This window comes from Microbulbifer aestuariivivens (assembly GCF_039545115.1).
Classification (GTDB): domain Bacteria; phylum Pseudomonadota; class Gammaproteobacteria; order Pseudomonadales; family Cellvibrionaceae; genus Microbulbifer; species Microbulbifer aestuariivivens.
This window is the reverse complement of sequence record NZ_BAABRT010000004.1, coordinates 1-57,671: the sequence shown is the minus strand read 5'-3', so window position 1 is coordinate 57,671 and position 57,671 is coordinate 1. Positions and strand designations below refer to the sequence as shown.

The window sequence follows — 57,671 nt, the reverse complement described above, 5'->3', positions numbered from 1 at the left end:
TGGCGCCGCTGCAGCGCAGGTTCGGCCGCCAGCGCCGCTTCGGCAGCAGTGTCGCGCGCGCCCTTTTCTGGCGCCAGCTGGGCGAGCTGCTGGCGGTGAACCTGCGCGCGGCGCGGCGCAATCGTCAGCGCCGCCCAGCCCTCGGGCGCCTGTTGCTGCTCACCTTTCCCGGCAGTGAACAGGGTGTGTTCGCGCAGCTGTTCGAGGCGGCGCTGACGGATATGGGCTTCGAGGTGATCGCCCTGGCGCCGGAGGTGGAACTGGGGGAGCTGGCCTTTGCCGAGCAGGGCCTGGGGCTGGATGGCGTGATCTGTTACAGCCACCACACCCTGCCGCTGGCGGTGCTGCACAGTGGCATCGAGCGGGCGCAGCGGGGCCTGCGGGTGCCGCTGTGGTTTGCCGGCGGCTTTGTCGAGTTGCAGCAGCAGGAACTGCTGCCCCTGACCGAGCGCGGCGAGATCCGGCTGCTGCCGGCGGATTGCGCCGCCGCGCTGGAGCAGCTGCGCGGGCAGTTGCCGTGAGTGGCCGCTATCAGCACCAGCGTGGGCTGGTGTGGTTTCGCAGTGACCTCCGGGTGCACGACAATATGGCGCTGTATCGCGCCGTTGAGTCCTGTCACGAGGTGGCGGGGGTCTTTATCGCCTGCCCGCAAACCTGGCAGAGCCACGACGAGGGCGACAATCTGGTGGCCTTCCGTCTCGCCTGCCTGCGGGAGCTGCAGGCGGCCCTCGGCGAGCGCAATATTCCGCTGTATTTTCTCGAACTGAAGCGCTTCGAACAGGTACCGCAGGCCATGGCGCAGATCGTCAGCAAGCTGCAGGCGAGCGCGGTATACGCGAATGCGGAGTACCCGCTCAATGAGCGGCGGCGCGACCAGTCGGTGCGCCAGGCGCTGCGGGAGATGGAGGTTGCCATTGAATTCACCAGCGACCGCACGCTGGTCCCCCCGGGCGCGATCAAGACCAACAGCGGCGAGGCCTACAAAGTCTTTACCCCTTTCAAGCGCGCCTTTATCGCCCAGTGCGGCGGCGCGGACTTCTCCCCGCTGCCCGCGCCGCGCAAGCGCGCTGCGGCGGACTGGCCCGGCTGGCTGCAGATCGAGGGGAAGGACAATTTGCGCCAGACAATCCCCGCCACAGTGAAAGGCTACCGGGCCATGCCACTGGAACAGGGCCGCCTGCTGGGCTGGCAGCCCGGCGAAAAAGCGGCCCGCAAACGCCTCAAGGGGTTCGAGGAGCGAATCCACGCCTACGCCGACGAGCGGGACTTTCCCGGCATCGATGGCACCTCGAAGCTGTCGCCCTACCTGAGCAGCGGCGCGCTGTCGGTGCGCCAGTGTGCGCAGCTGGCGCTGGCGTGTAACCGCGGCCGCTGGACCGGCGGCCGCGCCGGGGTCGACTGCTGGCTGGGGGAGCTGATCTGGCGGGAGTTCTATACCCACCTGCTGGTGGCCTTTCCGCGCCTGTGCAAACACCAGCCGTTCAAGCTGGAAACCGAGGGCGTGCGCTGGTCCGCTGACGAGCAGGCGTTCCGGCGCTGGTGTCGGGGCGAGACTGGCGTGCCGATCGTGGACGCGGCGATGCTGCAGCTGCAGCAAAGCGGCTGGATGCACAACCGGCTGCGCATGGTGGTGGCCTCGTTCCTCACCAAGAACCTGCTGATCGACTGGCGCTGGGGTGAGCGCTATTTTATGAACCTGCTGATCGACGGCGACTTCGCCGCCAACAACGGCGGCTGGCAGTGGGCGGCGTCCACTGGCACCGACGCGGCGCCGTATTTCCGCGTATTCAACCCCTACAGCCAGTCGGAAAAGTTTGATCGACGCGGCGAATTTATCCGGCACTACCTGCCGGCGCTGCAAAAACTCAGCGACAAGCAGGTGCACCAGCCGCCACCGATGGCGGGCTACCCCGCGCCCATCTGCGATGTGAAGGAAACCCGCAAGCGGGCCATCGAGGCTTTCGCCGCCCTGAAAAAATAGTGCTTTTCTTTTTGCGCGGCCCGCTTTGTGTCCGCTCCGCGGGCTGCGGCTAAAAGCGGCAGAGCCCAGCTGCCGCCTGTCTATACTTGGCCAAACGCGACCGGTGCAAAGGAGTGCATTATGGGGTTCACGGCAAGATCCATCAGCCTTGCGATAGCGCTGGCGAGCGCGGGCGTCAGCGTCGCCGATGAGACGGTCACCAGCGGGCTTTATGGCAATATGGTCGTCTTCGGTGACAGCCTCTCCGACAGTGGCAATGCGGGCATTTTTACCAATGCCGACCCCGGCGGGGTAACGCCCCGTCAGCCCGCCGTCAGTTTTACCGCCCAGCGCTTCGGGCTGGCCCCGCTCACCCCCTCCTGTTTCGGTCTCGGCCCCGCCTATGGCGGCGCGGTGCCCTGCTATCCCGCCGCGGGCACTCTGGCGGAGCAGCTGGCGCAGATCGCCGGTTCGGTATTGACCAACGGCAGCAACTGGGCGGTGGGCGGCAACCACACCGCCGATGTGCTGCTCGACGTGGTGGGGCCGCAGCTCTTCCGCACCCTCTACCCCGGCACCACCGTGGCGGACCACAATGCCCTCACCACCATCCTGCCCGATTCGAGCCGCTGCGGCGACGATGGCATCTGTGATCCGGGAGCGGGGGAGAGCCCCTTTCTGTCCCCTGCGGAAGTGGCTGCGGCGGTATCCAATTTCAACAACCCCGCCGCCCTGCAGGCACTGGTGGATGATCCCGGCAATGGCATCGGTCTGACCGGTGTGCCCAACGCCCTGGGGCAGGGGTTTCTGCAGAGCAATCAGGTCAGCAGCGATACCCTCTATTTTCTCAATGGCGGCGGCAATGACATTATCGCCAACACCCTCGCGGGGACCGTCAGCCCGGCGTCCATGGAGCGCGCCGCCACTTTCCTGGTGGAGGCGGCGGTGCAATTGCGCCGTGCCGGGGCAAAGTATGTGGTGGTCGCCAATGTGCCGCGGGTGGGCAATACGCCACTGATGAACGACGCCGGGGCTGCGGCGGTGTCGGCGGCCAACACCGGCACCGCGCTCTTCAACGATGAGCTGCGCGGGCAGCTGCTGTTTGTGGGCAATGTGCTGATTCTGGATGCGGAGGGGATAGCGGCGGTGGCGCTCGAGCGGCCGGCGCTGTTCGGCTTTGCCGATATCGATCAGGCGGCGACCTGTTATAGCAGCGGCGAATGCACCAATCCGGACCCGGTCTACAGCGAAGGGGGCAGCGCCCCCAACCCGGACAAACTCTATTTCGACGATGGGGTGCATCCCACCCTGGCGGCCCAGGAACTGCTGGGTGATTATTACTATTCGGTGCTGAGCGCCCCCGCGGGCTTCGCCATACTGCCCGACCTGGGCTACCAGAATACCCGCGCCCACCAGTCCAACATCGACCAGCACCTGCTGTCCCAGCGTTTCCGCGAGCCCACCACCACGGTGTTTTTCAGCGCGGCCTGGACCACCACCGAGCTGGGCGGTGGTCCGGCGCCCATCTACAACGATTCCGCCTGGGACGGTTTCTTTGGTTTCAGCTTTAATGCCGGTGACAATTTCGAGTGGTCGCTGGCCCTCTCCTACGGCAGTTCCGAATACCGGCCGCGGGGCCTGTGGCTGGAGGCGGACAACCTCAACTTCAGCTGGCTGGCGCGCTGGCACGACCAGCGCTGGTTTGTCGACGGCGGCTTCACCTACAGCGATATCGACTACGACGAGGTCGATCGTCAAATCCACCTGGGTTCCTACTCGACCCGCATCAAGGCCCGTGCCGATGGCGACGCCAGCAGTGCGTTTATTCGCGGCGGCTTCGACACGGCGCCGGCGCTGCCGTGTCAGGTCGGTCCTTTCCTGTCGGTGGCCTGGACCGATGTGGACAGCGACCGTTTTACCGAGCAGGCCAACCCCGAGCTGACTTATGTCAGCGCCATCTCTGGGCGCACGGTGGACCCGGTCGGACTCAGTGTGCGGGGCATCAGCCGGGAGTACTGGCGTTACCGCGCCGGCTTCTTCTACAACGCGGCGGAGGAGGCCGAGTGGCGCTGGTTTGGCGAGGTGTGGGTGGAGGCCAACGAGGGGGACGATGTGCAGGACGTGAATATCGGCATCAAGTCCATTCCCGGTATCAACGCCAATCTGGCGGCTTACGACAGCCGCAAATCCGGCTACTTCCAGAATGGCGCCGGCGCCATGGTGGGCCTCAACCTGACGGATCAGCTGCAGGTCAGTGGCACCCTGCTGATGCGCCCGGAAGATACCCTCGGCGGTGTGAACTTCAGTTATCGCTTCTGAACAATCGGCTCTGGAGAGGCGGCTCTGGAGAGGCGGCTCTGGAGAGGCGGCTCTGGACAGCGTCCGGCGAGGCGCAGAATTTTCTGCGGCCAGGGGCGCGAATTTTTCGCGCTAATGCGAAATCCGCTTCGAGATCCGGCATCAATTACCCGCGTGGTTGCTAGTGTACGCAGTACTGATAACAAGCGGATAGCCAAGATGTTCAAGCCAAAGTTCAGCCTGCCGAGTGAAGCCCTCAACCGTGCCGACGCCGACGTCTGGGCGGTCAGTACGCGCGCCCACCAGCTGGCCGACCAGGGTGAGGACGTGCTCTTCCTGTGCGTGGGCGATCCCAACTTCGATACTCCGGAACCCATCCTCGATTACACCCGCGCCCGCCTCGGTGTCGGCCGCACCCACTACTCCCCCGATGCCGGCGAGCCTATCCTGCGCCGCGCCATTGCCAATATCGAAAGCAAGGTGTCGCCGCACCCCTGCAGCCCGGATGATGTGGTGGTATTTCCCGGTGGCACCAATGCGATTTATTCCGTGCTGTCCTGCCTGCTGAATCCGCAGGAGGAGATCGTGATTCCCGAGCCGATGTATATCGGCTACGTGCCCATCTGCGATGCGCTGCGCCTGAAAGTGAAGCGCGTGGCCTGCCCGGCGGAAAACAACTTCGCCTTCGACGTGGAGTCCATCAAGGCCGCCATCGGTGAGCAGACGCGGGTGGTGCTGATCAATACCCCGGTCAACCCCACCGGCGCCATGGCCACCCCGGAGCAGTTGCGCGAGCTGGCGGCCTACTGCCGGCAGCGCGATGTGTGGCTGGTGAGCGATGAAATGTATTCCATGATCACCTATGCCCGCCGACACACCTCGCTGCGCACGGCGGCGGAGCATCTGGACAACGTGGTGGTGATCGATGGCCTGAGCAAGTCCCACGCCATGAGCGGCTGGCGTCTGGGCTGGGTTGTGGCACAGGGGGATCTGGTAAAGCGCCTGTCCCAGTGGGCCGGTGCCACCATGTTTGGCTGCGCGCAGTTTATCCAGGAGGCCGCCGCCTTTGCGCTGGAGTTTGACGGTTACTTTGTGGAGCAGATGCGCTCCGCCTATGAGCGCCGCCGCAACCTGATTGTCGAGCGTATCGGCAATATCCCCGGCCTCAGCTGCTATGCCCCGGATGCCGGCATGTTCGTGATGGTGGATGTTTCCCAGGTGGCGGAGTCCGGCGATGCCTTCGCCTCGGCGCTTTTGGACGCGGAGCGGGTCTCCGTGTTGCCCGGCCGGCCGTTCGGCCCCTGCGCCGTCAATCATGTGCGCCTGACTCTGGCCGCGGACGAGGCGGACCTGCGCCGCGCCCTTGACCGTATCGAGCATTTTGTGACGAGCGACAGCCGTCAGGCCGGTTGAGCGTTGCCCCTTTCCAGATACTCAGGCAATAGGTTGGAATACCTTGGGGGTGCCGGCGGAAAACCGCGCCCCTGTTTCCAGCGCCCGATTGCCGTTATCCTTAGCTTTTCCGTGGTAGACGAAACAGCACTGTGAAAATCGACCGGCACAATCTGAAAATATTGCAGGCCCTGCAGACCAACGCCCGTATCAGCAATCTGAACCTGAGCGAGCAGATCGGCCTCTCCGAGAGCGCCTGTCTTGCGCGGGTAAAGCGGCTGACCAGCGAACGCTACATCCGCGAGTTTCACGCCGAGGTCAACCTGGACAAGGTCCGCCACGCGGAGTTTTATGTGAATGTGGCCCTGAAGCGGCAGGACGCCCGCACCAGCGAGAGTTTTCGCAGAGCCATCAACGAAATTCCGCAGATTGTCTCCTGTGTGAAAATGTCCGGCGAATTCGACTATATGCTGCGTTTTGTCTGCCCCGACGCGGCGGATTTCAACCAGGTTTCCGAGCAGCTGCTGGCCAATGAGGATGCCGCGATTTCACGCATGACATCCCACCTGGTAATCGAAAAGACCAAGCCTTTTACCGGCTATCCGCTGGAGCGGCTTTTCCAGGACTGACTGCGGGGCAGAGCGCCGGCGCTTGGCGCTCTGCTGCCGGTGCCTGCTTTTGCCGCTGAGCGCCGCCCTGACCTCCAGGCCTTCCTTCCAGCCCTACCCCCAGCCTCTACGGCCCCGGCCGAGGCGCGCATTCGATGGGGTCGCCACTTGAGGAGGGCGCCCCGGCCCTGGCGCCACACCTCCACATCCCCGCTCTCTATCACGCTTGCTCACTTCCTTACCTGCTTGCCTTTCTCTTCGCCTTCCTTATCGCTTTTCTGGCAACCTGCCATCGCTATGGTGACAGCCCGGTTTGCGGCGAATATGCCGCTTTGTGGGTACACTTTTGGGGTGGGGCATATATTGGCAATGGGAGCGCAGCGACGTGAAAAACAGCGGCACGATTTATCTGATTCTGAATGCGTTGATCTTCGCCATTATCGGCGTATCCGCATTCGCCAATCCGCTGGCGTTCAGCGAGACGATTGATTTCGCGCTGACGGCTCCGGCGGCGATGCCGGAGTTTCTCGCCACTTTTGGCGGTTTTATGCTGATGATCGGCGTGGCCATCGCCCTGCCGCTGGTGTTTCGCCGCTACCGGACGATCGCCTTCCTGCTGATTGCCATGGCATATGCGGGCTTTGGTGCCGGCAGAATCGTCGGCATGCTGGCCCACAGCGGGTTTGACTGGCGCAATGGGCTCTTTTTCGCCATCGAGATTCTGCTGATCTTCTGGGGTGTGGTGCTGTACCTGCAGGAGCGCAAGCGCGGCGCTCCCCTGTGAATAAAAAATGCGGCGCCTGAGTGGGCCGCGCAAGCTTGCGGTTGTTGCCGATCAGCCGCAAATTCGTATCAGGTGGCTATTCCGGCGCCGCGCTCCGCGGGCGCAGCTTTCTCGCTGCCCCCGGCGGCAAGGCGGAACGCCTCCTTGTAATTCTTGAATTCCGTGCCCATCCAGCGATCCCAGAAGGTGAAGTAAAAGCCGTAATTGCCGTGAAATTTCTGGTGGTGCAGGTCGTGGTGCGTGGTGGTGGTCAATATATCCAGCGGGCCGTCCACCCAGCCGCGGGGGTGGAATTCGCAGCCGGCATGCAGCATGGCGTTGCGGAAGATCATCACGAAAATGAACGCCAGCCAGACCAGCACATGCAGTGGCAGCAGCAGGGTCAGCAGGGGCGAGAAGGCCGCCATCATTACTGCCTCACCCACGGAAAAGCTGTAGGCGGCCCAGGGAGTCGGTGTGCGGGACAGGTGGTGCAAGCGGTGGAAATGCCGGAACAGCTTCGGGTGGTGCATGGTGCGGTGGGTCCAGTAGAAATAGGCGTCGTGCAACAGAATGACAACCGGCAGGCTGATGATGTTCCACCACAGCGGGTGGTCTCCCCAGTCCAGATACAGCTTTAGCCAGCCCCAGTCATAGAGAATCCCGGTCACCACACCAACGGTGGCGAAAACCCCGATGGTCAGCATGGAAAAGCTGATCTCCCGGCGAATGTCCCGCCAGCCCGCGCGGCGCTTCTGAATGCGCCGGCGATCCATCCAGCGGCGGAAAACGATTCCCACCAGCAGGCTCACGGTAACGGTGGCCAGCAGGTAGCGGAGCAGGTCGTCGCCGAAGTGTTGCGCCCAATCCTGTGCCATCCAAAGCAGAAACTCCATCGCTCAACCCTCGCGTCTATTGTTGTCGCCCGGTGTTGTCGCCCGGCCCATATTGGCAGGGGGCATATCCCGTTGCGGTGAGGCTCAGTTTGTAAGATGCCGGCGGGCTCTGCTTGCGGAATTCGGAAAAACAGCTGACGGATTTCGAAAAGGGTGGGATCAGGCGGGTATCTGCGCGCGGCGGTATTCGGTGGGGGTGCAGTCGTGGCGGCGTTTGAAGGCGGCGTTGAAAGGACTCAGGGAGCGGTAGCCGATGTCCAGGGCGATGGATAGCACCGGCAGGTGGGACTGCTGGGGGTCGGCGAGGCGGGCGCTGGCCTCGTCGATACGGAACTCATTCAGGTATTCATTGAAGTTGCGATAGCCCAGGTGGCGGTTGATCAACCCGCGCAGCACATGTTCGCGCGCGCCCAGCTGCTCGGCAAGTTCGCGGATGGTGAGCCCTGTGTGGCGGTATCCGCCCCCCTGCATATGGGCCTGCAACTGTTCCAGCAGTTGCCGCTGTGCCGCGTCCAGAGTGGCAGCGGCAGAAGCGGTGCCGGCAGCGGCGCCTGGGCGGCCATCAATAGAGTCCGAAGGCGCAGCAGGGGAGTCGGTCGTCTGCGGCGAGGCCGCCGCCGGCGGCGGCAGCGATTCGGCGAGGGCGTCGGGGGAGAGCGACAGCAGCCACAGGCAGGCGGCGAATGAGAAGAGGGTGGCCAGCAGGGCGTGCAGGGTGGGCACCCCGGCGGGAACCGGCCAGTAACTGAACAGGAATTCGGCGCTGACCACCAGCGACATATAACCGCCCACGGCGATCAGCAGCGCGGCCCGCAGGCGCCGGCGCGCCTCCACCAGGTCCGACTGGAAATGGCGCAGCAGCTCCAGCATGCCGGCGGCAATCAGCCCCAGCTTCAGCGGTTGTGCCAGCACATAAAGAGCCTCGTTGGGGCCGAGTCTGGCGAGCAGTGGCAGGTGGTTGGCCGCCACCGGTACCAGTATCGAGAGCGCGATCAGCGGCCAGCCCCAACGGGGAAAGTCCTCGCCCTCGCTGCACAGCCGTTGCGCGAACAGCCAGAAGGCGGGCGGGACCAGAATGGTGGGCAGGTCCATCAGCAGCAGGCTGGTCGGGCTGTGGAGGGGCAGCAGTGGCCGCAGCAGGTAACAGATCACCCCGGCCAGCATCAGGATCAGCCAGCGGCCGGCGGGCTGGTGGCGATAGCTGATCAGCAGCCGCGCGGCGGCCAGCAGCAGCAGGGCACAGGCGCAGCCGGTAAAAAAGACATAGCTGCTATGCACCGCTTATCTCCACCGATCCGCCCAGGCGTCCAGTACCTTGCTGCTGTAGGTGTGGCGGCCGTAGCTGCCGTTGTAGTAAGCCAGTGCGTTGGCCAGGTTGCCCTTGGCCTTGCCGATATAGTGCTTGAGGATGGTACAGCCGTAGCGGAGGTTGGTGTCCATATCGATCAGGTTGTCCTCGGGGCTGCCGATCTCCTTCTTCCAGAAGGGCATGACCTGCATCATTCCCTGCGCGCCCACCCGGCTGACCGCATAGGGGTTGAAGGCGCTTTCGATCTGGATCACCGCAAGGACGATCTCCGGCTGCAGTTCGGCCAGTGTCGCCTCGCGGTGAACCGCTTTCAGCACCCGCATACGCTCGTCGGGGTCCTTGATAAAGCGGGCCAGGGGCTGGGATTTTGCCATCAGCCACACCTCCGCGTCGTAGCGGTCGGTGAAGCTGTCGGCCTGACTGATGGCGGCGCGCAGGGCGCGGCGCTGTTCCTGATCGATCTGGGGGATCTGCATCTGCGCCTGTGCCGGGGCCCAGGCGAGTGCGAGCAGCAGCGGTAGGCAGATTCTTATCATTGTTTTCTCTGTCCTCGGCAGGGCGGACTCGGGATCTATCTTACCCCAATGTCCGCCCGCCGCCAGAGGCATCAGTGACCGAGCTTCTCCAGCAGGATTTGCAGCAGCTGGGATTCGGCGAAGTCCTGGCTCTCGGCATCGCGGCGGCCTTTGTACTCCACCACGCCGCGCTCGAGGCCGCGGTCACCGATAACGATGCGGTGCGGAATGCCCATCAGCTCCACATCCGCCAGCATGGCGCCGAGGCGGGCCTTGGGTTCGTCCATCAGCAGCACGTCGATACCCTTCGCGCGCAGGGCTTCGTAGAGGTGTTCGCACTTCTCCCGCACCAGGTCGCTCTTGTGCATATTGATGGGCACGATCGCGAGCTGGAACGGGGCGATGGACTGCGGCCAGATGATGCCGGCATCGTCATGGTTCTGCTCGATGGCGGCGGCGACGATACGGGAAACTCCGATGCCGTAACAGCCCATAACCATGACCTGCTCCTTGCCGTTCTCATCCAGCACCGTGGCATTCATGGCCCGGCTGTACTTGTCGCCCAGCTGGAAGATATGACCCACCTCGATGCCGCGCTTGATTTCCAGGGTGCCCTGGCCGTCCGGGCTCGGGTCGCCGGCTACCACGTTGCGGATATCCGCCACCAGCGCCGGCTCCACGTCGCGGCCCCAGTTGACGCCGGTGAGGTGGTAATCGTCCTTGTTGGCACCGCAGATAAAGTCCGCCAGATGGGCCGCGGCGCGGTCGACGATGGTGTGAATCTTGAGGTTGACCGGTCCCAGCGAGCCGGTGGCGCAGCCCAGCTCGGCGGCGATGCGGGCCTCGGGCGCGAACGCCAGCGGGCTGGCAACGCCGTCGAGTTTTTCCGCCTTGAGTTCGTTCAGGTCGTGGTCGCCGCGCAGCACCAGCGCCACCAGCGGTGCCTCGGTGCCCTCTTCGGCTTCCCCGAGCACGATCAGGGTTTTTACGCACTGGCGCGCTTCGCTGTTGAGGAAGGCGCTCACTTCGGCAATGGTTTTCTGGCCCGGCGTGTGGACTTCCTCCATCGCCTGAGTGGCGGCGGGTCGCTCACCGGCGGGTGCGACCGCCTCGGCCAGTTCCACGTTGGCGGCGTAGCGGCTGTGGCTGGAAAAGGCGATGTCGTCCTCGCCGCTCGCGGCCAGCACGTGGAATTCGTGCGAGCTGGAGCCGCCGATGGAGCCGGTGTCCGCCAGCACCGGGCGGTAGTCGAGACCGATGCGGTCGAAGATGCGGCAGTAGGCATCGTGCATCACATCGTAGGTTTCCTGCAGGGAGTCCGGGTCCAGGTGGAAGGAGTAGGCATCCTTCATGGTGAACTCGCGCGCGCGCATCACACCGAAGCGCGGGCGGATTTCGTCGCGAAACTTGGTCTGTACCTGGTAGAAGTTGGCCGGCAGCTGCTTGTAGCTGTTGATTTCGTTGCGAATCAGGTCGGTGATCACTTCCTCGTGGGTCGGGCCCAGGCAGAATGCGTTGTTGTGGCGGTCCTCGATGCGCAGCAGCTCGGGGCCGTACTGCTGCCAGCGGCCCGACTCCTCCCACAGCTCAGCCGGCTGCACCACGGGCATCAGTACTTCCAGCGCGCCGGCGCGGTCCATCTCCTCGCGCACGATACGCTCAACTTTGCGCAGTACCCGCAGGCCGGTGGGCAGCCAGGTATAGAGACCGGAGGCGAGCCGCCGGATCATGCCGGCGCGCAGCATCAGCTGGTGGCTGATAACCACGGCGTCGTTGGGAGTTTCTTTCTGGGTGGCGATCAGGTAGCGGGATGCGCGCATAAAAATATTCGGTTTGTCTTGCTGATGGGAGCGCGCATTTTACGCTGGGGCGGCCGCCGGATGGTAGGGGCCGGGGGCAATGCGCGGGGGCTGAAAACAGAAAACCCCGCCTGGGCGGGGTTTTCCTGCGATGGAAGCGGCGCGATCAGTTCTCGGCCATTTCCTTCAGTTTCTTCAGCGGGCGCACCTTCACCTGAATGCTGGCGGGCTTGGCCTTGAAGGTGGTCTCTTCGCCGGTGAAGGGGTTGATACCCTTGCGGGCCTTCTTGGCCGGCTTCTTCACGGTGGTGATTTTCAGCAGGCCGGGTAGGGCGAACTCGCCTACCGCGCGCTTCTTGATATGGCCCTCGATCACGTTGGACAGCTCGTCCAGAACAGACTGAACCTGCTTGCGGCTCAGCTCGGTGCTCTCGGCGATCTGGTTCAGAATCTCGGTTTTGGTGTACTTCTCTTTGATCGCAGTGATCTTGCGCGGCTTGGCTTCAGCTTTGGCCGCGGTTTTCTTGGCGGGGGCTTTCTTAGCTGCGGTCTTCTTGGCGGGGGCTTTCTTAGCTGCGACTTTCTTGCGTGCGGCCATGGTAGCTTCCTTCTCTATTTAGGTAGTGTCTATCCAGTGAAAATATGTTCTCTATGCCACCCGGCGACTCTCCCCAAGGAGCTGAATGCCGTGTGGATAGGGTTGAGTATATCCAGTTTTTTTTCTCCCGCACGAGAAAAACCGGGGAAAATAGTGCTTTTTTTCATGATATTGCAGGGTGGACGGAGCCTTAGTGCTCTTTTTCCCGTTTATGGCAATGACTTCTCCGCACCTCGCGGGCCAGCTTCTTCCTGCCCGAGGGCTCATGTATAATCTGCGCCCCTTAAAGCACCAGGTACCGATCCATGCCGATCTATGAATACCAGTGCGGGGCCTGTGGCCATCAGCTGGAGGCTCTGCAACGCATCAGTGATGCGCCGCTGACCGATTGTCCGGCCTGTGCAAAGGCCGAGCTGAAGAAGAAGATCTCCGCAGCCGGTTTCCGCCTCAAGGGCGGCGGCTGGTACGAGACCGACTTCAAAACCGGCAGCAAGAAAAACCTGGCCGGTGACTCGGCCAAACCCAAGTCAGGCACGGATAAGTCTGGCGGGGGCTCTGCCGCAGCGGACTGAGGCCGCCGGCAAACGAAACCGGGCCGGCTGCTCACCGGCCCCGAAATCACCTATGACTACGGGAATGTTATTCATGCGCAGCGATTACTGTGGCGCCCTTCGTTCTGCGGACATCGGCCGCGAAGTTACTCTGTGCGGCTGGGTCGATCGCCGCCGCGACCACGGCGGGGTCATCTTCATCGATCTGCGCGACCGGGACGGTATCGTGCAGGTGGTATTCGACCCCGATGCGGCCGAGCATTTCGAACAGGCCGACCGGGTGCGCGGCGAGTATGTGCTGCAGTTGAAGGGCCGCGTGCGCGCGCGCTCCGAGGCCACGGTAAACCCGAATATGGCGACCGGTGAAGTGGAGGTCTACGGCATTGAGCTGGAGATTCTCAACATCGCGGAAACACCGCCCTTCCAGTTGGACGAGCACACTGCCGTAGGCGAGGATGTGCGGCTCAAGTACCGCTACCTGGACCTGCGCCGCAACGAGATGCAGCGCAACCTGCGCTTCCGCTCCAAGCTGACCACGGCGATCCGCAACTACCTGGACGATATGGGCTTTCTCGATATCGAGACCCCGATCCTGACCCGCGCCACTCCCGAAGGTGCCCGCGACTACCTGGTGCCAAGCCGCACCCACGACGGCAAGTTCTTCGCGCTGCCGCAGTCGCCGCAGCTGTTCAAGCAGCTGCTGATGGTTTCCGGTTTCGACCGCTATTACCAGATCGCCAAGTGCTTCCGCGACGAAGACCTGCGCGCGGATCGCCAGCCGGAATTTACCCAGATCGATATCGAGACTTCGTTCCTCGGCGAAGAGGAAATCATGTCGATCACCGAGGGTATGGTGCGCGGCCTGTTCCAGCAGCTGATGGATGTGGACCTCGGCGAGTTCCCGCGTATGTCCTACGAAGAGGCCATGCTGCGCTACGGCTCCGACAAGCCGGATCTGCGCATTCCGCTGGAGCTGGTGGAGATCAAGGACCTGATGACCGAGGTGGACTTCAAGGTGTTCTCCGGTCCCGCCAACGACCCCAAAGGCCGCGTCGCCGCCATCAAGGTGGCCGGCGGTAACGATAAGCTGACCCGCAAGCAGATCGACGATTACACCAAGTTCGTTGGCATCTACGGTGCCAAGGGGCTGGCCTACATCAAGGTCAACGACAGCACCGATCTGGAAAACGGCCTGCAGTCTCCGATTGTCAAGTTCCTGCCCATCGAAGTGCGCGCGGCCATCCTCGAGCGTTTGCAGGCGCAGAGCGGCGACCTGATTTTCTTCGGCGCGGACTCTTACAAGGTGGTTTCCGAATCCCTCGGTGCGCTGCGCTGCAAGCTGGGTGAGGATCTGAACCTCTACACCAGCGAGTGGGCGCCGCTGTGGGTGGTGGCTTTCCCCATGTTCGAGGAAAACGACGATGGCAGCCTCACCGCGCTGCACCACCCCTTTACCGCCCCGTCCTGCTCTCCCGAGGAGCTGGCGCAGAACCCGCTCGGCGCCCTGTCCCGGGCCTACGACATGGTGCTCAACGGTACCGAGCTGGGTGGCGGTTCCGTGCGTATCCACGACCAGGAGATGCAGCAGGCGGTGTTCCGCATTCTCGGTATCGAAGCCGAAGAGCAGCGCGAGAAATTCGGCTTCCTGCTCGACGCGCTCAAGTACGGCGCGCCGCCCCACGGCGGTCTGGCCTTTGGTCTGGATCGCCTGGTGATGCTGATGACCGGCAGCGATTCCATTCGCGATGTCATCGCCTTCCCGAAAACCCAGAGCGCCGCCTGTGTCATGACCGACGCCCCGGGCACCGTGGACTCGCGCCAGCTGCGCGAGCTGAATATCCGCCTGCGTCTTAAGGAAGAGCAGGTGGGCTGACCTTTCGGCTTACTTGGGCTGACTGTTGTTGCGCCGCCATTGTGGCGGCGCGCTTGTGAATCTAGTGATAACCGACGAAACCCCGGAGAGTTCTGATGGCCGGACATAGTAAATGGGCCAATATCAAGCACCGCAAGGCGGCTCAGGATGCCAAGCGTGGCAAGGTTTTTACCAAGATCATCCGCGAGCTGACCGTGGCCGCCAAGGGCGGCGCCAACCCGGAAGACAATCCCACCCTGCGCGCCACTATCGATAAGGCGCTGGGCGCCAACATGAAAAAGGACACCATCGAGAAGGCCATCGCCCGCGGTGCCGGCAATGCCGATGGTGACAATTATGAGGCGGTGACTTATGAGGGTTACGGCGTGGGCGGCGTTGCGGTTCTGGTGGAGTGCCTGACCGACAATCGCAACCGCACCGTGGCCGAGGTGCGCCACGCTTTCAGCAAGCGCGGCGGCAACCTGGGTACCGACGGCTCCGTGGCCTACCTCTTCTCCCGCAAGGGGCAGATGTTTTACGAACCCGGTACGGATGAGGACGCCCTGATGGAGGCGGCTCTGGAGGCGGGTGCGGAAGACATCGAGACCAATGACGATGGCAGCATCGAGGTCACCACCGAGTTCCAGGATTACATGCCGGTAAAAGACGCCCTGACCGCGGCGGGCTTCAAGCCGGACGGAGCGGAAATCGTCATGATCCCCGCCACCACCGTGCCCATGGACAAGGACGGTGCGGAAAAGGTGCTGGCGCTGGTGGATATGCTCGAGGATCTCGACGACGTGCAGAACGTCTACACCAATGCCGATATTTCGGAAGAAGTGATGGCCGAGCTGGGCTGATGCCCTTTATTTACACGGCTTTGGACCGCTCGAAACTTGATATTGAGTTCGAGAAACAAAAAAAGACGGGCACATGCCCGTCTTTTTTTTGCTTTTTTGCCCTGGCGCCTGCGGTTGCGGGGCGCCCAGCTGCCGATCAGATCGGCGGCGTGTAGAGCTCGGGGAACTTGCCGATCTTGTCCGCGTAGAAATCGCGCAGGCGTTTCAGCTCCGCTTGCAGGTCATCCCCCATCGTAAACGCCGGGCCGAGCCCAAGCTCTTTCTTGGGAAAATTGATAAAGCCGCACACCACCGGCACCGCCGCTCCCCGGGCGATATGGTAGAAGCCGGTCTTCCAGCGCTCGGCACTGCTGCGGGTGCCCTCCGGCGGAACCGCGACGATCAGCGATGTATTGCGGTTGAAGGCGTTGACGGTGCCCTCGACCAAGTTGTTGGCCTTGCTGCGGTCAACGGCGATACCGCCGAACCAGCGCATGATGCCACCGAGGGGAAAGCTGAACAGCTTGTCCTTGCCCATCCACTGCGGCACCAGCTTCAGTTTCAGCGCGGCGAGGATGAAATAGTAGCCATCCCAGTTGGTGGTGTGGGGGGCGCCAAGCAGCACATACTTCTTCAGCTTTTTGCTGCTTTGATCGCAGACCACATGCCAGCCGTGCAGCTTCAGCAGCAGGCGCGCGACCTGCCGCAGCAGGGGGGTGATCAGTGGCGTATTGAAAATGGTTCTTTGCATAGGTCGAGCCCGGATTGTCTCAGGCGGTGCAGTATAAAGTGACTTGCTTAGCCGTGCCCGGTCATTTTAGGTCGGCGGACACGGTTTGTGTGGCTAAGGGGTCAGATTTTCACGCCCGTGCCAGCATTTCGCCCGCGTGAGCCAGGGACTGCTCCGTCGGTTCGCCCCCCAGCATGCGCGCGATTTCCTCGCGACGCTCGCTGTTCTTGAGCTCCCGCAGGGAAACAAAAGCGCTGTCGCCATCGGCATGTTTTTCCACCAGGTACTGGCGGTGGGCGCGGGCGGCTACCTGGGCCAGGTGGGTGACACAGATCACCTGGCCGCCGCGGCCGTTGCGTGCCTCGCCCAGCTGGCGCAGCAGGCGCCCCACCACTTCGCCAGTGGCGCCGCCGATGCCCACGTCCACCTCGTCGAATACCAGCGTTGGCGTGCGTGAGGTCTGCGCCGTCACCACCTGGATGGCGAGGCTGACCCGGGAAAGCTCGCCGCCGGAGGCGATCCGTGCCAGTGGGCGCGGCGCCTGGCCGGGATTGGTGGCGATCAGCAGCTCCACCTCCTCCAGTCCGCTGGCGGTGGGTTTCTCCAGTGGCAGCAGCGCCAGTTCCACCCGCGCGTGGGGCATGGCCAGGGCGGCGAGCTGCTGGTTGACCGCCTGTGCAAGCCGCTCGGCGGCCTCCGCGCGGCACTGGCCGAGCCGCGCTGCCACATTGCGGTAATTCTGCTCCAGGGTCTCGCATTCAGCGGCCATCTTGTCCAGTGCGTCCGGCGCGCCGATCTCGTCCAGCTCCGCCTGCAACTGCTCCTGCAGCTGCGGCAGCTGGTCGGGCTGCACCCGGTGCTTGCGGGCAGTCTGGTAGATGGCGCTGAGGCGCTCTTCCACTTCCGCCAGTCGCTCGGGGTCCATCTCAAAGCCGTCGATATGGCGCGAAAGGGTTCCGGCCGCTTCATCCACCTGAATGCGGGCGCTGTCGAGCATTTGCGCCACCTCCGTCAGGGCCGGTGACTGCTCCGGCATCGCCGTCAGCAGTTGCAGTGCGCGGTGCAGCTGCTCGGCGATATCCCCCTCGCCTCCGGAGAGCATGGCGGCCAGCTGGTAACTGCCGCTGAGGATTTCACCGGCATTGGCCAGCTGGCGCTGCTCGCTCTCAAGGGCGTCAATCTCGTCGGCTCGCAGGTCGAGCTGTTCCAGCTCTTCCAGCTGGTACTGCAGCAGTGTGCGGCGCGCCTCGGTCTCCTCGGCGCTGTCGGCCAGGGCCCGGTAACGGCGGTAGCGGTCCTGCCAGGTCTTGAAGTGAATGCGGGTCTCGGCGGCCAGTTCCTGCGCCTCGGCGTACTCGTCCAGCAGGCGCCGGTGGGTGTCTTTTTTCAGCAGCGACTGGTGCTCGTGCTGGCTGTGGATGTCGATCAGCTGCTCCCCCAGGGCCCGCAGCTGCAGCAGCGTCACCGGCTGGCCGTTGATGTAGGCGCGGGAGCGGCCATCGGCACCGATCACCCGGCGCAGGATCACTTCGCGGCCGGCATCCATCTCCTGCTCCTCGAGCCAGGCGGCAGCCTGCGGATGATCGCCGATATCAAAGGTGGCGTGGATGTCGGCGCGGTTGGCGCCGGCGCGCACCAGCTCGGCGTTGCCCCGGTCCCCCAGGGCCAGGCCCAGGGCGTCGAGGGTGATGGATTTGCCGGCACCGGTTTCGCCGGTAAGGGCGCTGGTGCCCGGGCCGAACTCCAGTTCCAGCTGGTCCACCAGGGTGAATTGACTGATCGACAGGTGCAGCAACATAGGAATCGCTTCTGTGGCCGTTCTTGTTGTGTTGGCTTGTGCTTGGCCGGGCGCGCCCGACCGGGGTAAATAAGTGGTTATTTATACAGTAATGGTTTCGGGTTCGCCAGTCGCGCCGCGGGACATTACCCTACCGCGAAAATCCACTTGAAGAATATGACCGAGGCCCCATATAGCCCTGCACTTGCCGCAATTTGCCGCGGGGCCATCCCCTGGCGGCGGAGCGAGGAGCAGATACCACTCGAATTCAATGACACCCGACGCGACGGAGTAGAGCAGTGGCTAAACAGCGCAGCGAACAAGAGCAGAATATGGACAGCGGGCCTGAGCACAAGGAAGCCCTCAGCGATCAGCACGCAGAGGCTCAGGCCGCGGAGCCGGAAGTGGAGATAGAAGACCCCTCGGCCGAGGAGCAGCACGAGGCCGAGGAGGCCCTGCACGAGGGGGCGCACAGCGCCGAGGCGCTGAAGGCCCAGATCATCAGTCTGCAGGAGCAGCTGGACCTGCAGAAAGATTCGGTGCTGCGCGCCCAGGCCGAGGCCCAGAACGCGCGCCGCCGTGCCGAGCAGGATATCGACCGGGCGCGCAAGTACGCGGTGGAGAAACTGCTGCAGGACCTGCTGCCGGTGGTGGACAACCTGGAGCGGGCGCTGGCGAGTATCGACGCCAGTGACGAATCCAACAAGGCCATCATCGAGGGGATTGAGCTGACCCACAAATCCTTTGTCGACACTCTGGCGAAGAACTCCGTTGAGGTAGTGGACCCCGCCGGCCAGCCCTTCGACCCCGAGCTGCACCAGGCCATGGCCCAGGTGCCCAATGGCGATGTGGAGCCGAACACCGTGCTCGAAGTTTTCCAGAAAGGTTATCGCCTGCATGGCCGCCTGGTGCGCCCGGCCATGGTGGTCGTGAGTAAGGCGCCTTAATTCAGGCTTCAGTTCAGGCTTCGGAAATCAAATTCCGGGCAAAACAGCGCGGGCTGATATGAGCGAGTGCAAGCGAATTACAGGCTGACGACAAAAAGCCCCTTGAAAAAGTAAGGCCGGCACCAAATATAGCTGGCAACGCAGAATTGAAACGCGCGGCGGCCCGCAGGAGCGGAAAGCGTGCAGACACTAGAGGACAAAGTAATGGGAAAAATTATCGGCATCGACCTGGGTACCACCAACAGCTGTGTGGCGGTTCTGGACGGCGATAAAGCGCGTGTAATCGAAAACGCAGAGGGTGATCGCACCACTCCCTCCATCGTCGCTTTTACCGACGATAACGAAGTCCTGGTGGGTCAGTCTGCCAAGCGCCAGGCGGTGACCAACCCGCAGAACACCCTGTTTGCCGTGAAGCGCCTGATCGGCCGCAAATTCAAGGACGACGTGGTGCAGAAGGACATCAAAATGGTGCCCTACCACATCGTCGAAGCCGAGAATGGCGACGCCTGGGTGGAAGTGAAAGGCGACAAGAAAGCGCCACCGCAGATTTCCGCCGAGGTGCTGAAAAAGATGAAAAAGACCGCTGAGGATTTCCTCGGCGAGAAGGTCGATGCCGCGGTAATCACCGTGCCGGCCTACTTTAACGATTCCCAGCGCCAGGCCACCAAAGACGCCGGTCGTATCGCTGGTCTCGACGTCAAGCGCATCATCAACGAGCCGACAGCCGCGGCACTGGCCTACGGCATGGATAAGGCCGGCGGCGACCGCACCATCGCGGTGTACGACCTCGGTGGTGGCACCTTCGATATCTCCATTATCGAAATCGCCGACGTCGACGGCGAAAAGCAGTTTGAAGTGCTGTCCACCAACGGCGACACCTTCCTCGGTGGTGAAGACTTCGACATGCGCCTGATCGATTATCTGGCGGAGCAGTTCAAGAAAGAGCAGGGCATCGACTTGAAGGGCGACCCGCTGGCGATGCAGCGCCTGAAGGAAGCCGCCGAGAAGGCCAAGATCGAGCTGTCCTCCAGCCAGCAGACCGAAGTGAACCTGCCGTACATCACCGCCGACGCCACTGGTCCCAAGCACTTGGTGGTGAAGATGACTCGCGCCAAGCTGGAGAGCCTGGTGGAAGACCTGGTTGCCCGCTCCCTGGAGCCGGTCAAGACGGCACTGGCGGACGCGGACCTGTCCGCCTCCGGCGTCGACGAGGTGATCCTGGTGGGCGGCCAGACCCGCATGCCGCTGGTGCAGCAGAAAGTCACCGAGTTCTTCGGCAAAGAGCCGCGCAAAGACGTGAACCCGGACGAGGCGGTGGCCATGGGCGCGGCCATTCAGGGCGCAGTACTGGCCGGCGACGTGAAAGACGTGCTGCTGCTGGATGTCACCCCGCTGACTCTGGGTATCGAAACCATGGGTGGTGTGGCCACGCCGCTGATCGACAAAAACACCACTATTCCGACCAAGAAGTCGCAGGTATTCTCCACCGCCGACGACAACCAGACCGCTGTGACCATTCATGTGGTGCAGGGTGAGCGCAAGCAGGCGTCCCAGAACAAGTCCCTGGGCCGTTTTGACCTGGCGGATATCCCGCCCGCGCCCCGCGGTATGCCGCAGATCGAGGTGACCTTCGATATCGATGCCAACGGCATCCTGCATGTTCACGCCAAGGACAAGGCCACCGGCAAGGAGCAGTCCATTGTCATCAAGGCCTCCTCCGGCCTGTCCGAGGAGGAGATCGACAAGATGGTGCAGGACGCCGAGGCCAACGCCGAGGCGGACAAGCAGTTCGAGGAGCTGGTTACCGCCCGCAACACGCTTGATGGCATGATCAGCGCCACCAAGAAGACCCTGGAAGAGGCCGGTGACAAGGCCACAGCCGAAGAGAAGTCCGCGATTGAGGCGGCCATCTCCGAGGCTGAAGAAGCGGTCAAGGGTAATGACAAGGCGGCGATGGAAGCGGCCACCAACAAGTTGACCGAAGCCTCCGGCCCGCTGGCTCAGAAGATGTACGCCGAACAGGCGCAGGCGGCGCAGGGCGCCGAGGGCGCTGAGCAGGCGCAGCAGTCCGGCGGCGATGACGCAGTGGATGCGGAATTCGAAGAGGTGAAGGACGATAAAAAAGAGGACAAATAAGCCGCGATAGCGGACCGAAAGTCCTTCGCAGGGCGCGGCGGTTTACCCACGGGAGCCGCCGCGCCCTTGTCGTTTGCGGCCGGGCGACCGGCAGCGGGCGATTTCGCCGACGGGAGAGCGGCGTGTTTGGGTTTGGAGAGAGCAAAGCAGCCTGACCGGCGTATCGGCCGGTCCAGAGAAATAGAGATATGTCGAAGCGCGATTACTACGAAATTCTCGGTGTCAGCAAAGGTGCGGATGAGAAAGAGCTGAAAAAAGCCTATCGCCGGGTGGCCATGAAATATCACCCGGACCGCAACCCCGACGACAAGGAGGCGGAGGCCAAGTTCAAGGAGGCCAACGAGGCCTACGAGGTTCTATCCGACCCGCAGAAAAAAGCCGCCTATGACCAGTATGGCCACGAAGGACTCGAGGGGCAGATGGGCGGTGGCGCCGGTGGTTTCGGTGGTTTCTCCGATATTTTCGGCGACGTGTTTGGCGATATTTTCGGTGGTGGCGGCGGTCGCCGCGGTGGCCCCGCGCGCGGTTCCGACCTGCGCTATGACCTGGAGCTGGATCTGGAGGATGCGGTGCGCGGCACCACTGTGCAGATCCGTGTTCCCACCCTGGTAAGCTGTGACACCTGTGACGGCTCCGGTGCCAAGCCCGGCACCAAACCGCAGACCTGCGGCACTTGTGGCGGTGTCGGCCAGGTGCGTATGCAGCAGGGTTTTTTCTCGGTGCAGCAGGCCTGCCCCAACTGTCGCGGTCGCGGCAGCATTATCAGTGACCCCTGTGGCAGCTGTCACGGTGCCGGTCGCGTCGAGCAGACCAAGACCCTGTCGGTGAAGGTGCCGCCCGGTGTCGATACCGGCGATCGTATCCGCCTGTCCGGCGAGGGCGAGGCGGGACCCGACGGCGGCCCTGCCGGCGACCTGTATGTGCAGGTGGTGGTGAAGGAGCACGACCTGTTCCAGCGCGATGGCCGCAACCTCTACTGCGAGGTGCCGATCAGTTTTACCACCGCGGCGTTGGGCGGTGAGCTGGAGGTGCCCACCCTGGAGGGCAAGGTGAAGCTGAAGATTCCCGCGGAGTCCCAGACCGGCAAGCTGTTCCGCCTGCGCGGCAAGGGCGTCACGCCGGTGCGCGGCGGCGCGCCCGGTGACCTGTTGTGTCGCGTGGTGGTGGAAACCCCTGTCAACCTGACCAGCAGGCAGAAAGAGCTGCTGCAGGAATTCGCCGGCACCCTCAGTGAGAAGAAAAATTCCCCGCGCCAAACCGGCTGGTTTGAAGGGGTGAAAAACTTTTTTGGTGAGATGAAACTCTAGCGCTTGGCGGCGGCGTTCCGCCGCACTAAAGCCGAGGGCGGCCACACGGCCGCCCTTTTTATTTCTGGCCGATTTTCCTCAAGACTTCCCGTGCATCAGCCGGTCGAGCCGTTCGCGAAAGTCCTGGTGATATTCACTCTGTATTTCCTTCAGGGATTTCAGCTGTTGCGGTGACAGCAACGGCACCAGCTTTGCGCGTGTTTCCGCGCGGATGGCGACCATCTTTGCATCGATTTCCTCCACCAGCTGCTCGTTGAGATGTGGGCTTTTGCCGCTGCGGAATCCGTAGCTTTTCAGCATCTTCTTTTTACGCTGAAAATCCTGCTGCAGGATCGGCAGGACTTTTTCCTCCTGCTCAGGAGACAGATCCAGTTTCAGGGTCACCCAGTCGGTAATGTCGTCATACTTTTCCCAGAAGTCCTCGCCCAGCCCTTCGTCGCGGGCGCACCCGGAGAGCAAGATTAAAAGTGTGCCGAGGAAGAGCCAGCGGTAAGTGCTGCTCGCGGAGCTGGCTATAGAGGGGATTGGTTGCCGCTTCATCATAAATTCTCCGTTGCTCTCATCAATCCTAGTCTTTTCTTGTCGCAGTCCTCGCTAATCCTGCATCGAGCCGAGCTTTTGTGCGCCATTGCGTTGATCAATAAATGGTCGGCGCGAGTGGCTCTGGTATCTTTTTACTGGCTCCCGCAGCGACAGGCGCCGCCACTGCGCGGTAGAATCCGACGCTTTGTGCAATCAGGAGAGAATGCATGGCGGTCAAGGTTGCAGTCACCGGTTTCGGTGGCCGAATGGGGCGGGCGCTGGCGGAGGCGCTGGCGCAATCTGCTGCTGCGGAACTGTCGGCGGCGATAGTGCGGCCTGGGTCCAGTCTGGTGGGTGCCGATGCCGGCGAGATGGCCGGTCTCGGCAAACTGGGGCTGCCAATCGTCGGTGCGCTGGAGGAGGCTGAATTCGACGTGTTGATCGATTTTTCCACCCCGGCCGCGACCCTCGCCAATGCGGCTTTCTGCGCCGAGCAGGGCAAGCCAATCGTGATCGGCACCACCGGTTTCACCGTCGAGGAAAAGGAGCGGCTGCTGCAGGCGGCGGAGCGCATTCCGCTGTGCCTCGCCAGCAACTTTTCCACCGGCGTAAATCTCTGCTTCCAGCTTCTGCAGATGGCCGCGCGCGTTATGGGTGAGGATGCCGATATTGAAATTGTCGAAGCCCATCACCGCCATAAAGTGGACGCGCCCTCGGGCACGGCGCTCAGTATGGGGGAGGTGATCGCCGATACCCTGGGGCGCGACCTGTCGCAAGTGGCCGTGTATGGTCGCGAGGGGCAGACCGGCGCCCGCGAGCGCGACACTATCGGTTTTGCCACCGTGCGCGGTGGCGATGTGGTGGGGGATCACACAGTGATGTTCCTCGCCGACGGCGAGCGGGTCGAGATCAGCCACCGCGCCAGCAGCCGCCTCTCGTTTGCCCGCGGCGCGGTGCGCGCTGCCCTGTGGCTGGTGGGCGAGGCGGGCGGACACGGCCAGCAACCTGCCCCCGGCCATTACGACATGCGCGATGTCCTCGGCCTGTAACTTATTCGTTGGGGTTTGCACAGTTGCGTCTCGCGCAGTGTTGCCCAGTTCAAGGAGCCAATGGGTTTGGAAAAGAAATTGATCGTCGGCAGTGAGGAGTGGTGCAGCTTCCCCGCGCTCGGCATTCCCGCCATCAAGGCCCGCGTGGACTCTGGAGCCAAGACCTCCAGTCTGCACGCCTACAACATTCAGACGTTTAAACGGGATGGCGAATCCTGGGTGAGCTTTGAGGCGCACCCGCTGCAGCATCTGCGCCGGCCTTCGGTGCGCTGTGAGGCGAAGCTGCTGGACAAGCGTATGGTGCGCAGTTCCTCGGGCGACTCGGAGAAGCGCCCGGTGATTCGCACCTCCCTGTCCATCGGCGGCAGTGTCTGGGACATCGAGCTGACCCTGACCAATCGCGACACCATGGGCTACCGCATGCTGCTGGGACGCGAGGCGATGCTCGGCCGTATGCTGGTGGACCCGTCCGAGAGCTTCTGCCTCGGCGAAGTGCGCCCCAGCGAACTGGAGGAGCTGTACCGCGACGAGCACCATATTGCCGGCACCGGCCTGCGCATCGGCGTGCTGGCCTCCAACCCGGACCTGTACAGCAATCAGCGCATCATGGAAGCGGGGGCGGAACGCGGGCACCGCATGAGCTTTCTGGATATCCGCCAGTGCTATATGAAGCTCGATCCCTCCGACCCGGAAGTGCACTACCGCGACGGTCGTATCCTCAACAACCTGGACGCGGTGATTCCCCGCATCCGCCCCAGCCAGACGTTTTATGGCTGCGCGCTGACGCGCCACTTTGAGAGTCTGGGGGTGTTTGCCTTGAATGGCTCGGCGGCCATCAGCCAGTCGCGGGACAAGCTGTTCTCCCTGCAGCTGCTGCAGCAGAACGGCCTGAATATCCCCACCTCGGGTTTTGCCAACTCGCCTGTGGACACCAATGAACTGATCGAAATGGTGGGCGGTGCCCCCCTGATTGTGAAGTTGCTGGAGGGCACCCAAGGGCGCGGCGTGGTGCTGGCGGAGACGCGCAAGGCGGGTGAGTCCGTGATCAATGCGTTCAAGTCGCTGAAGGCCAACCTGCTGGTGCAGGAGTTTATCCGCGAGGCCGAGGGGCGCGACCTGCGTCTGTTCGTGATCGACGGCAAAGTGGTGGCATCGATTCAGCGCGAGGCTGCGCCCGGTGAGTTCCGCGCCAATATCCATCAGGGCGGCACGGCTTCCGTGGTCAAGGTGACCTCTGAAGAAAAGCGCCTGGCGGTGAAGGCGGCCAAGGTGCTCGGGCTCAAGGTGGCGGGCGTGGATATCATCCGCTCGAAAAAAGGACCGCTGCTTTTGGAGGTCAACTCCTCCCCGGGGCTTGAGGGCATCGAGAGCGCCACCCGTAAGGATGTGGCGGGCGCCATGATTATTTCCATTGAGAAGGCGCTCAAATGGCGGCCGCCCATCGTGAGTCCCAGCACTACCCTGTCCAGCGAAGTCGCGGCGACTCCCGACGAGGATTGACCCCCCTTCCTCAAGAGTCGGCTGGGTGTACCGGTTTTGCCGCGCCGGTGCACCCGTCCTCGAGCCCGGTCGACCCCCGCCTTTGCCGTACCCGCCTGTAGCGCAACTCCTCACTCCCCGGACCCAAAAAACCCGCAACCGCAAAGCTTCAAAACCGCGCAGCTCTCCAGTCCCGCAGCTGCCAAAGGCTCTTCTGCGCACCCTGCCTGCCCGGCGGCCCGGTCGCTTCTTTGGCGAAGCACTGCCACCCAGACTAACCTCACAACGGGGGGTTGGGCGTTGGAAGCCTGAGGTTGAAGGGCCAGAGGTTGAAGGGCCAGAGGTTTAAGGGGAAGTCGAGGGGTGGCCGAAGAGGGATGGCCGAGGGGCAGATCGCGGGAGCGAAGGCCGGTAAGGCGGCGGATAATCGGATAGCGGACAGGGTGGGCGCAACAGACATGAAAAACGACAGGGTGCTATCTCAGTGTGTGGCCCGGCGGGGCTTGGCCCTTTGCCTGAGCCTGGCGGCAATTTTTGCGAGCATCGGCGCCGGTGCTGCGCCGCGCTTGTCGGAGACGGAAGCCGGCAGGCAGGTCATGGTCAATTACATTATTCACTTCGCGCACCATGTTCAGTGGCCCATCGAGGCTTTTACCGGCACCGGGGGGCCGTTTCGGTTCTGTATCATCGGTGAGGGCTCAATGCGCGAGCCCCTGTGGGCGCGCCTCAAGCATCAGAGTATCGACGGGCGCCGCCCTCTGGTGGAGACGCTGGAGCCGGGGGAGTTGCGCCGCGCGCGGGATTGTCAGGTTCTGCTGATGCAGGCTCTACCGCGGGTCGACCAGTTGGAGATGATCGGTGCGATGCAGTATTTCCCGGTGCTCACCATCAGCGATTCCCCCCGCTTTGCCGCGGTTGGCGGCATGGTGGAATTTGCCGGCAGCGGCGCGCAGGTCTCTCTGCGCCTGAATCAGACCATGCTGGAAAGAGCGGAGCTGAAAACCGGCACCAGCCTGTTCCGGCTGGCGCGGCACATGCCCTAGCACACACACCCGATGCACACACCCGATGACAGCCGGCTTATCCGGCTGGCACTGCTTAACAGCCGGCGCTGCGGCGGGCGCCGGGCCACAGCTGACGGCTGTCCAGCGGGGTCGGCAACACTGGCGTGGGGTGCAGGGGCGTTGCTTTTTTGCTCTGGCGTCTTTCGGCTACATACCGTACAATCTGCGCCCGGTTTGGGCTTATGCCGCAGCGAGGTTTGACCGCGCAGCCGCAGCCCCCTAAATGCCGGTGACAAGCGCCGGCCAACCTGTGAGAGCCGCGCGTGAATAATTTCAAATAAGCGAGATGAAGCGTCAGTTTCATCTCGCTTTTTTATAGGGGCGATCCGGGCAGTGCTGCCCGGCAGCCATTCGCTGTTGCCCCTAGCCATCCCGCCCGGAAGCAGTTCTGAAGATTGGAGATCACGTTGAGTAAAACTGTCACCACGCCGGAGTCCCTGATGCCCCGCCCACTGATGGAGAGTACGACACCGGCCCTGCTGGTCCTCGCCGACGGCAGTGAGTTTCACGGGCGCGCGATCGGCGCTCACGGCAGCTCGACCGGGGAGGTGGTGTTCAACACCTCGATGACCGGCTATCAGGAAATCCTGACCGACCCATCCTATGCGCGCCAGATCGTCACGCTGACCTATCCGCACATCGGCAATACCGGCACCAACAGCGAAGACGAGGAGTGCGATGAAATCTGGGCCGCAGGCCTGGTGATTCGCGACCTGCCGCTGGTGGCCAGCAGTTTCCGCAGCGAGCAATCGCTGGAGGACTACCTCAAGGCGCGCAATATTGTCGGGATCGCGGACATCGATACCCGCCGCCTGACGCGCCTGCTGCGCGACGGTGGCGCCCAGAGCGGCTGTATCGTCGCCGGTGACAACATCGACCGCGACGCGGCGCTGGCCAAGGCGCGCGAGTTTGCCGGCCTCAAGGGCATGGACCTGGCCAAGGTGGTCTCCACCAAGAAGCCCTACGCCTTCAATGAGGGCACCTGGGAGCTGGGGCTGGGTCACAAGCCGGCGCCCGCCGAGCAGCCCTACAAAGTCGTGGCCTACGATTTCGGCGTTAAGCGCAACATCCTGCGCATGCTGGTGGACCGCGGCTGCGAGATCACCGTGGTGCCGGCCGAGACACCGGCCTCCGAGGTGTTGGCCATGAATCCGGACGGCGTCTTCCTGTCCAACGGCCCCGGCGACCCCGAGCCCTGTGACTACGCCATCGCCGCCATCCGCGAGATTCTCGCCGCCGAGATCCCCACTTATGGCATCTGCCTGGGCCATCAGTTGCTGGGCCTGGCTGTTGGCGCCCGCACCGCGAAGATGAAGTTCGGTCACCACGGTGGCAACCATCCGGTGCAGTGCCTGCAGAGTGGACGGGTGATGATCACCGCCCAGAACCACGGCTTTGCCATCGACGAGGACTCCCTGCCGGACAGCGTGGAGGTGACCCATGTCTCCCTGTTCGACAAGACCAACCAGGGTATTCGCCTCAAGGACAAGCCGGCGTTCAGCTTCCAGGGGCATCCGGAAGCGAGCCCGGGACCGCACGACATGGCGCCACTGTTCGACTACTTTGTCGACCTGATGGCCGCGCGCCGCTAGGCGCCAGCACGGTAAAACGCCCGAGAGACAACTTTAAAACGACCGGCTCGCCGCCGGCGTGAAGCGGAAGAAAGATGCCAAAACGCACAGACATCAAAAGCATTCTGATTATCGGCGCCGGCCCCATCGTGATTGGTCAGGCGTGTGAATTCGACTACTCCGGAGCCCAGGCCTGTAAGGCGCTGCGCGAGGAGGGGTACCGGGTCATTCTGGTGAACTCCAACCCGGCCACCATTATGACCGACCCGTCGATGGCCGATGCCACCTACATCGAGCCGGTAGAGTGGAAGACCGTTGCCAAGATCATCGAGCAGGAGCGCCCGGACGCCATTCTGCCCACCATGGGGGGGCAGACCGCGCTGAACTGTGCGCTGGCGCTGGACAAGCATGGCGTATTGAAAGAGTTTGGCGTTGAGCTGATCGGCGCCGACAAAGAGGCGATCGAAAAGGCCGAGGACCGCGACCTGTTCGACAAGGCGATGAAGGCCATCGGCCTGGAAACGCCGCGCGCCAGAATTGTGCACTCCATGGAAGAGGCGAAAAAGGTACCGGAAGAGTTTGGCTTCCCGGTGATTATCCGCCCGTCTTTCACCATGGGCGGCTCCGGCGGTGGCGTGGCCTACAACTGGCCGGAGTTCGAGGAAATCTGCAAGCGCGGCCTCGACCTGTCACCCACCAACGAGCTGTTGATCGACGAATCCCTGCTCGGCTGGAAAGAGTACGAGATGGAGGTGGTGCGCGATAAGAACGACAACTGCATCATCGTCTGCTCCATCGAAAACTTCGATCCGATGGGAGTGCATACCGGCGACTCCATTACCGTAGCCCCGGCGCAGACCCTGACCGACAAGGAATACCAGTTGATGCGTAACGCCTCCATTGCGGTGTTGCGCGAGATCGGCGTGGAAACCGGTGGCTCCAACGTGCAGTTCGGCGTCTGCCCCGACACCGGCCGCATGGTGGTGATCGAGATGAACCCGCGGGTATCCCGCTCTTCGGCGCTGGCCTCCAAGGCCACCGGCTTCCCGATCGCCAAGGTGGCCGCCAAGCTGGCGGTGGGTTACACCCTCGACGAGCTGCAGAACGAGATCACCGGCGGTGCTACCCCGGCCTCTTTCGAGCCCTCCATCGATTATGTGGTCACCAAAATTCCCCGCTTCACCTTCGAGAAATTCGGCGAGGCGGATGCCCGCCTGACCACGCAGATGAAATCTGTGGGCGAGGTGATGGCCATCGGCCGCACTTTCCAGGAGTCCATGCAAAAGGCCCTGCGCGGCCTGGAAGTGGGCAGTTTCGGCCTCGAAAGCAAGATCGACCCCGAGGAAGAGGGTGCCAAGGAGCGTCTGCGTCGCGAGCTGTCGGTGCCGGGCGCCGAGCGCATCTGGTACGTGGGCGATGCCTTCCGCATGGGTCTCAGCGTGGCAGAGGTCTTCGAACTGTCGAAGATCGATCCCTGGTTCCTGGTGCAGATCGAGGAGCTGATCAGGATCGAAGAGCCGCTCAAGTCCCTGCCCACCTCCGCGCTCACCGCGGAACAAATGCGCTTTTTGAAGCGCAAGGGCTTCTCCGACAAGCGCCTGGCGGACCTGCTGGGTGTGAGCCAGAAAACCGTGCGCGAATTCCGCCACAAGCTGGGCGTATTCCCCTCCTTCAAGCGGGTGGATACCTGTGCGGCGGAATTTTCCACCAGCACCGCCTACATGTACTCCACTTACGATGAGGAGTGCGAGGCCGATCCCTCCGACAAAAAGAAGATCATGGTCCTCGGTGGCGGCCCCAACCGCATTGGCCAGGGAATCGAGTTCGATTACTGCTGTGTGCATGCCGCACTCGCCATGCGCGATGATGGCTACGAGACCATCATGGTCAACTGTAACCCGGAAACGGTTTCCACCGACTACGACACTTCCGACCGCCTCTACTTCGAGCCGGTAACCCTGGAAGATGTGCTGGAAATCGTGCGCAAGGAAAAGCCCGCTGGCGTAATCGTCCAGTTCGGCGGTCAGACCCCGCTGAACCTGGCCCGCTACCTTGCGGCGGAGGGCGTGCCCATCATCGGCACCACCCCTGAGCAGATCGACCGCGCGGAAGACCGCGAGCGCTTCCAGCAGATGATCATGCGCCTGGGCCTCAAACAGCCCAAGAATGCCATCGTGCGCTCTGTCACCGAAGCCGTGCAGGCGGCCAACGACGTGGGCTACCCGCTGGTGGTGCGTCCCTCCTACGTGCTCGGTGGTCGCGCCATGGAGATCGTCTACAAGGAAGACGAACTGCTGAATTACATGAAAGAGGCGGTGCAGGTTTCCGACGAGGCGCCGGTACTGTTGGATAACTTCCTCAACGCCGCCATCGAGGTGGATATCGACGCGGTATCCGATGGCAAGGATGTTGTGATCGGCGCCATCATGCAGCATATCGAACAGGCCGGCGTGCACTCCGGTGACTCCGCCTGTTCCCTGCCGCCCTACAGCCTGCCGGCGGACGTGCAGGACAAGATGCGCGAGCAGGTTAAAGCCATGGCGCGTGAACTGGGCGTGGTGGGCCTGATGAATACCCAGCTTGCCTACCAGGACGGCGAGATCTATGTGATCGAAGTGAACCCGCGTGCCTCCCGCACCGTGCCGTTTGTGTCCAAGTGCATTGGCACATCCCTGGCCAAGATCGCGGCGCGCTGTCAGGCGGGAGTTACCCTGGCGGAGCAGGGCTTCACCAAGGAGATAGTGCCGGATTACTTCTCCGTGAAGGAGTCGGTCTTCCCGTTCAACAAGTTCCCGAAAGTGGACCCGATCCTCGGTCCGGAGATGAAGTCCACCGGCGAAGTCATGGGTGTTGGCGCCACTTTTGCCGAGGCATTTGACAAGGGCCTGCTGGCGGCTGGCGATACGCTGCCGGAGTCCGGCAAGGTGTTTATCTCCGTCCGCGAGTTCGATAAGCCCCAGGTGGTGACGGTAGCCCGTGATCTGTCCAGCCTTGGCTTTGAACTGGTGGCCACGCGTGGCACCGCGCAGGTATTGCAAGACAACGGCATTGCCGTTACAACCGTCAACAAGATGAGCGAGGGCCGCCCGCATATCGTCGATATGATCAAGAACGACGAGATTGCGCTGGTGGTTAATACTACCGAAGGGCGTCAGGCCATTCGCGATTCGGCCGATATCCGCCGCAGCGCGGAAAACCACCAGGTCTGCTACACCACCACACTGGCGGCGGCCAAGGCCATGGCTCTGGCCATGCAGCAGGGTGAGCCGCTCAAGGTGCGTCGTTTGCAGGAACTGCACCAGCGCGTGGTCAAGCTGCCCGAGTAAAGCCGGTTGCCGGTTGCCCTTAACGGCAATCGGCACCATGCTCAGGAACATCTGGATACAATAATCCCAACCAGGCTCCCGTTTTTCGGGCAGCCTGGTTTTGTCGTTATAAAAAACGGAGGCCCACATTGAACCGGGTACCAATGACCGTTGAAGGCGCCGAAGCACTGCGCGCCGAGCTGGAAAACCTCAAGAAAGTTCAGCGTCCTGCCGTGGTGCAGGCTATCGCCGAGGCCCGTGAGCACGGAGACCTGAAAGAGAACGCCGAATATCACGCCGCCCGTGAAAAACAGGGCTTTATCGAGGGGCGCATTCAGGAAATCGAAGGCAAGCTGTCTCTCGCCCAGGTCATTGACGTAAAGACCATCGAGCCCAGCGACAAGGTGATCTTCGGTACCACCGTGACCATTATCAATATGGAAACGGACGAGGAAGTCACCTACAAGATCGTCGGTGATGACGAGTCCGACGTGAAGCAGAAGAAGATCTCCGTGAACTCCCCCATTGCCCGCGCCCTGATCGGCAAGGAAGTGGGCGATGTGGTGGTGGTGCAGACGCCCTCCGGCTCTGTGGAATACGAAATCGATACCGTCGAGTACCTGTAATTACGCCCAGGCCTGCGGATAGGCGGGTATGTGTAGAAGTGGGTAAACGGGTCAGCAAAATGTAAAAGCGTGCAAACCCGCAAGTAGAAGAAACAAGCAGAAAGGGCGGCCTATGGGCCGCCCTTTTTTGTGCCCGTGTCCTGGCAACCGCCAACCATTACAGGGCTATGCAGCGCTATTGCGGCAGGGTTATTGAGGCCGTCAGCCAGCTTGATCTGCGCATACACAGCTAAAACCGATCCCGATTGTTGTATCGCCCGCAATAGTGGGGGAGCTGCGGCCTGTGCCAATAGGCAGGCTGTCGGCCTGTGGGGGTACCAGCGCATGAAGCCGGCAGGGGGCGCATGTCACCGCGACTGCTGGTAGGATTGAGTCGTCCCACTCATTCAGGAGGCGAGTCGGTGCAAGGACTCTTCGATAGCCTGCCCCTTTGGCTGTGGTTTCTATTGGCTCTGCTGGCACTCTTTGCTGCGCGAGGCCCGGTTCACAACAGCGTTGCGGCACTCGCCCGCTTGATCCATCAGCTATTGCGCCTGGCCGCCAGCGCAGTGACTTCCGCTGAAAAACGTCTGCAGCGCCGCAATAGCGAAGTGCTGCTCGCTCGTGAACGGGAGGCCCTCGAGTGGCAGATTGACCGGCAGTTCACCCGCGTCGAAGCCACGGTAAAGCGCGAGCTGTCACGCTATTCGGCCCTGCACCGGCGCCTGACGGAACAGCTCAGCGCTGTCGATGAGGACTATATCCGCAGTGCCGAGCTGCCCCCTGAGCCCACCAACTGGTCAAAGGCCATCAAGGCCGTTGCCGATATTCCGGCCAAGGAAGACCCGGTAGTGGGGGATGTGCTGGAAATTATCCACAGCTCCATGCGCAAGGCGGAGTCCAAGGCGCTGGAGGCCTATCGCGAGTCGACGCGGGAGCGCCACTTGCTGCTAAAACGCATGATGCCCGGCTGGCGCAGGATCCTCAGTGCCCTCGGGCAGGTAAACCGCAATGTGGAATCCGTGATACAGCGTTCGCAGGTGCTGGATACCCATATGCAGCGCTACGAGGCGTTACTGCAAGAGGGCGAGGGGGAGAGCCACAGGCTGACGATCTCGGCCATGGCGCAGTTCCTGTTGTCGTCACTGATGCTCGGTGTCGCAGTGGCCGCTGCCCTGTTGAATGTTTCCCTTATAGGCCCGTCGTTGCAGGTGGTGCTTGGCAGTGGATCGGCTGACTTTCCCCTGGCACCTGTGGCGGCAGTGGTACTGGTGGCACTGCAGGTTGCCGTGGGCCTGTTGATGCTCGAGAGCCAGCGGATTACCCACCTGTTTCCAGCCGTGGGGGCGCTTGCGGATGGTGTGCGTACCCGCCTGTTGTGGATACTGTTGGCGCTGTTGGGCCTGCTGGGGCTGTTGGGTGCTGTATTGGCGTCAGGCGTCGGCGGGCTGTCGGGGGTTGACGCTGGCGGCAGCGAAACGGCCGCTGTCGCCAGTGGCTGGGCGGCGGCTATTCGTGCTGGGCTGGCCCTGCTGTTGCCTATGGCGCTGACATTTACTGCGATCCCGCTGCAGAGCTTTCTCGCTTCACTGCGTGCGGTGGCCGGTGTTTGCGGCGTATTTGTGCTGAGATTGTTCGCTCTGGCGCTGCGGGTACTGGGGGCGCTGGTCTCTCGAGTCGGTGTCCTGCTGGTGCGTTTGTACGATATCGTCATCTTCCTGCCGCTGTGGCTGGAGGCAAAGTGGGCATCCCGGCGCGCCCCGCTGCCGACAAGCACTGCGAAAAGCGCGGAGCAGTGAGGGTGAGCTCTGTCTGTGTAGAGGTGGTTTCACTGTCGGGCCACCTCGCGTGTGACAAGGCTGGCGCCGCAAAGGCAGAAACGTCGGCGCCGGGGCGAAAGACGTGATCTGGCTACTGCTCTTCTGCCTTGTCGTGGTTGCCTCGATCATCTGGCGCCTAGGCTTCGCTCGGCCGGCGCCGCCGTCCGCACTGCGATTGCCGCCATCACCACTGGTGATCGCCCACGGCGATGAGCGTGGCCAGGGTCTGTTTCCCGGTAATACACGGCTCTACCTGCATGAAATGGTGGCAGCCGGCGCGGACGCACTGGAAATCGATCTCAACCTGACCGCCGATGGCCACCTGGTACTGAATCACGATGCGCGCCTGGAGCGTGTCAGTGACGGCAGCGGTTTGATCCGCGGCAAAACACTGGCCGAGCTGCGCCAGCTCAATATGGCCTACCGCTGGAGCCGCGATGGCGAGACTTGCCCCTATCGGGAGGCACCGCTCCCCATTGCCACCATCGATGAAGTGTTCGATGCGTTTCCAGAAACGCCGATGATTCTGGAACTCAAGGATCGTGACCTAAAGGCGGCAGCCGTGTTGGCACAAAGTGTCGAGCGGGCCGGCAAGCGATCGACCCTGATCGTGTCTTCGTTTCATCTGGGGGTAATGCGTGAGTTCCGCCGTCTTTGCCCCGATGTGGCCACAGGGGCCACCCTGCCGGAGGCGATGCTGTTTTTTGTCGCGCAATTGTTTGGGCTGGAGCGCTGGTTGCGGCCGGCTTACCAGACCATGCAGCTGCCCAGCCGGTATTTCGGTATTCCGGTCTTTTCCCCGCGCCTGATTCGGGCTGCGCACCGCATCGGGCTGCACGTGTCGGTCTGGACCGTGGATGCGACTGCGGACATGCAGTATTACCTGCAGCTGGGGGTGGATGGCATAGTGACCAATCGCACCGACCGCCTGAGGTCCCTGCGCAACCCGGCCCTGCCCGGGGTTTCGCAACCTTTGGATCATGCCGCCGGAACCCGCAGCCGCTGAGCCAGATACAAAACCAACAAGACAAGATAAAAGTTGTGCGCAGGGATGATGTATCAGACTCTGCCCGCCACCGCGTGCCCGGGTGTTAGCTCTTGATGCGGTAGCCGGTACGGAATATCCACCAGATTGCGCTCATACATAACAGCAGGAACAGGAAAATCATCCCCAGACTGACGCCGACATTGACATCGGCAATGCCGTAGAAGGACCAGCGAAAGCCGCTGATCAGGTAAACCACGGGATTGAACAGCGTCACTTTCTGCCAGAATTCCGGCAGCATGTTGATGGAGTAGAAGGCGCCACCGAGAAAGGTAAGTGGGGTGATCACCATCAGGGGGATCACCTGTAATTTTTGAAAGTCGTCCGCCCAGATTCCGATAATAAAACCGAACATGCTGAAGGTGAGCGCGGTCAGTACCAGGAAGCCGATCATCCAGAACGGGTGCTGTATCTGGTAGTCGACAAAAAATCGCGCGGTAAGCAGTATCAGCAAGCCCAGCAGGATCGATTTGGTCGCGGCGGCGCCGACATAACCTGCGACAATCTCAAAGGCCGATACCGGTGCGGAGAGCACTTCATAAATTGTTCCGGAAAACTTCGGGAAAAATATGCCGAAAGCGGCGTTGGAAATGCTCTCGCTGAGCAGCGACAGCATAATCAGGCCGGGAATGATGAAAGCCCCATAGGATACACCGCCGATATCGCCCATTCTGGAGCCGATGGCGGCGCCGAAGACGATAAAGTAAAGCGAGGTCGAGAGTACCGGCGAGGCAATGCTCTGCATCAGCGTGCGCCAGGTGCGCATCATCTCGAATTTGTAAATCGCGCGGATGGCGTACCAGTTCAAGATTTTTCTCCTGTGTTCTTTTTACTCTGGCCCGATTCTCTGTGTTGTTCTCTTGCGTCGCGCACCAGCCCCACAAAGATATCCTCCAGTGAGCTCTCCCGGGTTTGGATATCCCGAAATTCAATTCCGGCGCGGTCCAGCTTGCGTAACAGATCGGCGATGCCGGTCTCACCCTGCTGGATGTCGAAGCGGAACAGCAATTGCTGACCGCTGGCATCCAGCTCCAGTGGCAGCCCGGTAAGACTTTGCGGAAGGCGTGCAAGAGGCTCGACGAGCTGTAACAGCAGCTCTTTGCTGCCCATGCGTTTGATCAGCGTGTCCTTGTCTTCCACCAGAACGATCTTTCCGCGGTTAATGACGCCGACACGGTCCGCCATTTCTTCCGCTTCTTCGATGTAATGTGTGGTGAGGATCACGGTGACACCGGATTCGCGCAGTTCGCGCACCATCGCCCACATATCCTGGCGCAGCTCCACATCGACGCCGGCTGTCGGTTCGTCAAGAAACAGGATTTTGGGTTCGTGCGACAGCGCCTTGGCAATCATTAAGCGCCGTTTCATACCGCCGGACAGTGTCATGATGCGGTTGTGTCTTTTTTCCCACAGGGAAAGCTGACGCAGGATACGCTCGATATAGTCCGGATTGGGTGGCTTGCCGAACAGCCCGCGGCTGAATTTCACCGTGGCCAGTACACTCTCGAAGGAGTCTGTGCACAACTCCTGCGGTACGAGACCGATCTTCGATCTGGCTGTACGGTAATCGCGTACCACGTTGTGACCATCAGCGAGAACGCTACCAGAGCTCGGGTTGACGATGCCACAGATGATGCTGATCAGGGTGGTTTTCCCGGCCCCGTTGGGCCCGAGCAAAGCGAAGATTTCCCCCTGTTGAATATCGAGGTCGACATTACTCAAAGCCGTAAAGCCGTCGGCATAGTTTTTGGTTAATTTCGAGACGGAGATAATGGAGGACAATAGGATCTCCCCAGATAAAAAGTCAGTGTAACGGTTCTGAAAAAATTAAACCCGCGCAATATTGCTGTAAAGCTGTCTGGTGCCATAACTGACTACCGTGCTGGTGAGGTTTTCTCATGACCAAGGTGTGAAGAAATCGTATTTTTTGGCGGAAAGAGTCTGTGGGGTATGCAGAAGCAAGGGGAGTATTAAGCCGGTAATTGTGTGGGTAATTTGCCCGTATGGCGCGCAATTCCTCATTCTATTTATTTATACAAGCTATGCGGTAATTTACTTTTAATTAATAAGAGCTGGGGATAGACTCGATTCCGCCCACAGGATGCGGGAGCTTTCGTCTGTGCCTGACAGTTGTATGCCGCGCAGGCGATCTTGGTGGCCAGTAGCGCAATTAGAAAGAACGATTCACAGAACAACAGCAAGCAGAGAGGGAGTGTCGCGGTGATTATAGCCATTCCAAAAGAGACTGCCCCGGGAGAGCACCGGGTGGCAGCTACGCCAGACAGCGTCCGCCGTCTGCGTGATCTTGGTTTTTCCGTTGCGGTTGAGCGGGGCGCGGGTGAGGCGGCGAGCTTTCCCGATGATGCCTATGTCGAGGCTGGCGCAGAAATTTGCAAAGACGCGGCGCAATGCCTGAAGAATGCAGGGCTGGTGCTGAAAGTGCAGTCCCCCTCTGATGAAGAGCTGGCTTTGATTCCCGATGGGGCGACCCTGATCGCCTTCCTGAAACCCGCGCAAAACGAAGAACTGCTGAAAAAGCTCGCAGCGCGCAATATCAATGCGTTGGCCGTCGAGTCCATCCCGCGCATTTCCCGCGCCCAGAAAATGGACGCACTGAGTTCCATGGCCAACATTGCCGGTTATCGCGCAGTGATTGAGGCCGCACATAACTTCGGGCGCTTCTTCACCGGGCAGATCACCGCCGCCGGTAAAATTCCGCCGGCCAAGGTGCTGGTGATCGGCGCCGGTGTAGCCGGCCTTTCCGCTATTGGTACCGCCAAGAGCATGGGCGCGATCGTGCGCGCCTTTGATACCCGTGCCGAGGTTCGGGAGCAGGTGGAATCCATGGGCGCGGAATTCCTGACGGTTGAAATCGAGGAAGAGGGTTCCGGCAGCGGCGGTTACGCCAAGGAGATGTCCAAGGAGTTTATCGACGCGGAAATGGCCCTGTTCCGTCAGCAGGCCAAAGAGGTGGACATTGTGATCACCACTGCGCTGATTCCCGGCAGGCCGGCTCCCAAGCTGTGGCTGGCGGATATGGTCGACAGCATGAAAGAAGGCTCCGTGGTAGTGGACCTGGCAGCCGAAATGGGTGGCAACTGCGACTATACCCAGGCCGACAAAAAGGTTTCGGAAAGTGGCGTAACCATTATCGGCTATACCAACCTGCCCAGCCGGGCGGCGACCCAGTCTTCCAGCCTTTACGCCACTAACCTGACGCACTTGCTGACGGATCTGACACCGGAAAAAGACGGTGTTATCAATATCAACTTCGATGACGAGGCCATTCGCGGGGCCACAGTGGTCCGCGCTGGCGAAATCACCTGGCCCCCTCCCGCGCCGAAAATTACTGCGCAGCCCAAGCCGGCAGCGAAGCAGGAAACGCAGCCCGCAGTCAAGGAAGAGGCCGCACCGAAGAAAAGCTCGGCGTTTTCCATTGCGCTTTTCTGGCTGATTGCCGGCGGCCTGATGCTCTGGCTAGGGCGAGTGGCGCCTGCGGATTTTGTTGCCCACTTCACCGTATTTGTACTGGCCATCTTTATCGGTTGGCAGGTGATCTGGAACGTCAGCCACGCTTTGCATACACCGCTGATGAGTGTCACCAATGCGATCTCCGGCATCGTCATCGTCGGTGCCTTGTTGCAGGTGGGAGCCACGGGCTCCGGGCTGGTCACCTTGTTGGCATTCGTCGCCGTGCTGGTTGCCAGTATCAATATTTTTGGTGGGTTTTTCGTTACTTACCGCATGTTGAAAATGTTTCACAGGTAACAGGAGAAGAGAGATGAATGGAATGATAGCAATGGCTTACCTGTTCTCCGCTGTGATGCTGATTCTCAGTCTGGGAGGCCTTTCCAGTCACGAGACTGCCCGGCGCGGTAATGTTTACGGCATGGGCGGTATGGCAGTCGCCATTGTGGCGACCATCGCCGGTATCAGCGCCGGCGCCTACTGGATGGTCGGCACCGCCATGGCCGTCGGTGCGGCGATAGGCATATTCCTCGCTCGCCGCGTGGAAATGACGCAGATGCCGCAGCTGGTGGCGCTACTGCACAGCTTTGTGGGTATGGCGGCGGTTTTGATCGGCTGGGGTGGTTTCCTGGACCCGCGTCTGTCTTTGACCGGGGCTGCACATATCGTGCACAACACCGAGATTTACCTGGGCATTTTTATCGGCGCCATCACGCTGACCGGCTCTGTAGTTGCCTTTGGTAAGCTGCAGGGGCTGATTTCCGGCAAGCCCCTGATGTTGCCGGCTCGCCACTGGCTGAACCTGGCGGGCCTGATCGCCTGTGTCGTACTCGGTGGACTGTTTATTCCCGCAGACCTGAGCACAAGCACAGTGATTAACCTGCTGGTGATGACCGCTATCGCGCTGTTGCTGGGTATCCACCTGATTGCCGCCATTGGTGGCGCCGACATGCCGGTGGTCATCTCCATGCTCAACAGCTATTCCGGCTGGGCCGCAGCCGCCACCGGCTTTATGCTCAGTAACGACCTGCTGATCGTGGTCGGTGCGCTGGTGGGTTCGTCCGGTGCCATCCTCAGTTACATCATGTGCCGCGGTATGAACCGTTCATTTGTCAGTGTCATCCTCGGCGGCTTTGGCTCCGAAGGTGGTGAAGTGGCCGAGGGCGAGATCGAAGGTGAAGCGCTGGCCACCAGTGCCGACGAGCTGGCGGCGGACCTGGAGCAGGCTGGCAGCGTCATTATTGTGCCCGGCTTCGGCATGGCGGTTGCCCATGCCCAGCAGGCGGTGAGTGACCTCACCGATCGGCTGCGCAAAATGGGCAAAACGGTGCGCTTTGGTATCCACCCGGTGGCCGGACGCCTGCCCGGCCACATGAACGTACTGCTGGCAGAAGCCAACGTGCCTTACGACATTGTGCTGGAGATGGAGGAGATCAACGGCGATTTCCCCGACACCGATCTGGTACTGGTGATCGGCGCCAATGACACCGTCAACCCGGACGCGGTTGAAAAGCCCGGCTCCCCCATTGCGGGTATGCCGGTGCTGGAAGTGTGGAAGGCGGGCAAAGTAGTGGTGCTGAAGCGCTCCATGGCTTCCGGTTATGCCGGTGTGGCCAACCCGCTGTTCTACAAGGAAAATGCCCGCATGCTGTTTGGCGATGCCAAGGAGAGCCTGCAGAGCGTGCTGGGTAAATTGCGCAGCAGCCATGCTTCCCCTTCAGCGCGGGAGGCCGTTGCCTGATCGGCTGAGCAGCTCTGCCGCTTGCTCTTTTATCAGCGCCGCCGGTATATCCCGGCGGCAGCCAATAGCCGTCCGGCCTGTAACCTTCATCCAATAAAAAGTAGGTCCTGCCAATGAGGATTCCCCTCTCGCTCTCTCCCCGTGCCTGCTGGCTTACGCTCAGTATCTTACTCATCGGCTGTGGCGGAGGAGGTGGTGGCGGGGGCAGTTCATCTTCTTCATCGAACCAGCCGGGACTCGATGCTGAAAGCGGCTGGCAGCCTGGGGTGTTCCTACCTTCAGAAACCTATGCCGCTCGCTGTGAGTCCCCCCGCCGCGGTATCAACCCGGCCAGCGGCCGCGCCTACGCCGATGTACAGGGCAGTGCGCTGGACGAAAAAAACTGGCTGCGTTCTTGGACCAACGAACTCTACCTCTGGTACGACGAGGTGGAGGATCGCGATCCTGCGGATTACGGCGTGTTGGAATATTTCGACCTGCTGGTGACCAGCCAGCTGACAGAGACTGGAGCGCGTAAGGATAATTTCCATTTTTCGCTGCCCAGTGCCGACTGGCAGTCTATGACGCAATCGGGTGTCGCTTTGGGTTACGGGCTGCAATGGGCCGTTATTGATGGGGTGCCGCCCAGAGAGGTGGTGGTGGCCTACTGGGATCAGGCATCCGCCGAGGGGCTGCCGCCACGCGGTACCCGGGTGGTGTCGGTAGATGGCATCGATGTGGTGTGGGCAAATGATGCCGCCAGTGTCGATGCGCTCAACGCGGCCTTCTTCCCATCTGTAGCGGGGGAAGCGCACGCCTTTACGTTCGAGTCTGCCGGCGGGCAGCGTTCAACCATCACGTTAACTGCCAGCGCGGTGGCCACGGATCCTGTGCAGCACGTGGGGATCATCGATGCAGCCATGGCGCGCAAGGTCGGATACCTGCTGTTTACAGACCACATTGCCACCGCCGAGAGCGAGCTGAAGCAGGCCATCGAATCCCTTGCCGCAGAGGGAATCGACGAGCTGGTACTCGACCTTCGCTACAATGGCGGCGGCCTGCTCGCCATCGCCAGCCAGTTGGCCTATATGATCGCCGGTCAGGTTCCCACCATAGGGCGGGATTTCGAGCGGCTGCAATTCAATGACAAATACCCCGAGACCAACCCTGTGACGGGGGAGCCGCTGGTGCCGGTGCCATTTTTCGATACCACACTGGGCTTCAGTAGCCTGCCCGTCGGGCTGCCACTGCCGAGTCTCGACCTGCAGCGGGTATTTGTACTGACCGGCGCCACGACCTGCTCCGCCAGTGAATCGATTATCAACGGCTTGCGTGGTGTGGATGTGGAAGTGATACAGGTGGGCGGCACCACTTGTGGCAAGCCCTACGGTTTTTATCCCACCGACAATTGCGCGACTACGTACTTTTCCATCCAGTTTCAGGGGGCGAACGACAAGGGCTTTGGCGATTATCCGGCGGGCTTTACACCCGGAGGCGAGGGGCCCGCGGGTGTTGCCGGCTGCCAGGTGGCGGATGACTTCGGCCGGGATCTCGGTGACCCTGCCGAATGGAGGTTGTCTGCAGCGCTGAACTTTATTGAAACCGGCAGTTGTGAGGGTGACCTGGTGGGTGTGAGCAGCCTGCGGGCGGATGGCGGCGCCCTGAGGGCCGCTGGGCGCGATAGGGATGCCCGCGTTCTCAAGCCCAGCTGGCGCCAGAATCGTATCCTGGATGTCCGTGGAGAGCGCTGATGCACTCTATGTTGAGGTGTGTTGTTGGCTTCTTTCTATCCCTAGCCCTGCTTCTGTCCACAGCCTGTAGTGCCGGGGCTCTACCGCCATCTGATCTGGAGCCGGCGCGTTTACTGGACCCTACGCAAGAGGCCCATGCCGAGCTGGTGCAAGTGGTTAACCGACTCCTCGGTGGTGTGCCGGTGACGCTGTCGCGGGAGGCGCTTACGAACAGTAGTATCCTGGTGGTGGAACGGGCGGAGCCCCGCAACCTGCAGCAGCGCCCTTTGGCGGGGCGCAGCCTGGAGGCGCCCCTGCGCTTCCAGTTGTTGGAAGGCGCCGGTGGCTGCTGGCTGAGGCTACTGCCGCAGGGGCCTGTGCAGCGGCTCAACGAAGCCCGCTGTGTGCGCGAGGAGGCGCAGGGGCAGCAGGCCGGCGGCTGAGCGGGCGCTTAACGCAGGAGGTTGGACAGGCGGGCGTTGGGTTTTGCCGCTGGCCGGTAAATCAGTGCGATCTTGCCGATCTCCTGAACCAGCTCGGCGCCGCTTTTCTCACACAACTCTCCGATAATCTGGTGGCGCAGCTCCCGGTCGGCCACCATTAGTTTCACCTTGATCAGTTCGTGATCATCGAGGGCGCGGTTCAGCTCTTCCAGTACCCCTTCGCTGAGTCCCTTGCCGGCTACGGTCACTACAGGTTTCAGGTTGTGACCGAGTGTGCGCAGTGCTTTTTTGCGGTCTGCGGTTAAAGGCATACAATACTCCGTTTCCACTTTGTGGATGTTCATAGCGTGAGCGGCCCGCAGCGGCGACCGATAACCGTAAGTCATGGTGGTCAGTCGCCGCTGCGGGCCGCTCACGCGAAAGCTGTTGTGTTATTAGGACGCATTGTAACTGATGGGCCGATCCAAAAGCAGCCATCGCTGGCTGCGCGAGCATTTCAACGATCCTTACGTCAAGCAGTCTCAGAAAGACGGCTACCGCTCCCGTGCCAGCTATAAGCTGCAGGAGCTGCAGGATAAGGATCGTCTGTTTAAACCCGGCATGACGGTTGTCGACCTTGGCGCCGCTCCCGGTGGTTGGTCACAGGTCGCGGCGGAACTTGTCGGTCATAAGGGTTATGTGCTGGCCTCCGATATTTTGCCCATGGACCCGCTGGCGGGGGTCGACTTCGTGCAGGGGGATTTCACCGAGGAGGCGGTGCTCAATGAGCTGCTGGAGAAACTCGGTGAGGAGCGGGCGGACCTTGTGATTTCCGATATGGCCCCCAATATGAGTGGAGTGCGCGATGTCGACCAGCCCGCCTCCATGTACCTGGTCGAACTGGCCGTGGATATGGCGCGCCAGGTACTGAAGCCCGGTGGTGCCTTCGTGGCCAAGGTGTTTCAGGGCGAGGGCTTCGATGAGCTGATCCGCGACCTGCGAGCCACGTACAATAGTGTGGTGACGCGAAAGCCGGGTGCCTCCAGGCCCCGCTCGCGAGAAGTCTATGTGGTGGCGCGCGGCTTCAAGGGCGGCTGAAGGCACTGTTTAGAGCACAGTTAAAGCAAAGCTTGGCGGCGAAAGTTGAAGCCTGCCCCGCCCCTGTCGAGGAGAGAATCCCCCTGCCGATCTGCGTCCTGGTGCCGCCTCGCCGGTCACAGGTGACCGGGTGGCTGGGCATGGTATAAGCTGCGGGCATCCAGGCGGCCGCACTAGCGGCTTTCTCCACCTATACTGGTCGGGTTGGCAGGTGCCGGTGGCGGGAACTGCCCCGCCGCGCTGGAGTCGAATATAAATGGCCGCTATGGCCGGGTTCCGGGGAATGCCCCGGGCAAACCGCTCTTCCGGCTAAATCCCGGATTGGGCGGCAGGATAAGTAAGGCAAGAGGGTGATCCCTTTGAACGATATGGCGAAGAATCTGGTCCTGTGGTTGGTAATCGCGGCGGTTCTGTTGATGGTCTTTCAGAACTTCAAACCGCAGACCCGGGATGAGGCCCTCAGTTATTCCCAGTTTGTGCAGGACGTGCAGTCAGGCCAGGTCAAGAATGTTGTCGTGGATGGGCTCACCATCACCGGGGAAAAGTCCGATGGCAGCCGTTTCAAAACCATCCAGCCGCAAATTATCGACGACGAGCTCACCAACGAGCTGGTGCGCAGTAACGTGCAGTTTGTCGGACGCGAGCCGGAAAAGGCGAGCCTGTGGCAGCAGTTGCTGGTGGCCAGCTTCCCGATCCTGATCATCATTGCGGTGTTTATGTTCTTTATGCGCCAGATGCAGGGGGGCGCCGGTGGCCGTTCCGGGCCCATGGCATTTGGCAAGAGCAAGGCGCGCCTGCTGGGTGAAGATCAGATCAAGACCACCTTTGCGGATGTCGCCGGCGTGGATGAGGCCAAGGAAGATGTGCAGGAGCTGGTGGAGTTCCTGCGCGATCCGACCAAGTTCCAGCGCCTGGGCGGCAATATTCCCCGCGGTGTGCTGATGGCGGGCCCTCCCGGAACCGGTAAGACCCTGTTGGCCAAGGCCATTGCCGGCGAGGCCAAGGTGCCATTCTTCTCCATTTCCGGCTCCGACTTCGTGGAGATGTTCGTGGGTGTGGGCGCTTCCCGTGTGCGCGACATGTTCGAACAGGCCAAGAAGCAGGCGCCTTGTATTATCTTTATTGATGAAATCGACGCTGTTGGCCGTCATCGCGGCGCCGGCGTGGGCGGTGGTCACGACGAGCGCGAGCAGACTCTGAACCAGTTGCTGGTGGAGATGGACGGCTTTGAGGGCAGTGAGGGCGTTATCGTCATCGCCGCCACCAACCGCCCCGATGTACTGGATCACGCCCTGTTGCGCCCGGGCCGTTTCGACCGTCAGGTGTTTGTCGGCCTGCCGGATATCCGCGGCCGCGAGCAGATCCTCAAGGTCCATATGCGCAAAGTGCCACTGGATGACAAGGTCTCCGCGCAGACCATCGCCCGCGGCACACCGGGGTTCTCTGGCGCCGACCTGGCCAACTTGGTGAACGAGGCCGCCCTGTTCGCAGCACGCGCCAATCGCCGCACGGTGGGTATGGAGGAGTTCGAACGCGCCCGCGACAAGATCATGATGGGCGCCGAGCGCAAGTCCATGGTGATGAACGAGAAGGAAAAGGTGAACACCGCCTATCACGAGGCGGGACACGCCATCATCGGGCGCCTGGTGCCGGAGCACGATCCGGTGCACAAGGTCACCATTATTCCTCGCGGCCGCGCCCTGGGTGTTACCCAGTTCCTGCCGGAGGAAGACAAGTACAGTATTTCCAAGCGGGCTATCGAGTCTCAGCTGTGCTCGCTGTTTGGCGGGCGTATCGCAGAGGAAATGACCCTGGGTATCGATGGCGTAACCACTGGCGCCTCCAACGATATTGAGCGGGCCACCGAGCTGGCGCGCAATATGGTGACCAAGTGGGGCCTGTCGGAGAAGTTGGGGCCGCTGCACTATGGCGAGGATGAAAGTGGTCAACCCGGCGCCGGCAACCCGGTTTCCGGCAAGACCTCCAATGAGATCGACACCGAAGTGCGCCGGATCATCGACGACTGCTACGATCGAGCACATAAGCTGCTGGAAGAGAATCGCGATATTCTCGAGGCGATGAAAGACGCACTGATGGAATACGAGACCCTGGACGCAGAGCAGGTGGATGACCTGATGGCGCGCCGCAAAGTGCGCCCCCCCCGCGACTGGCAGGACCCTGGCGTTGGCGCCGGTGGCAATGGTGGCCAGGAAAGTACTGAAGTAAAAGCCGATGAAAAGGCAGGGGAGTCCGATGAGGGCAATCCGGTAGGCGGACCCCTGAAAGGCCACTAAACATGGCGGCATAAATGCGGAAGGCTGGGAAGTGGGCTCTAAATGAGCCGCTCCCCAGCCTTCCGCTTTTTGTTATGAGACCCAATGAAACTGACCTGTGGCAATCGCCTCCTCGACCTGTCGCGCCCGCGCATTATGGGGGTGCTGAATACGACACCAGACTCCTTCTCTGATGGCGGGCAGTACTACCGTGGGGGCGTGTTGAGCCTTGAGAAAGCAGTGGCCCGCGCCCGGCAGATGGTAGATGAAGGGGCGGCGATTATCGATATCGGTGGCGAATCCACCCGCCCCGGTGCCGCGCCAGTCACTGCCGAGCAGGAATTTGAGCGTGTAGTGCCACTGGTGGCGGCCATCGCGCGGGAGCTGGATGTGATCATCTCTGTGGACACCAGCTCCCCCGAGGTGATGACTGCTGCTGCCGAGGTCGGTGCCGGGCTGATCAACGATGTGCGCGCTTTACAGCGGCCAGGAGCACTCAGCGCGGCGGCGCGCACCGGGCTGCCGGTTTGTCTTATGCACATGCAGGGGCAGCCGGGCACCATGCAGGCCAATCCTCACTATGAGGATGTGGTGGCGGAAGTCGCCGGGTTTCTGCGGGAGAGGCTGGCGGCCTGTGAAGCTGCCGGTATTGACCGCTCGCGGGTGATCTATGACCCCGGTTACGGCTTTGGCAAGACCGATGCGCACAACCTGGCGCTGCTACGCAACCAGCTCGAGCTCGCCCCGGAGGGTATTCCGCTGCTGGCCGGTCTGTCGCGCAAATCGATGATCGGGCGCTTGCTGGGGCGGGAGGTGAGTGAGCGTTTACCCGGCAGTCTCGCTCTGGCGATGCTGGCAGCCCAGCGTGGTGCGCGCATCCTGCGGGTGCATGATGTGGCGGCCACGGCGGATGTGCTGGCGCTGCAGGCTCTCGTTGACGGTGATTGAATCGTGTCTGTCTGGCGTCTGGCGTCTGGCGTCGGCGCGATAGCCATAGCCGCGGGCTTGGCTGTTGTCAGCCTCGGGGGGGCATTGCAAAGACATTGAAAAAAGAAAGTGGTTTGTGGGCAGGGGATTATGGCGAGAAAGTATTTCGGTACTGATGGTATCCGTGGACGAGTGGGCGAGGGTGTCATTACGCCGGACTTCATGTTGCGGCTCGGCTATGCCGCGGGCAAGGTTCTGGCGGAGCGCTCGGGCGCCAAGGGTGCCGGTCCCGGCAGGGGTAGCAGGGGAGGGCAGCGCCCCAGCATCCTGATTGGCAAAGACACCCGTATCTCCGGCTACATGTTCGAGGCCGCTCTGGAAGCGGGCCTGATCAATGCCGGGGTCGATGTGGGCCTGCTGGGACCCATGCCCACCCCGGCGATCGCCTATCTCACCCGCACCTTTCACGCCCAGGCCGGGATCGTTATCAGCGCCTCCCATAATCCCTTTCAGGATAATGGCATCAAGTTCTTCAGCGCCGGTGGCGCCAAGCTTCCCGATCAGGTGGAGCTGGATATTGAGGCGGCGCTGGATGACCCTATGAGCACCGCCGGGCGTCTCGGCAAGGCCTGGCGCATCGATGACGCTGCCGCACGTTACATCGAGTTCTGTAAAGCCTCCACGCCCTGGGGCTTCGCTCTGGACGATCTCAAAATTGTGCTGGATTGTGCCAACGGTGCGACCTACCACATCGCCCCCAAGGTCTTCCGGGAATTGGGAGCCGAAGTCATTACCATCGGCGTCAGCCCGGATGGACAGAATATCAATCTGGACTGCGGTTCCACCAAGCCGGCCAACTTACAGCAGGCGGTAGTAGAGCAGGGGGCCGACCTGGGCATCGCCTTCGACGGCGATGGCGACCGGGTGCTGTTTGTCGACCGGGGTGGAAACCTGGTCGATGGGGACGAACTGCTCTTTATTATCGCCCTGCATCGCCAGCAATTCCTCGGTGGCTGCAACGGTGTGGTGGGTACCCAGATGAGCAATTACGGCTTTGAACTGGCGCTGAAGGACCTGTCGATACCATTTGAGCGCGCCAAGGTCGGTGATCGTTATGTGTTGGAAAAGATGCAGGCCAACGGCTGGGCCCTGGGAGGGGAATCCTCGGGCCACATTATCTGCGCGGATGCCACTACCACCGGCGACGGTGTAATCTCGGCCCTGCAGGTGCTGCGGGCTCTCGAGGACTTTGGTGAGTCGCTGGAGGCACTGCGGGCGCGTATGAAAATGCTGCCGCAACATATGATCAACGTGCGGTTGTCGCATCGGCAGGGGGTATTGGAGAGTGACGAGGTGCGACGCGCTGTCGCCGCCGCTGAAGAGCAGCTGGGCGATCGCGGTCGCGTTCTGCTGCGGCCCTCCGGCACAGAACCTCTTATCCGCGTGATGGTGGAAGGCGTAGAGCGCAGCGAAGTGGAGCAGCTGGCTGCCGATATTGCCCGTGCGGTAGAGCGCGTGGGCAACAGTTAAGGACCGCCCTGGCCGGGTCTCTGCCTCTTGTTGATGTGGCGAGATTGGGCGGCGGAAACTTTTCGATTTTCTGTTGTATGTTGGCGGCAATATCGCTAAGATTTGCGCCCCTTGAAGGAGCACACATGCGTAAAACGCTGGTAGCAGCCAATTGGAAGATGAACGGCAGCCGCGAGTTTGCCGAAGCATTTTTCAAGGCCCTGGATCTGCAAGGGGTGAGTGGCGACGTGGCGATTTTTCCGCCGTTTCCCTATCTGCCACTGGCGGCCAGTTTGCTGCAAAATGCTGGCTATGAGCGGACCTTTGTGGGTGCTCAAAATGTCAGCCAGCAAGCAGAGGGTGCTCTCACTGGTGAAGTGAGTGTGTCGATGCTCAAGGACTGCGGTGCCCATTATGTGATTGTCGGGCATTCAGAGCGGCGCAGCTTCTACGCCGAGAGCAATACGCTGGTGGCGCAGAAGTTTCTGGCCGTCAAAGAGTCTGGCCTGGTGCCGGTACTGTGTGTCGGTGAGACTCTCGAAGAGCGTGAAGCATCCAAAACGCTGGATGTGATTGCCGCCCAGCTGGATGCCGTGTTCGCACTGGCAGGGGGTGATTGCTGGAGCGGTGCAGTCATCGCTTACGAGCCGGTCTGGGCGATTGGAACTGGCAAGACGGCAACGCCGGAGCAGGCGCAAAAAGTACATGAGTTTATCCGCGCGCGTCTTGGCGCTGCGGGACCACAGGTACAGATTCTGTACGGTGGTAGCGTGAAGTCCGCCAATGCGGCTTCACTCTTTGAGCAGCCGGATATAGACGGAGCACTGGTGGGCGGAGCCTCCCTCGATGCCCGGGAGTTTGCCGAGATCTGCCGCGCAGCCTGATGACATAGCGTCGGCAGAGCAGCCCGGTAGAATGAACGGAATAGATTGCTTCGCGAATCCGCGGCTGACAGAATACTGAAAACGGGCCAAGGCCCAGATAGTGAGTTTCCTGAAAATGGAAAAGTTGGTTTTAGTTTTTCACGTCCTTACCGCCCTTAGCATTATCGGCTTGATTTTGCTTCAGCAAGGTAAAGGCGCAGAGGCCGGTGCATCCTTTGGCGCCGGTGCCTCACAGACAGTTTTTGGCAGCCAGGGCAGTGGTAATTTCTTCTCCCGCCTGACCGCCATTATGGCCACAGTATTTTTCGTCACCAGCCTTGGTCTGGCCGTACTGGCCAAGCAGGATGCAGGCGCTGGCATTGATGAAGATCTGCCGCAGGTTCCCGCCGCGGTAGAGCAGCCGGCTCCGGCTGCAGATGTACCGGTGATCGATAGTGATGTACCGGTTTTGGACGAGCTTCCCGCTGAGGAAGAGACGTCAACTGATGAGATTCCCCAGGCTGAAGAGCCTGAAGCCGGGGGCGCTGATCAGCAGTAAAACAGTTTATGCCCAGGTGGTGGAATTGGTAGACACGCTATCTTGAGGGGGTAGTGGCCTATGGCTGTGCGGGTTCAAGTCCCGCCCTGGGCACCACATTGAAAGCCGGCTTGACCCGGTATCCTTCCGAAAGCCCCGCAATGCGGGGCTTTCGTGTTTCTGGAATATCCATTCTCACCTGTCGCCAACCGGTGGCATCTGCGCCATTTGACGGTACTCTAGGCGCGACGGCCACCTAGATCGGCTCCCTACACTGGAATAGCCCCCAAATCAGCACGGAACTGGCCTATAGCGCTGAATTGCGCAGAAATTAAGATGCCGCCTCTCGGGAAAAAAGCCATCGCTTCAGCGATGGAGGGAGCCTGTACCTGCTCGTCAAATCAGAAGGACCGGAATACTGGCGTGTGACGTACAGGGTAGCAGGAAAGGAGATACTGGCCATTGGCCCTTTTCCGGTGCCTGTCTCAGGGAGGCTCGAGAGCAACGAGGTGGGGGTGAAGCGTGCACCGCCTGCCTATTGACCCCGTAAGGCACTATCAGGAACAGTGATTCTAGCGGTAAATAATTAAAGTTATGACGTATTATTTTCTTTGGTAAACCTTAAATGGGCATCAAGAATTGGTGGATACTAGTGCCTTTGGGCCACAGAGTAGTTGTATGGTGCGATAAACGAGGAGCCTTAATTTTACACTGACCCCAATTATTCCGAATGGCTGTGGGGTAGAGGTAAACACTAATGGCGAGATCAAACCCTATGGCGGAAATGCCTATGGCGGTCAGCAGAATCAGGCCGAGTGGGCGCCACTGGAAGGCTTGTCAGGTGCGTCCGCACCCGAAGGAGCTGTGCCGGGGGCCTTCCAGACTTCCGGGGTGTATTTGGCATTTATTCTTGAGTATGCTGAGCGTGGTTATAATCCCCGGGTTAGTGGTGAAACCTCTCAGTATATAAAAGAGTTTTTCGGGCAGCGTTGGGATGACGAATCGGCCTATACGCTGGCTTCTACCAATGATGAAGATGCATTGAGTCTCGCGCAGGTGACTGGTGGAGTGACTTCAAGTGGGGGGCAAGACCCTGCAGAGCAAAATAATTTACCCGAAATATTTACTGATAAGAAATTCAAGCTCCGCCTTGATTTGGCTCTTTCATATGTTGGTAGTGCTGTCGGTATGACAAAGAGTGGCACAAGGAGAATTCGACATTAGGTTTGATTATTAGAAAATATAAGAATTTTCCCATTGAGCCTGATTATCCTGACGGATTGGTGCCAACAGGATATGAAAATTGGCATGGTATATTTGTATTTACCCTTGGTCGTAGTGAGAGGTTAATAACGGATGCTGCGGCAATAGTGGTATCTTTACCCCCCCCCTTCTACGATGATGAATCAATAGCAGGCCGCACATCCCGTTGGAATACAGTTTCCAGAGATATAGGAGCTCCAGTCATAGTCCGAGCAGACAAAGCAGTAGAAAAATGGATTTTTACCGGATCTGGAAGCCCTATAGCATATAAGTTTGACTAATTTTTATTTGTATATTTTGGTTATTTTATGAAAAAACTTGTATTGTTTGTTTTTTTGATGATTATCTCTTGCACATATAAGGAAGAATTGTTGCGAGTTTCTTTTGTGGAGCTGCTGGCTGATCCCGGTAGGTTTGAAGGTCATAGGATCCAAGTCTTTGGCTACTTCACAATGGGAATTGGATCCGAAATTTTTCTTGATGAAATACATGCAGTTTTTGGTGATGTAGCCTCTTCAATAAGGGTTATAGATAGGACGCACAGTGGAGAGATGACCATTAATTGCAATGATAAATACGTAAATGTTAGGGCAACTTTTGAAATGTATAAGGGGCAGTATTCTCTAGTGAATGTTGAGAAGATTGATGTTCAAGGGAGTGCGCCTTGCTTCATTAGAGATGAATAACTGGGGGCGGAGCAAATAATAGGGAATAATTGGGGTCAGCAAAATTAGGGTCAGAGTAACATTTTGCATCTTAAATTTTTTCTGCGGAAGCTGGTAATCCTCTAGCTGCAGTTCAAGCAGCTTACTGTGATCTTGCAGGCGCAAGAAGTAACTGGCGATGGGCAGAGGGTCGGGGTGGAAGCTAAGGGGTCGGATTTATTGAATAATTGGGGTCAGAGCAACATTTTGCTATTTTCATCTATCACCTGTTGCCATACATGTACCCTGTGTAAGGGTGATCTGGATTTAGAATAAGCTGAAAAGATCCGGCGGCGTGATACTATTTAACTCTGCTGTAGGTGATTTATTGTAGTGCCATTGAAGGGCACTTATTAACCTGCCTGTCGCACTTTGTGATAATTGGTGTTGCAGTCAAATGATGACGTATTATGCTCTCTTGATAGCCTTTAACGGGTATCAAGAGTTGGATCTCAAAAGTGCTTTTTTATTTGTGGTCAGAGAGTGGTTTTATACTGCGATAAATAGGGCGTCTTAATTTTGCACTGACCCTAATTATTCCGAGCTGGGCCGCTTCCTGCAGGCCGACCCCATGATCGACGGCGTGCAGGATACGCAGGGCTATAACCGCTACAGCTATGTAAAGGGCAACCCGCTGACGCTTACCGACCCAACCGGCTATTACAGCTGGGGGGACTTCCGCAAGGATTGGAAAAAGTTTTTCAATGAGAAGCTATGCCCAGACAGCTGTGGTGTCGGGATGGACAACAATGGCAACCCAACTGTTTATGGCGGAAATGCCTATGGCGGCCAGCAGAATCAGGCCGAGTGGGCGCCACTGGAAGGCTTGTCAGGTGCGTCCGCACCCGAAGGAACTGTGCCGGGGGCCTTCCAGGCTTCCGGGGAGTATTTGGCATTTATTCTTGAGTATGCTGAGCGTGGTTATAATCCCCGGGTTAGTGGTGAAACCTCTCAGTATATAAATCGGGCAGCGTTGGGATGACGAATCGGCCTATACGCTGGCTTCTACCAATGATGAAGATGCATTGAGTCTCGCGCAGGTGATTGAGGCATCAGTTTCAGATGACAGTTCGGCAGCTGCACAAAAGGGTATCAGTGAAACTCCTGCCATCAAAGCGCTGAGAGAAGCACGTAATGTTGAAGGCTACTATATGGCCATGGCGGAGCTAGGTGATGCATATGCCCTCCGTGCTCTGGTGGTAGTAAGGAATGAATGTGCCGGTTTTGATACATGTATGATGGCATCGGCAAACTGGATGCTTCAAGCAACAGCAGCAATAAACTTCGTAGATGTAGACATGCAGGATGTAAGGGTGCGCCTCATGAATGCGCACGCATCAAAAGTGGCAGAGGATACGCAAGGAGTACCTGGATTGCTGAATGCTAGACAAGTTGCAGATTACCACTTTGATGTATTAAGAAGTATTGGCTTGCCTGCTGCAACCTTTGGAGGAGCGCCTCTTACTGGAACACTTTTGGAGGTCGATTTCTGGAGGCAAGTTTATGACTGGTGCGCGGGGTGCGATACGGAATGAGGTATTTATTAGTAATTGTTTTTATTATCCCTTGTCTGCTGTTCGCTTCAGAGAGGACAGTGAAGTACACCTTTCAAGGTGCAAGAGTCGAAGTGCCGGCAGACTATGTAATTGACCTCTCTCTTGTTGGTCTCTTTAAATCCTGGATTGGGCTTGATGACGATAGCGGAAGTTTTACTTTAGCAATAAAGCCAACTGACATCGCTATGGGTATAGATGGATACGTTGCAGATGTTAATGGTATTGAGCAGGTGGTAAGAGTCTCTATATTCGATGTATATGGGGAGTCCAAAGAAAAATTGCTTAGTAGCAATAGGTATGCTGATGCTTGGTATGCGATCAATGGATATGAAAACCGAGAGGTTATATCTCAGGATGGTCTGTTTTTGCTATTTGGAAGCAAAGGTTATCGGGGAGATTTTTTGGTGTTATCTGAATTTCCTGAAAGCACCAAAGAGATGCCGGGAAATGTGAGAGACTTTATTGTGGCCAGGTGCTTTGGGAGTAATTTGGAGCCATTTAAGAACGTAACTTGTAGTAGCAAATTCCTCGTGGAGGGTGGGTTGCTCACAGAGCTTTCCTATTCATTCGAAAATATTATGTTTAGCAGAGAAATAGAATCATTTGCTAGGGAAAAACTAGATCGCTGGGTTGAGGTTTATTAGTTGAATATCCTCTTGCACAAAAGGGTCCAAGCGTCTTAGGGTTCATTGAGGAAGAAGGTCTTAATGTCCTTCTTCGTACCGGCCAATCTCTTGGTGGTGCAGGACAGGTAATGCTTGGCGTTTCGATTTGCCCTGGCACATTTGGTTGGGGTTGTGGGGTTGGTGCGTTAATTGTCGCGAAGGGCGTAGATAATTTGCAGGCCGGAATTAGAGGAGCCGACAGTGTTTCTCAGCAAGTTTCAGTTGATGTCACTGGAAGCAAGAAATCTGGGACTCTAATTAATTTTGGATTAGATTTGGGGGCATCTGTTTACGGGCTCGCTCGAAGTATACCTAAAGTAAGCCAATACGGAACACCGTACAATGCTGCTTGGTATAAAGGTGTCCCGGGCTACAATGAACCGGCCATTAAACAGACAGGAAATCTGTTGCTGACAGCTGAGTTGTTCTCAAGCGGTACGGGCATTTTTTCCGTTGTTGAAGCTTAAAAATGTTGGAAGCTGGAATGGATTTTTTAATACCGCTAGCATACATGCTGCTACTTAGAGCGATTTTGTTTTTAATTTCTCGAATATTTCCTTCTGAGGTCAGCATGTATGTCGTAGTATTTTTTTTGTTATTTATGGCTTTTGCGGTCCCATTGCCGCTCATCCTGATGGAAAAGGGGTTTATCGCGAAAACTGTGCCAAATATTATCTTGTCAGGGGTGGCATTTTTTTATTTTGGATTTCTTGTTACAAAAATTATTAATCGTTGGATGGTAAAATAGTTTTAATAGTAGCTGGAATAATTGAATAATTGGGGTCAGAGTAAGATTATGGCGTGGAATGCCTTGAGTTAAATCTACTCAGGCAGGTGAGGTTATGCAGCTTGATGCTGTTTAAAATCAAGCAATAAAAAATTTTCAGGCCCTATTACTGGAGCAGTTGGATTCCCCATTTCCGTAAATGGGTTGCTGCACTTAACATAAATGGATCTGCTTCTGTTCTATTCTTGCGCGGCATTATTTTGTATGGCTGGTACAAAATTGGGGTCAGAGTAATATTTTGTCATCTTAAAGTTTTTCTGCGGAAGCTGGTAATCCTCTGGCTGCAGTGCAAGCAGCTTACTGCGATCTTGCAGGCGCAAGGAGTAACCGGCGATGGGCGGAGAGCCGGGGTGGAAGCTAAGGGGGCGGATTTATTGAATGCCTCCACAACGCTTGCATAGCGCTTGTGTTGCGGCCAGTCAGCGAAGTTCAGCCTGGCTGCGCCGTCGCTGTGTTCTCCAGATTTTTGGATTAAATGAGTACCCCATTATTTTCTAAAATCGAATCAGCTCCCAGCTGCCATACCCATACCCATACCCATACCCATGCCGATACCCTTAAAAGAGTATGGTTTGATGGGAATGGGATGCTGTTTAATCTGCAGCCCATTTTTAGTTTGTTTTTAAGCTTTGCCTGTGTCGCCTGTAGTTAAGCCGGCAAGCTCCCAAAAGCTTAGGGTCCGCAAATATACCCGCTGCCCAGTAGCCGTGTGGCTCGCGCTTAGGAGGCCTGGTTTCCGGCAGTGAATAGGGAATCGGTAATTCCTTCTCCTAAGCTGTCTCGCTGGCGCAATTCCTCAGCAAGACAGCACATCTTATCTTAGCGGCTCATGATCTTATCCTGCGTCCGTGCGAACTCCTGCCCCGCCAGCTCAACCTAAATCTGTCCGCTTGCTATCAGGGCGCGTTTTCCGCACATTTCGAGAGCGGAACTATCGCGCATTGGGGGCTGGTGAGTGATCGGGCTGTAAAGGCGGTCCGAGTGTACTCAGGGATTCGCTTATCGCGTTTTGTTGTATTGGGTTATTCAAAATCTGAAGGGTGCAAAGGGATATCGCTAGGGAGGCTGGCAATATCAGGAAAATGTAGGGTGGAGCCCGCATTTAAAATTTGGGTCAGAGTAACATTTTGTCATCTTAAAGCTTTTCTGCGGAAGCTGGTAATCCTCTGGCTGCAGTTCAAGCAGTCCGATGCGATCTTGCAGGCGCAAGGAGTAACTGGCGATGGGCGGAGGGTCGGGGTGGAAGCTAAGGGGTCGGATTTATTGAATAATTGGGGTCAGAGCAACATTTTGCTATTTTCATCTATCACCTGTTGCCATACATGTACCCTGTGTAAGGGTGATCTGGATTTAGAATAAGCTGAAAAGATCCGGCGGCATGATACTATTTAACTCTGCCGTAGGTGATTTATTGTACTGCCATTGAAGGGCACTTATTAACCTGCCTGTCGCACTTTGTAATAATTGGTGTTGCAGTCAAATGATGACGTATTATGCTCTCTTGATAGCCTTTAATGGGTATCAAGAGTTGGATCTCAAAAGTGCTTTTTTATTTGTGGTCAGAGAGTGGTTTTATACTGCGATAAATAGGGCGTCTTAATTTTGCTCTGACCCTAATTATTATACGGAATTCCTGAGCGGGCGTATATTTGGTGGGGGGGCGTTTATCCTCAAATCGTGCTCGATTCAAATGGAAACCCGGTTTTGGGGCAGAACGGAAGCCCGATTCCAAATCCACATGCTGGAACAGCATGGTGTTTTAAATATGGTGAAGGGGAATGGATGACCGGTAGGAATTATTCGGCAGTACGTAGTACTGTGGCTTTAGAAGCTGCCGCCGGCCAGGCCCTTGGTCAGCCTTCTAATAATCTAATTGCGTGTCCTTGAGGAGGGGCTATGAAGAAGCTATCTAAGCTATTTTTGTCAGGGTTAGCGCTTCTTTCACTTATATCTTCAGCTGAAGATATTTCGAATCTTGACGTCGGAAAGGCTCCGGATCCTGAGATGGGTTGGTTCATTCCAGGTCATGATGTGAAAGTTTACAAATTTATTAGGCCAGATGATAGTTTGGCTGCATATGTAGGCTCTAAGGATGAAGGGATCTACTTTGCGCTTTACTCGAATGCCAAAATTGGGAAGTGGAATATTAAGGGTGGTGCAAGAGAATTGCTATCTATAACGTCTTTGTCTAGATGGGATAGTGAATATATTGAGCCAGAAGTTAAGGATACTTACTTATATGGGATGGAGTGGTCAGAGGTCTTGAGCGAGGCCAATGATCTCATGGGATGTATATTACGCGCGCCATTGCGATATGGGGATATCACGGAGAGTGGATATGGTGATTTGGTAATTGCCCTACCGAGTGAATATTCAGTGGATTGGTCAATTTTTTCTTTGGCTCTAAACAAGATTATTTTCTCTAGTAAGTTAAATTATACAAATACAGTTTCTGCATCTGAAGTTCCTGCTTATCTTACATCCGACTTTCCGGGAATGGAGTATCAATATTGGTTGCGTACTGGCGTCGAATCTGACCGTCCTGGTCAAATGAAAGCGGGGATTAGGGCATACGGAAAAATTTATCAGGGCGATTGGGATAAAGATGGAAAGCAAGATATTCTTTTATGGAAAAAACTTTACGAATCAAGAATAAAAAGTGACCAAGTTCATGGGTTTAGACTGATTCGTCAAAAGTTTATGCATTACGAGTTGGTTGGCGGAGTTTATCAGCCAGTTGATACCGAAGAATCTATGATTGAAGGCTGGCTTTTGCAAGATGGGCTCACATGGAAAAAGGGATATCCGAAAAATAGTGAGTGCCCGAATAACCAGAACGAACTTATTACAGAAATGCATGATCCACTACTAAATGATCCGGACGTACTACAGTAGCACCTCTTGTTGCTGAAATATTTACTAAGTTTCCAGTTCTCCGCTAATCGAAGGGCTAGTTTGGTTTTTTGCGGAAAAATGGCCACCCACTAATTGAGAATAATTGGGGTCAGAGTAAGATTTTGACATCTTTATCTTCCTTACAGAATTGGGGTCAGAGTAACATTTTGTCATCTTAAAGCTTTCCGCCGGAACTAGTAATCCTCTGGCTGCAGTTCAAGCAGCCCGATGCGATCTTGTAGGCGCAAGGAGTAACCGGCGATGGGCGGAGAGCCGGGGTGGAAGCTAAGGGGGTGGATTTATTGAATGCCTCCACAACGCTTGCATAGCGCTTGTGTTGCGGCCAGTTAGCGAAGTTCAGCCTGGCTGCGCCGTCGCTGTGTTCTCCAGATTTTTGGATTAAATGAGTACCCCATTATTTTCTAAAATCGAATCAGCTCCCAGCTGCCATACCCACACCCACACCCACACCCACACCCACACCCACACCCACACCCACACCCACACCCACACCCA

General features: G+C 59.4%; 50 protein-coding genes, 1 tRNA gene and 2 pseudogenes (1 of these 53 running past the window's edge). 41 read left to right on the top strand and 12 right to left on the bottom strand.

All coding sequences use genetic code 11. The features are described from left to right. From ABEA58_RS03525 to ABEA58_RS03500, 6 genes are all read left to right on the top strand, one after another. Positions 1 to 521, top strand: the 3' portion of a protein-coding gene (locus tag ABEA58_RS03525; RefSeq protein WP_345548903.1) for a MerR family transcriptional regulator. It extends 484 nt beyond the left edge of the window; the window shows 521 of its 1,005 coding nt (coding positions 485–1,005); its start codon lies beyond the left edge, outside the window; its stop codon occupies positions 519 to 521. Beyond that, positions 518 to 1,981 (top strand): deoxyribodipyrimidine photo-lyase, encoded by a 1,464-nt coding sequence (gene phrB / locus ABEA58_RS03520; RefSeq protein ID WP_345548901.1) that lies wholly within the window; start codon positions 518 to 520, stop codon positions 1,979 to 1,981. The genes ABEA58_RS03525 and phrB overlap by 4 nt, the downstream gene beginning before the upstream one ends. A gap of 120 nt (positions 1,982 to 2,101) precedes the next feature. Beyond that, a complete protein-coding gene (locus ABEA58_RS03515; protein WP_345548899.1) occupies positions 2,102 to 4,279 on the top strand; it encodes an autotransporter outer membrane beta-barrel domain-containing protein in 2,178 nt (725 codons plus the stop codon). 198 nt (positions 4,280 to 4,477) lie between these two features. Further along, positions 4,478 to 5,671, top strand: coding sequence for a pyridoxal phosphate-dependent aminotransferase (locus tag ABEA58_RS03510; RefSeq protein WP_345548896.1), 1,194 nt, complete (start codon positions 4,478 to 4,480; stop codon positions 5,669 to 5,671). 131 nt (positions 5,672 to 5,802) lie between these two features. Next, on the top strand, positions 5,803 to 6,279 hold the full coding sequence (locus ABEA58_RS03505; protein ID WP_345548894.1) for an Lrp/AsnC family transcriptional regulator: 477 nt from the start codon (positions 5,803 to 5,805) through the stop codon (positions 6,277 to 6,279). Positions 6,280 to 6,643: 364 nt separating this feature from the next. Next, positions 6,644 to 7,042, top strand: coding sequence for a DUF4345 family protein (locus ABEA58_RS03500; RefSeq protein WP_345548892.1), 399 nt, complete (start codon positions 6,644 to 6,646; stop codon positions 7,040 to 7,042). A gap of 68 nt (positions 7,043 to 7,110) precedes the next feature. On the opposite strand, the gene ABEA58_RS03495 is transcribed toward ABEA58_RS03500, so the two are convergent. From ABEA58_RS03495 to ABEA58_RS03475, 5 genes are all read right to left on the bottom strand, one after another. Then, on the bottom strand, positions 7,111 to 7,917 hold the full coding sequence (locus tag ABEA58_RS03495; protein WP_345548890.1) for a sterol desaturase family protein: 807 nt from the start codon (positions 7,915 to 7,917) through the stop codon (positions 7,111 to 7,113). Positions 7,918 to 8,076: 159 nt separating this feature from the next. Further along, positions 8,077 to 9,195: a helix-turn-helix transcriptional regulator gene (locus ABEA58_RS03490; protein ID WP_345548888.1), complete on the bottom strand. Its 1,119-nt coding sequence runs from the start codon at positions 9,193 to 9,195 to the stop codon at positions 8,077 to 8,079. Between the two features lie 3 nt (positions 9,196 to 9,198). Further along, the gene (locus tag ABEA58_RS03485) at positions 9,199 to 9,762 is read right to left on the bottom strand and encodes a lytic transglycosylase domain-containing protein (protein WP_425563511.1); all 564 of its coding nucleotides are present in this window, start codon (positions 9,760 to 9,762) and stop codon (positions 9,199 to 9,201) included. A gap of 71 nt (positions 9,763 to 9,833) precedes the next feature. Beyond that, positions 9,834 to 11,561: a proline--tRNA ligase gene (locus tag ABEA58_RS03480; RefSeq protein ID WP_345548886.1), complete on the bottom strand. Its 1,728-nt coding sequence runs from the start codon at positions 11,559 to 11,561 to the stop codon at positions 9,834 to 9,836. Between the two features lie 145 nt (positions 11,562 to 11,706). Continuing rightward, positions 11,707 to 12,138 (bottom strand): HU family DNA-binding protein, encoded by a 432-nt coding sequence (locus tag ABEA58_RS03475; protein WP_345548884.1) that lies wholly within the window; start codon positions 12,136 to 12,138, stop codon positions 11,707 to 11,709. 305 nt (positions 12,139 to 12,443) lie between these two features. Here ABEA58_RS03475 and ABEA58_RS03470 point away from each other — a divergent pair, with 305 nt between their 5' ends. From ABEA58_RS03470 to ABEA58_RS03460, 3 genes are all read left to right on the top strand, one after another. Beyond that, the gene (locus ABEA58_RS03470) at positions 12,444 to 12,710 is read left to right on the top strand and encodes an FmdB family zinc ribbon protein (RefSeq protein WP_345548882.1); all 267 of its coding nucleotides are present in this window, start codon (positions 12,444 to 12,446) and stop codon (positions 12,708 to 12,710) included. Positions 12,711 to 12,783: 73 nt separating this feature from the next. Continuing rightward, positions 12,784 to 14,562 (top strand): aspartate--tRNA ligase, encoded by a 1,779-nt coding sequence (gene aspS / locus ABEA58_RS03465; protein WP_345548880.1) that lies wholly within the window; start codon positions 12,784 to 12,786, stop codon positions 14,560 to 14,562. Positions 14,563 to 14,657: 95 nt separating this feature from the next. After that, complete coding sequence (locus tag ABEA58_RS03460) at positions 14,658 to 15,401, top strand: YebC/PmpR family DNA-binding transcriptional regulator (RefSeq protein WP_345548879.1); 744 nt, start codon at positions 14,658 to 14,660, stop codon at positions 15,399 to 15,401. A 136-nt stretch (positions 15,402 to 15,537) separates the two neighbouring features. Here ABEA58_RS03460 and ABEA58_RS03455 read toward each other — a convergent pair whose 3' ends face one another. Together ABEA58_RS03455 and recN are read right to left on the bottom strand one after the other, a co-directional pair. After that, complete coding sequence (locus tag ABEA58_RS03455; RefSeq protein ID WP_345548877.1) at positions 15,538 to 16,131, bottom strand: 1-acyl-sn-glycerol-3-phosphate acyltransferase; 594 nt, start codon at positions 16,129 to 16,131, stop codon at positions 15,538 to 15,540. Positions 16,132 to 16,240: 109 nt separating this feature from the next. Then, positions 16,241 to 17,908 carry a DNA repair protein RecN gene (recN, locus tag ABEA58_RS03450; protein ID WP_345548875.1) on the bottom strand — a complete coding sequence of 556 codons (1,668 nt, stop codon included), beginning with the start codon at positions 17,906 to 17,908 and terminating at the stop codon, positions 16,241 to 16,243. Positions 17,909 to 18,186: 278 nt separating this feature from the next. On the opposite strand from recN, the gene grpE reads away from it, so the two are divergent. From grpE to dnaJ, 3 genes are all read left to right on the top strand, one after another. After that, entirely contained in the window at positions 18,187 to 18,834 is a 648-nt protein-coding gene (gene grpE, locus ABEA58_RS03445) for a nucleotide exchange factor GrpE (RefSeq protein WP_345548874.1), read from the top strand. Between the two features lie 204 nt (positions 18,835 to 19,038). Next, positions 19,039 to 20,970 (top strand): molecular chaperone DnaK, encoded by a 1,932-nt coding sequence (dnaK, locus tag ABEA58_RS03440; RefSeq protein WP_345549108.1) that lies wholly within the window; start codon positions 19,039 to 19,041, stop codon positions 20,968 to 20,970. Between the two features lie 188 nt (positions 20,971 to 21,158). Then, on the top strand, positions 21,159 to 22,277 hold the full coding sequence (gene dnaJ / locus ABEA58_RS03435; protein WP_345548872.1) for a molecular chaperone DnaJ: 1,119 nt from the start codon (positions 21,159 to 21,161) through the stop codon (positions 22,275 to 22,277). Positions 22,278 to 22,355: 78 nt separating this feature from the next. Here dnaJ and ABEA58_RS03430 read toward each other — a convergent pair whose 3' ends face one another. Next, the gene (locus ABEA58_RS03430; protein WP_345548870.1) at positions 22,356 to 22,820 is read right to left on the bottom strand and encodes a hypothetical protein; all 465 of its coding nucleotides are present in this window, start codon (positions 22,818 to 22,820) and stop codon (positions 22,356 to 22,358) included. 206 nt (positions 22,821 to 23,026) lie between these two features. Between ABEA58_RS03430 and dapB the strand changes: the two genes are divergently transcribed. From dapB to ABEA58_RS03385, 9 genes and pseudogenes are all read left to right on the top strand, one after another. Next, positions 23,027 to 23,848 carry a 4-hydroxy-tetrahydrodipicolinate reductase gene (dapB, locus tag ABEA58_RS03425; RefSeq protein ID WP_345548868.1) on the top strand — a complete coding sequence of 274 codons (822 nt, stop codon included), beginning with the start codon at positions 23,027 to 23,029 and terminating at the stop codon, positions 23,846 to 23,848. A 60-nt stretch (positions 23,849 to 23,908) separates the two neighbouring features. Then, positions 23,909 to 24,316: pseudogene (locus ABEA58_RS03420) on the top strand (ATP-dependent zinc protease family protein); the annotation flags it as partial. 84 nt (positions 24,317 to 24,400) lie between these two features. Next, positions 24,401 to 25,348: a 30S ribosomal protein S6--L-glutamate ligase gene (gene rimK / locus ABEA58_RS03415; RefSeq protein WP_345549106.1), complete on the top strand. Its 948-nt coding sequence runs from the start codon at positions 24,401 to 24,403 to the stop codon at positions 25,346 to 25,348. Positions 25,349 to 25,893: 545 nt separating this feature from the next. Beyond that, positions 25,894 to 26,370, top strand: a complete 477-nt coding sequence (locus ABEA58_RS03410) for a YfiR family protein (protein ID WP_345548866.1) — start codon at positions 25,894 to 25,896, stop codon at positions 26,368 to 26,370. A gap of 461 nt (positions 26,371 to 26,831) precedes the next feature. Continuing rightward, entirely contained in the window at positions 26,832 to 27,983 is a 1,152-nt protein-coding gene (carA, locus tag ABEA58_RS03405; RefSeq protein WP_345549104.1) for a glutamine-hydrolyzing carbamoyl-phosphate synthase small subunit, read from the top strand. A gap of 74 nt (positions 27,984 to 28,057) precedes the next feature. Beyond that, positions 28,058 to 31,288 carry a carbamoyl-phosphate synthase large subunit gene (carB, locus tag ABEA58_RS03400; protein WP_345548864.1) on the top strand — a complete coding sequence of 1,077 codons (3,231 nt, stop codon included), beginning with the start codon at positions 28,058 to 28,060 and terminating at the stop codon, positions 31,286 to 31,288. 128 nt (positions 31,289 to 31,416) lie between these two features. Continuing rightward, positions 31,417 to 31,893, top strand: a complete 477-nt coding sequence (gene greA / locus ABEA58_RS03395; protein WP_345548862.1) for a transcription elongation factor GreA — start codon at positions 31,417 to 31,419, stop codon at positions 31,891 to 31,893. A 401-nt stretch (positions 31,894 to 32,294) separates the two neighbouring features. Next, entirely contained in the window at positions 32,295 to 33,671 is a 1,377-nt protein-coding gene (locus ABEA58_RS03390; RefSeq protein WP_345548860.1) for a hypothetical protein, read from the top strand. A 103-nt stretch (positions 33,672 to 33,774) separates the two neighbouring features. Then, the gene (locus ABEA58_RS03385; protein WP_345548858.1) at positions 33,775 to 34,698 is read left to right on the top strand and encodes a glycerophosphodiester phosphodiesterase family protein; all 924 of its coding nucleotides are present in this window, start codon (positions 33,775 to 33,777) and stop codon (positions 34,696 to 34,698) included. A gap of 85 nt (positions 34,699 to 34,783) precedes the next feature. Here ABEA58_RS03385 and ABEA58_RS03380 read toward each other — a convergent pair whose 3' ends face one another. Together ABEA58_RS03380 and ABEA58_RS03375 are read right to left on the bottom strand one after the other, a co-directional pair. After that, positions 34,784 to 35,545, bottom strand: coding sequence for an ABC transporter permease (locus ABEA58_RS03380; protein ID WP_345548856.1), 762 nt, complete (start codon positions 35,543 to 35,545; stop codon positions 34,784 to 34,786). After that, entirely contained in the window at positions 35,542 to 36,519 is a 978-nt protein-coding gene (locus tag ABEA58_RS03375) for an ABC transporter ATP-binding protein (protein WP_345548854.1), read from the bottom strand. The genes ABEA58_RS03380 and ABEA58_RS03375 overlap by 4 nt, the downstream gene beginning before the upstream one ends. A 438-nt stretch (positions 36,520 to 36,957) precedes the next feature. Between ABEA58_RS03375 and ABEA58_RS03370 the strand changes: the two genes are divergently transcribed. The 4 genes from ABEA58_RS03370 (at position 36,958) to ABEA58_RS03355 (ending at position 42,098) form a co-directional block, all read left to right on the top strand. Next, positions 36,958 to 38,505, top strand: coding sequence for a Re/Si-specific NAD(P)(+) transhydrogenase subunit alpha (locus tag ABEA58_RS03370; RefSeq protein WP_425563510.1), 1,548 nt, complete (start codon positions 36,958 to 36,960; stop codon positions 38,503 to 38,505). Positions 38,506 to 38,518: 13 nt separating this feature from the next. Continuing rightward, positions 38,519 to 39,946 carry a Re/Si-specific NAD(P)(+) transhydrogenase subunit beta gene (gene pntB / locus ABEA58_RS03365; RefSeq protein ID WP_345548852.1) on the top strand — a complete coding sequence of 476 codons (1,428 nt, stop codon included), beginning with the start codon at positions 38,519 to 38,521 and terminating at the stop codon, positions 39,944 to 39,946. Between the two features lie 266 nt (positions 39,947 to 40,212). Further along, a complete protein-coding gene (locus ABEA58_RS03360; protein WP_345548850.1) occupies positions 40,213 to 41,676 on the top strand; it encodes a S41 family peptidase in 1,464 nt (487 codons plus the stop codon). Positions 41,677 to 41,828: 152 nt separating this feature from the next. After that, positions 41,829 to 42,098: a hypothetical protein gene (locus ABEA58_RS03355; protein WP_345548848.1), complete on the top strand. Its 270-nt coding sequence runs from the start codon at positions 41,829 to 41,831 to the stop codon at positions 42,096 to 42,098. 8 nt (positions 42,099 to 42,106) lie between these two features. Here ABEA58_RS03355 and yhbY read toward each other — a convergent pair whose 3' ends face one another. Continuing rightward, complete coding sequence (yhbY, locus tag ABEA58_RS03350) at positions 42,107 to 42,409, bottom strand: ribosome assembly RNA-binding protein YhbY (RefSeq protein ID WP_345548846.1); 303 nt, start codon at positions 42,407 to 42,409, stop codon at positions 42,107 to 42,109. 142 nt (positions 42,410 to 42,551) lie between these two features. On the opposite strand from yhbY, the gene rlmE reads away from it, so the two are divergent. The 15 genes and pseudogenes from rlmE to ABEA58_RS03280 all read left to right on the top strand — a co-directional run bounded on the left by rlmE (position 42,552) and on the right by ABEA58_RS03280 (position 53,940). Next, entirely contained in the window at positions 42,552 to 43,175 is a 624-nt protein-coding gene (gene rlmE, locus ABEA58_RS03345; RefSeq protein WP_345548844.1) for a 23S rRNA (uridine(2552)-2'-O)-methyltransferase RlmE, read from the top strand. 368 nt (positions 43,176 to 43,543) lie between these two features. After that, positions 43,544 to 45,469 carry an ATP-dependent zinc metalloprotease FtsH gene (gene ftsH, locus ABEA58_RS03340; protein ID WP_345549102.1) on the top strand — a complete coding sequence of 642 codons (1,926 nt, stop codon included), beginning with the start codon at positions 43,544 to 43,546 and terminating at the stop codon, positions 45,467 to 45,469. An 84-nt stretch (positions 45,470 to 45,553) separates the two neighbouring features. Continuing rightward, positions 45,554 to 46,396: a dihydropteroate synthase gene (folP, locus tag ABEA58_RS03335; protein WP_345548842.1), complete on the top strand. Its 843-nt coding sequence runs from the start codon at positions 45,554 to 45,556 to the stop codon at positions 46,394 to 46,396. Positions 46,397 to 46,525: 129 nt separating this feature from the next. Continuing rightward, positions 46,526 to 47,905, top strand: a complete 1,380-nt coding sequence (glmM, locus tag ABEA58_RS03330; protein WP_345548840.1) for a phosphoglucosamine mutase — start codon at positions 46,526 to 46,528, stop codon at positions 47,903 to 47,905. A 125-nt stretch (positions 47,906 to 48,030) separates the two neighbouring features. Continuing rightward, positions 48,031 to 48,768, top strand: a complete 738-nt coding sequence (gene tpiA / locus ABEA58_RS03325) for a triose-phosphate isomerase (protein WP_345548839.1) — start codon at positions 48,031 to 48,033, stop codon at positions 48,766 to 48,768. 115 nt (positions 48,769 to 48,883) lie between these two features. Beyond that, entirely contained in the window at positions 48,884 to 49,306 is a 423-nt protein-coding gene (gene secG / locus ABEA58_RS03320; RefSeq protein ID WP_345549101.1) for a preprotein translocase subunit SecG, read from the top strand. Between the two features lie 10 nt (positions 49,307 to 49,316). Next, positions 49,317 to 49,402, top strand: a tRNA-Leu gene (locus ABEA58_RS03315). A 245-nt stretch (positions 49,403 to 49,647) separates the two neighbouring features. Continuing rightward, positions 49,648 to 49,827: pseudogene (locus ABEA58_RS14390) on the top strand (hypothetical protein); the annotation flags it as partial. Positions 49,828 to 50,182: 355 nt separating this feature from the next. Then, a complete protein-coding gene (locus ABEA58_RS03310) occupies positions 50,183 to 50,509 on the top strand; it encodes a hypothetical protein (RefSeq protein ID WP_345548837.1) in 327 nt (108 codons plus the stop codon). Positions 50,510 to 50,511: 2 nt separating this feature from the next. Then, positions 50,512 to 50,829, top strand: coding sequence for a hypothetical protein (locus ABEA58_RS03305; RefSeq protein WP_345548835.1), 318 nt, complete (start codon positions 50,512 to 50,514; stop codon positions 50,827 to 50,829). 27 nt (positions 50,830 to 50,856) lie between these two features. Next, positions 50,857 to 51,234 (top strand): hypothetical protein, encoded by a 378-nt coding sequence (locus ABEA58_RS03300; RefSeq protein ID WP_345548834.1) that lies wholly within the window; start codon positions 50,857 to 50,859, stop codon positions 51,232 to 51,234. A 562-nt stretch (positions 51,235 to 51,796) separates the two neighbouring features. Then, positions 51,797 to 52,234 (top strand): RHS repeat-associated core domain-containing protein, encoded by a 438-nt coding sequence (locus ABEA58_RS03295; RefSeq protein ID WP_345549099.1) that lies wholly within the window; start codon positions 51,797 to 51,799, stop codon positions 52,232 to 52,234. Positions 52,235 to 52,277: 43 nt separating this feature from the next. Beyond that, positions 52,278 to 52,787: a hypothetical protein gene (locus tag ABEA58_RS03290; protein WP_345548833.1), complete on the top strand. Its 510-nt coding sequence runs from the start codon at positions 52,278 to 52,280 to the stop codon at positions 52,785 to 52,787. A gap of 59 nt (positions 52,788 to 52,846) precedes the next feature. Continuing rightward, on the top strand, positions 52,847 to 53,452 hold the full coding sequence (locus ABEA58_RS03285) for a hypothetical protein (protein WP_345548831.1): 606 nt from the start codon (positions 52,847 to 52,849) through the stop codon (positions 53,450 to 53,452). Between the two features lie 110 nt (positions 53,453 to 53,562). Next, positions 53,563 to 53,940 carry a hypothetical protein gene (locus ABEA58_RS03280; protein WP_345548830.1) on the top strand — a complete coding sequence of 126 codons (378 nt, stop codon included), beginning with the start codon at positions 53,563 to 53,565 and terminating at the stop codon, positions 53,938 to 53,940. Positions 53,941 to 54,439: 499 nt separating this feature from the next. Here ABEA58_RS03280 and rlmJ read toward each other — a convergent pair whose 3' ends face one another. Continuing rightward, the gene (gene rlmJ / locus ABEA58_RS14385) at positions 54,440 to 54,631 is read right to left on the bottom strand and encodes a 23S rRNA (adenine(2030)-N(6))-methyltransferase RlmJ (protein WP_425563512.1); all 192 of its coding nucleotides are present in this window, start codon (positions 54,629 to 54,631) and stop codon (positions 54,440 to 54,442) included. A gap of 1,525 nt (positions 54,632 to 56,156) precedes the next feature. Between rlmJ and ABEA58_RS03275 the strand changes: the two genes are divergently transcribed. After that, positions 56,157 to 57,155 carry a hypothetical protein gene (locus ABEA58_RS03275; RefSeq protein ID WP_345548828.1) on the top strand — a complete coding sequence of 333 codons (999 nt, stop codon included), beginning with the start codon at positions 56,157 to 56,159 and terminating at the stop codon, positions 57,153 to 57,155. Positions 57,156 to 57,671: the final 516 nt, after the last annotated feature.

Bases quoted from the DNA above. Each gene is read 5' to 3' on its own strand.
- recN (WP_345548875.1), bottom strand. From the start codon at position 17,908: ATGTTGCTGCACCTGTCGATCAGTCAATTCACCCTGGTGGACCAGCTG.
- rlmE (WP_345548844.1), top strand. From the start codon at position 42,552: ATGGGCCGATCCAAAAGCAGCCATCGCTGGCTGCGCGAGCATTTCAAC.
- ABEA58_RS03480 (WP_345548886.1), bottom strand. From the start codon at position 11,561: ATGCGCGCATCCCGCTACCTGATCGCCACCCAGAAAGAAACTCCCAAC.
- carB (WP_345548864.1), top strand. From the start codon at position 28,058: ATGCCAAAACGCACAGACATCAAAAGCATTCTGATTATCGGCGCCGGC.
- ABEA58_RS03485 (WP_425563511.1), bottom strand. From the start codon at position 9,762: ATGATAAGAATCTGCCTACCGCTGCTGCTCGCACTCGCCTGGGCCCCG.
- ABEA58_RS03430 (WP_345548870.1), bottom strand. From the start codon at position 22,820: ATGATGAAGCGGCAACCAATCCCCTCTATAGCCAGCTCCGCGAGCAGC.
- folP (WP_345548842.1), top strand. From the start codon at position 45,554: ATGAAACTGACCTGTGGCAATCGCCTCCTCGACCTGTCGCGCCCGCGC.
- dnaK (WP_345549108.1), top strand. From the start codon at position 19,039: ATGGGAAAAATTATCGGCATCGACCTGGGTACCACCAACAGCTGTGTG.
- ftsH (WP_345549102.1), top strand. From the start codon at position 43,544: ATGGCGAAGAATCTGGTCCTGTGGTTGGTAATCGCGGCGGTTCTGTTG.
- ABEA58_RS03275 (WP_345548828.1), top strand. From the start codon at position 56,157: ATGAAGAAGCTATCTAAGCTATTTTTGTCAGGGTTAGCGCTTCTTTCA.
- dapB (WP_345548868.1), top strand. From the start codon at position 23,027: ATGGCGGTCAAGGTTGCAGTCACCGGTTTCGGTGGCCGAATGGGGCGG.
- aspS (WP_345548880.1), top strand. From the start codon at position 12,784: ATGCGCAGCGATTACTGTGGCGCCCTTCGTTCTGCGGACATCGGCCGC.
- ABEA58_RS03460 (WP_345548879.1), top strand. From the start codon at position 14,658: ATGGCCGGACATAGTAAATGGGCCAATATCAAGCACCGCAAGGCGGCT.
- ABEA58_RS03470 (WP_345548882.1), top strand. From the start codon at position 12,444: ATGCCGATCTATGAATACCAGTGCGGGGCCTGTGGCCATCAGCTGGAG.
- ABEA58_RS03300 (WP_345548834.1), top strand. From the start codon at position 50,857: ATGAAAAAACTTGTATTGTTTGTTTTTTTGATGATTATCTCTTGCACA.
- yhbY (WP_345548846.1), bottom strand. From the start codon at position 42,409: ATGCCTTTAACCGCAGACCGCAAAAAAGCACTGCGCACACTCGGTCAC.
- tpiA (WP_345548839.1), top strand. From the start codon at position 48,031: ATGCGTAAAACGCTGGTAGCAGCCAATTGGAAGATGAACGGCAGCCGC.
- secG (WP_345549101.1), top strand. From the start codon at position 48,884: ATGGAAAAGTTGGTTTTAGTTTTTCACGTCCTTACCGCCCTTAGCATT.
- ABEA58_RS03495 (WP_345548890.1), bottom strand. From the start codon at position 7,917: ATGGAGTTTCTGCTTTGGATGGCACAGGATTGGGCGCAACACTTCGGC.
- ABEA58_RS03280 (WP_345548830.1), top strand. From the start codon at position 53,563: ATGCTTGGCGTTTCGATTTGCCCTGGCACATTTGGTTGGGGTTGTGGG.
- ABEA58_RS03455 (WP_345548877.1), bottom strand. From the start codon at position 16,131: ATGCAAAGAACCATTTTCAATACGCCACTGATCACCCCCCTGCTGCGG.
- pntB (WP_345548852.1), top strand. From the start codon at position 38,519: ATGAATGGAATGATAGCAATGGCTTACCTGTTCTCCGCTGTGATGCTG.
- ABEA58_RS03475 (WP_345548884.1), bottom strand. From the start codon at position 12,138: ATGGCCGCACGCAAGAAAGTCGCAGCTAAGAAAGCCCCCGCCAAGAAG.
- ABEA58_RS03515 (WP_345548899.1), top strand. From the start codon at position 2,102: ATGGGGTTCACGGCAAGATCCATCAGCCTTGCGATAGCGCTGGCGAGC.
- glmM (WP_345548840.1), top strand. From the start codon at position 46,526: ATGGCGAGAAAGTATTTCGGTACTGATGGTATCCGTGGACGAGTGGGC.
- carA (WP_345549104.1), top strand. From the start codon at position 26,832: ATGCCCCGCCCACTGATGGAGAGTACGACACCGGCCCTGCTGGTCCTC.
- dnaJ (WP_345548872.1), top strand. From the start codon at position 21,159: ATGTCGAAGCGCGATTACTACGAAATTCTCGGTGTCAGCAAAGGTGCG.
- ABEA58_RS03510 (WP_345548896.1), top strand. From the start codon at position 4,478: ATGTTCAAGCCAAAGTTCAGCCTGCCGAGTGAAGCCCTCAACCGTGCC.